General features: G+C 59.3%; 32 protein-coding genes and 2 pseudogenes. 10 read left to right on the top strand and 24 right to left on the bottom strand.

Annotation, left to right across the window (positions count from 1 at the left end):
• Nucleotides 1-453 precede the first annotated feature (453 nt).
• Nucleotides 454-1,698: a glycosyltransferase family 2 protein gene (locus PMI09_RS18290; RefSeq protein ID WP_007797542.1), complete on the top strand. Its 1,245-nt coding sequence runs from the start codon at nt 454-456 to the stop codon at nt 1,696-1,698.
• Between the two features lie 95 nt (nt 1,699-1,793).
• Here the strand turns inward: PMI09_RS18290 and recJ are convergent, their stop codons facing one another.
• The 4 genes from recJ to PMI09_RS18310 form a co-directional block, all read right to left on the bottom strand.
• A complete protein-coding gene (gene recJ, locus PMI09_RS18295; RefSeq protein ID WP_007797545.1) occupies nt 1,794-3,596 on the bottom strand; it encodes a single-stranded-DNA-specific exonuclease RecJ in 1,803 nt (600 codons plus the stop codon).
• 181 nt (nt 3,597-3,777) lie between these two features.
• Nucleotides 3,778-5,100, bottom strand: coding sequence for a homoserine dehydrogenase (locus tag PMI09_RS18300; RefSeq protein ID WP_007797549.1), 1,323 nt, complete (start codon nt 5,098-5,100; stop codon nt 3,778-3,780).
• Between the two features lie 64 nt (nt 5,101-5,164).
• Complete coding sequence (locus PMI09_RS18305; protein WP_007797553.1) at nt 5,165-6,382, bottom strand: LL-diaminopimelate aminotransferase; 1,218 nt, start codon at nt 6,380-6,382, stop codon at nt 5,165-5,167.
• Nucleotides 6,383-6,606: 224 nt separating this feature from the next.
• Nucleotides 6,607-7,023: a hypothetical protein gene (locus PMI09_RS18310; RefSeq protein ID WP_007797555.1), complete on the bottom strand. Its 417-nt coding sequence runs from the start codon at nt 7,021-7,023 to the stop codon at nt 6,607-6,609.
• A 154-nt stretch (nt 7,024-7,177) separates the two neighbouring features.
• Here PMI09_RS18310 and phaC point away from each other — a divergent pair, with 154 nt between their 5' ends.
• Nucleotides 7,178-9,016 (top strand): class I poly(R)-hydroxyalkanoic acid synthase, encoded by a 1,839-nt coding sequence (gene phaC / locus PMI09_RS18315; RefSeq protein ID WP_007797558.1) that lies wholly within the window; start codon nt 7,178-7,180, stop codon nt 9,014-9,016.
• Nucleotides 9,017-9,041: 25 nt separating this feature from the next.
• Here phaC and PMI09_RS18320 read toward each other — a convergent pair whose 3' ends face one another.
• Complete coding sequence (locus PMI09_RS18320) at nt 9,042-10,064, bottom strand: methyltransferase (RefSeq protein ID WP_007797559.1); 1,023 nt, start codon at nt 10,062-10,064, stop codon at nt 9,042-9,044.
• 312 nt (nt 10,065-10,376) lie between these two features.
• Between PMI09_RS18320 and PMI09_RS18325 the strand changes: the two genes are divergently transcribed.
• The 3 genes and pseudogenes from PMI09_RS18325 to PMI09_RS30505 all read left to right on the top strand — a co-directional run.
• Nucleotides 10,377-11,708 (top strand): DUF2778 domain-containing protein, encoded by a 1,332-nt coding sequence (locus PMI09_RS18325; RefSeq protein ID WP_007797562.1) that lies wholly within the window; start codon nt 10,377-10,379, stop codon nt 11,706-11,708.
• Between the two features lie 566 nt (nt 11,709-12,274).
• Complete coding sequence (gene map, locus PMI09_RS18330) at nt 12,275-13,111, top strand: type I methionyl aminopeptidase (RefSeq protein WP_007797565.1); 837 nt, start codon at nt 12,275-12,277, stop codon at nt 13,109-13,111.
• A 93-nt stretch (nt 13,112-13,204) separates the two neighbouring features.
• A pseudogene (locus PMI09_RS30505) lies at nt 13,205-13,432 on the top strand (Arm DNA-binding domain-containing protein); the annotation flags it as partial.
• A 235-nt stretch (nt 13,433-13,667) separates the two neighbouring features.
• Here PMI09_RS30505 and PMI09_RS18335 read toward each other — a convergent pair.
• The 7 genes from PMI09_RS18335 to PMI09_RS18365 all read right to left on the bottom strand — a co-directional run bounded on the left by PMI09_RS18335 (nt 13,668) and on the right by PMI09_RS18365 (nt 23,590).
• Nucleotides 13,668-14,471 (bottom strand): LysR family transcriptional regulator, encoded by an 804-nt coding sequence (locus tag PMI09_RS18335; RefSeq protein WP_244423784.1) that lies wholly within the window; start codon nt 14,469-14,471, stop codon nt 13,668-13,670.
• 117 nt (nt 14,472-14,588) lie between these two features.
• On the bottom strand, nt 14,589-15,959 hold the full coding sequence (locus tag PMI09_RS18340) for an alpha-glucosidase/alpha-galactosidase (RefSeq protein WP_007797575.1): 1,371 nt from the start codon (nt 15,957-15,959) through the stop codon (nt 14,589-14,591).
• Between the two features lie 21 nt (nt 15,960-15,980).
• Entirely contained in the window at nt 15,981-17,648 is a 1,668-nt protein-coding gene (locus PMI09_RS18345) for an ABC transporter ATP-binding protein (RefSeq protein WP_007797578.1), read from the bottom strand.
• Nucleotides 17,649-17,658: 10 nt separating this feature from the next.
• Nucleotides 17,659-18,792: an ABC transporter permease gene (locus tag PMI09_RS18350; RefSeq protein ID WP_007797582.1), complete on the bottom strand. Its 1,134-nt coding sequence runs from the start codon at nt 18,790-18,792 to the stop codon at nt 17,659-17,661.
• 1 nt (nt 18,793) lies between these two features.
• Nucleotides 18,794-19,801 (bottom strand): ABC transporter permease, encoded by a 1,008-nt coding sequence (locus PMI09_RS18355; RefSeq protein WP_007797585.1) that lies wholly within the window; start codon nt 19,799-19,801, stop codon nt 18,794-18,796.
• A gap of 112 nt (nt 19,802-19,913) precedes the next feature.
• Nucleotides 19,914-22,001, bottom strand: coding sequence for an ABC transporter substrate-binding protein (locus tag PMI09_RS18360; RefSeq protein WP_007797588.1), 2,088 nt, complete (start codon nt 21,999-22,001; stop codon nt 19,914-19,916).
• Between the two features lie 122 nt (nt 22,002-22,123).
• A complete protein-coding gene (locus PMI09_RS18365) occupies nt 22,124-23,590 on the bottom strand; it encodes an alpha-glucosidase/alpha-galactosidase (RefSeq protein WP_007797591.1) in 1,467 nt (488 codons plus the stop codon).
• Nucleotides 23,591-23,792: 202 nt separating this feature from the next.
• Between PMI09_RS18365 and PMI09_RS18370 the strand changes: the two genes are divergently transcribed.
• Nucleotides 23,793-24,683 carry an AraC family transcriptional regulator gene (locus PMI09_RS18370; protein WP_007797593.1) on the top strand — a complete coding sequence of 297 codons (891 nt, stop codon included), beginning with the start codon at nt 23,793-23,795 and terminating at the stop codon, nt 24,681-24,683.
• 21 nt (nt 24,684-24,704) lie between these two features.
• Here the strand turns inward: PMI09_RS18370 and PMI09_RS18375 are convergent, their stop codons facing one another.
• Nucleotides 24,705-25,418 carry a DUF899 family protein gene (locus PMI09_RS18375; protein WP_007797595.1) on the bottom strand — a complete coding sequence of 238 codons (714 nt, stop codon included), beginning with the start codon at nt 25,416-25,418 and terminating at the stop codon, nt 24,705-24,707.
• A gap of 338 nt (nt 25,419-25,756) precedes the next feature.
• On the opposite strand from PMI09_RS18375, the gene PMI09_RS18380 reads away from it, so the two are divergent.
• Entirely contained in the window at nt 25,757-26,092 is a 336-nt protein-coding gene (locus PMI09_RS18380; RefSeq protein WP_037083488.1) for a hypothetical protein, read from the top strand.
• Nucleotides 26,093-26,141: 49 nt separating this feature from the next.
• On the opposite strand, the gene PMI09_RS18385 is transcribed toward PMI09_RS18380, so the two are convergent.
• The gene (locus PMI09_RS18385; protein WP_007797600.1) at nt 26,142-26,888 is read right to left on the bottom strand and encodes a histidine phosphatase family protein; all 747 of its coding nucleotides are present in this window, start codon (nt 26,886-26,888) and stop codon (nt 26,142-26,144) included.
• A gap of 187 nt (nt 26,889-27,075) precedes the next feature.
• Between PMI09_RS18385 and PMI09_RS18390 the strand changes: the two genes are divergently transcribed.
• On the top strand, nt 27,076-28,491 hold the full coding sequence (locus PMI09_RS18390) for a hypothetical protein (RefSeq protein ID WP_007797606.1): 1,416 nt from the start codon (nt 27,076-27,078) through the stop codon (nt 28,489-28,491).
• A gap of 675 nt (nt 28,492-29,166) precedes the next feature.
• On the opposite strand, the gene PMI09_RS18395 is transcribed toward PMI09_RS18390, so the two are convergent.
• The gene (locus PMI09_RS18395) at nt 29,167-32,121 is read right to left on the bottom strand and encodes a DEAD/DEAH box helicase (protein ID WP_007797611.1); all 2,955 of its coding nucleotides are present in this window, start codon (nt 32,119-32,121) and stop codon (nt 29,167-29,169) included.
• A gap of 1,385 nt (nt 32,122-33,506) precedes the next feature.
• Nucleotides 33,507-33,725, bottom strand: a pseudogene (locus PMI09_RS32260) (LysR substrate-binding domain-containing protein); the annotation flags it as partial.
• Between the two features lie 212 nt (nt 33,726-33,937).
• Here PMI09_RS32260 and PMI09_RS18405 point away from each other — a divergent pair.
• Complete coding sequence (locus tag PMI09_RS18405; RefSeq protein WP_007797617.1) at nt 33,938-35,470, top strand: FAD-dependent oxidoreductase; 1,533 nt, start codon at nt 33,938-33,940, stop codon at nt 35,468-35,470.
• Nucleotides 35,471-36,001: 531 nt separating this feature from the next.
• On the opposite strand, the gene PMI09_RS31400 is transcribed toward PMI09_RS18405, so the two are convergent.
• Entirely contained in the window at nt 36,002-36,196 is a 195-nt protein-coding gene (locus PMI09_RS31400; protein ID WP_157213389.1) for a hypothetical protein, read from the bottom strand.
• Between the two features lie 103 nt (nt 36,197-36,299).
• Between PMI09_RS31400 and PMI09_RS18410 the strand changes: the two genes are divergently transcribed.
• Complete coding sequence (locus PMI09_RS18410) at nt 36,300-36,578, top strand: hypothetical protein (RefSeq protein WP_007797618.1); 279 nt, start codon at nt 36,300-36,302, stop codon at nt 36,576-36,578.
• A 403-nt stretch (nt 36,579-36,981) separates the two neighbouring features.
• Here PMI09_RS18410 and PMI09_RS18415 read toward each other — a convergent pair whose 3' ends face one another.
• The 7 genes from PMI09_RS18415 to PMI09_RS18445 all read right to left on the bottom strand — a co-directional run.
• Nucleotides 36,982-38,106, bottom strand: a complete 1,125-nt coding sequence (locus PMI09_RS18415) for an alpha/beta hydrolase (RefSeq protein WP_007797620.1) — start codon at nt 38,104-38,106, stop codon at nt 36,982-36,984.
• A gap of 19 nt (nt 38,107-38,125) precedes the next feature.
• On the bottom strand, nt 38,126-38,641 hold the full coding sequence (locus PMI09_RS31405; RefSeq protein ID WP_007797623.1) for a hypothetical protein: 516 nt from the start codon (nt 38,639-38,641) through the stop codon (nt 38,126-38,128).
• A 112-nt stretch (nt 38,642-38,753) separates the two neighbouring features.
• Nucleotides 38,754-39,113 (bottom strand): hypothetical protein, encoded by a 360-nt coding sequence (locus PMI09_RS18425; RefSeq protein ID WP_007797626.1) that lies wholly within the window; start codon nt 39,111-39,113, stop codon nt 38,754-38,756.
• 87 nt (nt 39,114-39,200) lie between these two features.
• The gene (locus PMI09_RS18430) at nt 39,201-40,040 is read right to left on the bottom strand and encodes a DUF3313 domain-containing protein (protein ID WP_007797630.1); all 840 of its coding nucleotides are present in this window, start codon (nt 40,038-40,040) and stop codon (nt 39,201-39,203) included.
• Nucleotides 40,041-40,282: 242 nt separating this feature from the next.
• Nucleotides 40,283-41,755: an efflux transporter outer membrane subunit gene (locus PMI09_RS18435; RefSeq protein ID WP_007797633.1), complete on the bottom strand. Its 1,473-nt coding sequence runs from the start codon at nt 41,753-41,755 to the stop codon at nt 40,283-40,285.
• A 193-nt stretch (nt 41,756-41,948) separates the two neighbouring features.
• Nucleotides 41,949-43,214 carry a HAMP domain-containing sensor histidine kinase gene (locus PMI09_RS18440; protein ID WP_007797635.1) on the bottom strand — a complete coding sequence of 422 codons (1,266 nt, stop codon included), beginning with the start codon at nt 43,212-43,214 and terminating at the stop codon, nt 41,949-41,951.
• A gap of 3 nt (nt 43,215-43,217) precedes the next feature.
• On the bottom strand, nt 43,218-43,795 hold a 578-nt coding region (locus PMI09_RS18445; RefSeq protein WP_037083491.1), incomplete at its 5' end, for a response regulator.

The following is a 43,795-nucleotide window of genomic DNA, read 5'->3' on the forward strand; positions in this document are numbered from 1 at the left end:
ACTCCCCTAGGGCGTGCCACTTTCTCAATAAAATCAGCATCATAGACAGTTCACTTTAGCGGCTAAGGCTGTCGATATAGCACGCTTAGTGGTCTCCTTCTCTATGGGAAGCCACTACCTCCTTGCGATTTCCTTTCGCACGGAGCATTGCCGGCTTGCTCCTCCCGCAGCGGACATAAGCCTCGCTCCATCTCGGCCCCATAGATAGTCACATCAAGATCTTTGCCGGCAAGCGAGCCGCGCAGATATCGCCATCGCGGAGGCGATCTTGGTGAAAGTCATGATGCTCGCTGGGGAGCCATTCCCTTATCGAAGAAGCGGGGCGACGCTTTCTGTGTTGTCTGCGGGCGCAGCGCCTGGCTCTGAAATCACGATTCGCACGATTTTTTGGGCACCCTGCCCCTCGACCGCTGCCATGAAGGCGACAGGTCCCTGCCCCCGGAGACAATTCAAGTGAGCGGCATCAAACTCAGCATCTGCATCCCGACCTACAATCGAGAGGCCTATCTTCGCAACGCGCTCGAGCATTGCGAAACCTATAGCTTCGACTTCCCGTACGAGATCGTAATCTCCGACAATGCCTCGACCGACAATACGGCGCAGGTCGTCGAAGAGTTTATCGCGAAGGGCCTTCCGATCCGCTATCACCGCCGTGCCGTCAACGGTGGGCCATACAAGAATATCGCAAGCACCTTCCGCCACGCAGTGGGCGAGTATTCGATCTATCTCGCCGACGACGACTTCCTGATACCAGATGGCGTCAACGCGGCCGTCGCGTATCTTGATGCAAATTCGGACGTGTCCGCATGCCACGCCTCCTGGTATCTCTACGACGAGATCGCAGACCGCGACCTGACGACCTTCTATAAGGTCGACGAGGATATCAAGTTTGGCCGGCATGATTTTGTGGAGGTGTTTCAGTTCATCTTCGAGCGGCACATCTTCCCGGAAATCGCAATCTACAGATCGTCGGCACTCCGATCCGTCTGGGTCCCGCGCGATTTTTGCTTCTGCTTCTTTGCCTATCTCGCTCATGTGCTGGATCAAGGCGGAGTGGCCTTCCTCAAGCAGCCTTTCTATCGCTCTGTTGTCAACTCGAAGCTGGCGACCAACCGCTCGCAGGCCGGCAACGAAGAGGTCATGGTCGCCTGGGACAAGTATCGCGGCGGGCTTGAGTACTTCCTCTACATGGCCGCCAAGCGCGGAAAGCTCAACACGGGACCGGAATCGCGCGCGATCTTTGAGCAAATGTGTAAGGTCTTCACCCTCAACCGAATGGCGGTGGCGGTGCGCTTCTGGGCCGTTCGCAAGGATTTCATCAAGGCCTACGAACTCTACACGCGCATGGCGCTTGGCGGCATGGCGGATCACCCCGAGGTCGCAGCACTCCGAGAATCCTTCCCGATGCTGGTCGCCATGCAGACGCTGGCCTACCAGGTGAGTGCGACCGCAGGCGTTGACCGGCTCGTTCTCAGCGGAATGGCCGATCCGGCATTGATCACCGAACTCCTTCGCGACGTCGGTCTAGCACCAGAAATCGAAGTCACCGCAGATCTGGACGATAGCGCGTCGACGGAGGTCGAAAGCACGATGATCTTCGCGGCGGATATGGCTCGGCGCGAGAAATTCCTTGAGCTGGGCTACAAGCCCAACATGATCTTCATCGAAAGCGACTTGACGCAGCACATTCTCATCTGAGGCTGCCGTCGCTGCGCCATAGAGTGGCGTTCACGCCTAAGCATGGCCGCTGCTCAGGGCAGCGCCTGCACCATGGCCGCCAACGCCAGTCGGCCTCATCGCGCAGGAGCGGCGTCTTGAACGCGCAGCTGGATGCGTCGGGAGCCCTGATAGTGATCTGCGCCAAGCGAACCCGCAATGTGCAGGCTGGAGCCCCTTGAGTTCAGCAGCAGGTTGCCCAGTTGTGTATCGGCCGCCCGAAAGGCGATTCCGTCGAGACGGGCGCCGTCCATGGCTTCGAGCGTCACCTTCACATGCTTCTCGCCAACCAGGCGGGAATCGCGAAGGCGATGAGCGGGAACGGCAAAGAGCGGCTGAGAATGACCCGATCCGTAAGGGCCGGCCGTCTCGAGGCGATCGATCAGATCGATCGTTGCACCGCTGGCAGCAATCGCACCGTCGATCTTCAGCGTCTCGTTGGCAACGAGTGCGGCAATCGTCTTTTCGGCGCGTTCGTCAAAAAAACTGCGCAGCAGGCCTAGCTTGTCGCGCTCGACCGTGAGGCCAGCAGCCATGGCGTGGCCGCCGCCCTTGACCAGCAAGCCTTCGTCCACCGCCGCGCGTACCATCTTGCCCATGTCAAAGCCGTTGATCGAGCGGCCCGAGCCGGTGCCCTTGCCGGATGGGTCGAAGGCAATCGCAAAGGCCGGGCGTTTGAACCGTTCCTTCAGACGGGCGGCAATCAGGCCGACGATGCCGGGGTGCCACTTTTCGTGCGCGGTGACGATGACCGAGGCACCCTCGCCGTCCCCGTATTCCGCCAGCGCCTCGGCCTCCGCCTCCTGAAGCATTGCCGCTTCCATCGCCTGTCTGTCGCGGTTGAGCTCATCCAATTGCTGGGCGATAGCCTCGGCCTCGCCCGTGTCGTCCAGTGTGAGCAGGCGGCTGCCGAGTGCGGCGTCGCCGATGCGCCCGCCCGCATTGATGCGCGGGCCGATCAGGAAGCCGAAGTGATAGGGCGTTGCCGGCCCGGCAAGGCCCGCCTTGCGGAACAGCGCGGACAGGCCGGCATTGCCCTGATGACGGGCGGCAATCAGCCCCTTGACGACATAGGCACGGTTCAGGCCCTTCAGCGGGACGACATCGCACACAGTCGCAAGCGCGACAATATCAAGCCACTGCAGCAGGTCGATCGACCGCACGCGTGGATCGCCAGCCTCCCGCAACAAACGCAGCGTCGCAACGAGCACAAGAAATACGACGCCAGCTGCGCAGAGATGTCCCTGCCCGGAGAGATCGTCCTCGCGATTCGGATTGACCAGCGCATGGCAGGTCGGCAAGTCGTGTGTCACCTGGTGGTGATCAATCACCACAACGTCGATGTTGCGCCTGGCAGCTTCGGCCAGCGCATCATGGCTGGTCGATCCGCAATCGACGGTGACGATCAGCCGTGCACCGTTGTCGATCAGGTTCCCGATCGCCGCGGCGTTCGGGCCGTATCCCTCGAAAATGCGGTCGGGAATATAGATATCGACCTTGACGCCAAAGTGCTTGAGAAAGCGAAACATGAGCGCCGATGAGGAAGCGCCGTCAACATCGTAGTCACCGAAAATCGCGACCTGCTGCTGGCTGCGGATCGCTTCGGCAAGCCGCTGGGCCGCCTTCTCGCAATCCGTCAAGGTATAGGGATCAGGCATCAGGCCACGAAGCGTCGGGTCGAGGAATTCCAATGCCTCATCGACAGTGACACCACGTCCGGCGAGAACGCGCGCAATAAGCTCCGGCAGCCCATGCATCTGAGACATGGCGAGCGCCCGGTTCTGACCGGCTTGATCGAGGCGCGATATCCAACGGTTGTCCAAGACGGACTTCTCGACGCCCAGAAACGCGCGTTGCACCGGATCGGCCGGAATCTCCATATCGCCTGCTGCCTTCATCGCTTGTCACCACCCCGGGACCGGAGTGATATCGGCAGCTTTATGCGCCTTCGCGCGGTCGCACAATGGTTTTGGACGAGGCGGGCGACGTTAGCTGTGGACGCACGCAACAAGTCTGCTGCGGCGCCTTAGTTAAGGTCAATGCGGTCGGAGGGAAGAGTTTTCAGTCTTCCTTGGGGCGCTCGATGCGGATCACCTGGGGCTCGCCGACATGATACCCCTCGCCCTTGATCGCAGCGACCGCCTTGCGAACGGAATCCTCGGTCGTCGCATGGGTGACCATGATGATCGTCTGATGATGCGACGGCGCCAGATGCTGCTTCGAGCGCTGAACGATCGACTCCAGCGAGATATGGTTTTCCGCCATGTGCGTGGCAACGCTTGCGAACACGCCGGTACGGTCGAGCACGGTCAGGCGAATGAAATATCCGCCCTCGTGGCTCTGCATTTGCGCCTTGCGGTAGGGCTCGAGCGATTTGGCGGGATGACCGAGAACGGGCACGCGCTGCGCGCCTGGGCGGCTTTTAGCGATATCGGCAATGTCGCCTAGTACCGACGAAGCCGTTGCATTGCCGCCGGCGCCGGGGCCGACCATCAACAACTCCCCGAGAACATCGGACTCGATCGCAACGGCATTCGTCACGCCGTCGACCTGCGCAATAACGGAATCGACGGGCACCATCGTCGGATGCACGCGCTGTTCGATACCGGTATCCGTCCGCTGGGCAACGCCGAGCAGCTTGATGCGATAGCCGAGGTCGGCTGCCGCGTGGATATCCTCGATCGAGATATTGGTGATGCCTTCGAGATAGATGTCGTCGGCTGCGATCTGGTTTCCGAAGGCAAGCGTCGTGAGAATGGAAAGCTTGTGGGCCGTATCGTTGCCCTCGATGTCGAAGGCCGGATCGGCTTCGGCATAACCGAGACGCTGGGCCTCCTTCAGGCAGTCGGCAAAGGACAGGCCCTCCTTTTCCATCTTCGTCAGTATGTAATTGCAGGTGCCGTTCATGATCCCGTAGATGCGGGAAATCGTGTTGCCCGTCAGCGACTCGCGCAGCGCCTTGATGACGGGAATGCCGCCGGCAACCGCTGCTTCGAAGTTCAGCAGCGCGCCCTTCTCTTCCGCGATCGTCGCCAGTTCGACTCCGTGATAGGCAAGCAGCGCCTTGTTGGCGGTCACCACATGGAGACCGCGTTCGAGCGCCGCGCGCACCGAGCTGTTAGCGGAGCCGTTCACCCCACCCATGAGTTCGACGAAGACATCGATGTCGCCCTTCTCCGCCAGATCCTCCGGCCGATCGAACCATTCGATGCCGCCGACATCGATGCCGCGGTCCTTGGTCTTGTCGCGGGCAGAAACACCCGTAATCAGGATCGGGCGACCGCATGTTGCGGCCAGCTCGTTGCTGCGCTGCTGAATGATACGGACAAGCGAAGCACCAACGGTGCCCAAGCCCGCAATGCCGATTTTGAGGGCATCTGCCATGGATCGATCCTGAAATTTGTCATGAAAGGTAGCCGCCGGAGCGGCTGCCATTGAGGGGATTATATCAGCGATGTGCGTTAAGTGAGATGACGTTGTGCATCGTCTCGTCTGCCGTCGACATGAACTTCTTGATGTTGCGGGCCGCCTGGCGGATCCGATGCTCGTTCTCGACAAGCGCCAGACGCACGTAGTCGTCGCCCATTTCGCCGAAACCGATGCCGGGCGCTACCGCCACATCGGCCTTCTCGACGAGCAGCTTGGAGAACTCCAGCGAACCAAGATGACGGAACTTTTCCGGGATCTTGGCCCAGGCAAACATCGTCGCCGCCGGTGGCGGCACCTCGAAGCCAGCCTTGCCAAAGGTATCCACCATGACGTCGCGGCGGCGCTTGTAGACGTTGCGGACTTCCGCGATGTCCGAGCCGTCGCCGTTCAGCGCGTGTGTTGCCGCCACCTGGATCGGTGTGAACGCACCGTAATCGAGGTACGATTTAACGCGTGTCAAGGCCGCGATCAGGCGCTCGTTGCCGACGGCAAAGCCCATGCGCCAGCCGGGCATCGAGAAGGTCTTCGACATCGAGGTGAATTCAACCGTCACATCCATCGCGCCCGGCACTTCCAGGACCGACGGAGGCGGCTCGCCATCGAAATAGATTTCAGAGTAGGCAAGGTCGGAAAGCACGATGATGTCATGCTTCTTGGCGAAGGCGATGACGTCTTTATAGAACTCCAGCGTCGCAACGTAGGCCGTTGGGTTGGACGGATAGTTGAGGATCAGCGCCAGCGGCTTCGGAATCGAATGACGAACGGCGCGTTCCAGCGGCGGGAAGAAGCTCTCGTCCGGTTCGACCGACATCGACCGAATGACACCGCCGGCCATCAGGAAGCCGAAGGCGTGGATCGGATAGGTCGGGTTCGGGCAGAGGATCACGTCGCCGGGCGCTGTGATCGCTTGCGCCATATTGGCGAAGCCTTCCTTGGAGCCCAGCGTGGCTACGACCTGGGTGTCCGGGTTGAGCTTCACGCCGAAGCGGCGGGCGTAATAGGCAGCCTGGGCCCGGCGCAGACCCGGAATGCCCTTGGACGACGAATAGCGATGCGTGCGCGGATCCTGGACGACTTCGCAGAGCTTGTCGACAATCGCCTTCGGGGTCGGAAGGTCAGGGTTTCCCATGCCGAGATCGATGATATCGGCCCCGCCCGCTCGCGCGCTCGCTTTCAAACGGTTGACCTGTTCGAAAACGTAAGGCGGCAAACGCCGGACTTTGTGAAACTCTTCCATTTCTTTCCCCACGGAAATGCGGCCACCACGACCGCGCTCGAAGTTCGTCCTAATTCCCGGCTGTTCGCGATACGAACTTCAGAATCGCCAACGCCGTATTCATCAGACTTGCGTCGCAAGGCATTTCTTTGACGGAAAGCCGCGCAGGCCGCGCATTATCGGGAAAAATTCATCTTCCGCCACCGCTGGAAGGCTTTGCTTCCAAATCGCAGCGAAGGCAAGGCCTAATTGGCGATTTCGGAGAGCGTTTGCGCACCGTGTTCGGCGGCAAGCTTGCGGTATTCAGCGACGCGACGCTGATACTCGGCTTCCGAGATCGTCCCCGCCTTGCGTTGGGCGCCGAGCGCCGTCAGCTTCTTCTGAAGCCCGCCGGCCTCATCGTCACCCATCTGAACGTTTGCGGCTGTCAACGGCGCACCGAATCCCGGGTAGCCGTCCTTGTAGTGCGACAGGCCGCTTTCGGTCGGCACCTCGCCCTTTGTTGCGTTCATGACAACGGGCGTCGGCGCCGCTTGCCTGGCCGCGAAGGCGGCCTTCTCCTCGGGCGTTTGCATGCATCCGGCAAGCGTCATGGCCGCGGCGGCGCCAATGAGCGCGATGCGGGTCACGTTTGCGATGGTGCGAATGCCGTTTTTCGTCATGTGCCAGAGGTCCCAAATCCTGAGGTGCTTCGACTGTTAAATTCGTCGCCGCCACAAAGCAATAGCACGAGCGAGCATCAGCGGAACTTGTTTTATCGATCTTTCCAGATGTACAACTCGATTTACAGGAACATGCTGCCGCCGGAGGAGACGCGTGACCGACAACAAGAAGGACAACGGCGACAAGGCAAAGGGCCCGGGCTTCGATGCAAAGGACCTGGATCCATACCTGTTGAAAGATCCAGAGGCCATGGCGATCAATTTCGCCCGTGCGCTCGAGAATCTCGGCAAAGCGGCGACAGCCTGGCTCGCACCACGCGAACGTGGCAAGATCGCAGAGAATGCGGCAGAGCCGGTGACCGACATGGTCAAGACGCTCTCCAAGGTCACCGAGTACTGGATCTCCGATCCGCGCCGTACCTTCGAGGCGCAGACGCAGCTGATGAGCAGTTACTTCGGCATATGGATGCGCTCGATGCAGCGCATGCAGGGCGAAACGCCGACGCCGGAACCGGATCGCAAGGACAAGCGCTTTGCCGACGAGGACTGGCAGAAGAATCCATTCTTCGAATTTCTGAAGCAGGTTTACCTGATCACCGCCGATTGGGCCGAGAAGATCGTGGCCGACACCGAGGGCCTCGACGAGCACACAAAGCACAAGGCCGGCTTTTATGTGAAACAGATTACGGCCGCACTCTCGCCGACTAATTTCGTCGCCACCAACCCGCAGCTCTACCGCGAAACGATCGCGACCAGCGGCGAAAACCTGGTGCGCGGCATGAAGATGCTTGCCGAGGACATCGTCTCAGGCCATGGCGACTTGAAGCTTCGCCAGACTGACATGACCAAATTCGCTGTCGGTCGCGACATGGCGCTGACCGCGGGCAAGGTGATCGCGCAGAATGAGATCTGCCAGATCATCCAGTACGAGCCGACCACAGAGACGGTCTTGAAGCGCCCTCTCCTCATCTGCCCGCCGTGGATCAACAAATTCTATATCCTCGACCTCAACCCGCAGAAATCATTCATCAAATGGTGCGTCGACCAGGGACAGACCGTTTTCGTGATTTCCTGGGTCAATCCGGACGCGCGCCATGCGCAAAAGGATTGGGCCGCCTATGCTCGCGAAGGCATCGACTTTGCCCTCGATACAATCGAGAAAGCGACGGGCGAGAAGGAAGCAAACGCCGTTGGTTACTGCGTGGGCGGCACACTGCTTGCCGCAACGCTGGCGCTGCACGCCAAGGAGAAGAACAAGCGGATCAAGACTGCCACCCTCTTCACGACGCAGGTGGACTTCACTTATGCCGGCGATCTCAAGGTCTTTGTCGACGAGGAGCAGCTTGGGCGGCTTGAGGCCCATATGGATGAGATCGGCTATCTCGACGGGTCGAAGATGGCGACCGCCTTCAACATGCTGCGGGCCTCTGAACTGATCTGGCCTTATTTCGTCAACAACTACCTGAAGGGCCAGGATCCGATGCCCTTCGACCTGCTCTTCTGGAACGCCGACTCCACCCGCATGGCGGCGGCGAACCACGCCTTCTACCTGCGCAATTGCTACCTCAGGAACGCATTGACTGCGAACGAGATGATCCTCGACGGTCAAAAGCTGTCCCTGAAGGACGTCAAGATTCCAATCTACAATCTCGCAACCCGCGAAGATCATATCGCGCCGGCCAAGTCGGTGTTTCTCGGCAGCCAGTTCTTCGGCGGCAAGGTCGATTTCGTGCTGGCGGGCTCCGGCCACATCGCTGGCGTCGTCAACCCACCGGACAAGAAGAAGTATCAATACTGGACCGGCGGCACCGCAAAAGGCGAATACGAGACGTGGTTGACAGAGGCAGCCGAGAATGCCGGCTCGTGGTGGCCACACTGGCAGGCCTGGATCGAGGCGAAGGACGGCAAGCGCGTGCCCGCCCGCAAGCCGGGCGGCGCTGCGCTCAACGCCATCGAAGAGGCGCCAGGAAGCTATGTCATGGAACGAGCCTGAGGTTCGCTAAAAACGCGGCGGCTCTCTACTCCAGGAAGATCAGGCTGGCCGGTGATGGCGGCAGCGGCTTCGTCGCGACGACACGAAAACCGGCCGATTTGGCCATCTCGGCAAGCTCCCGCTCTGTGTAGGCGTCTCCGTTCGGCGTTGTCGCCAGCATGACCATAGCGAAGGCAGCCGGAAACGCCGGCGACACGCGGTCCTCGTTCGGAACGAACTCGACAATCGCCACGCGGCCTCCGGGCACCAGGCTTGCTCGTGCCTTCTTCAATAGCGTGACGCAGCCATCGACGTCGAAGTGATGGAGGAAGTTCGGCAGCAGGATGAGATCATAGCCGCTGCCCCAATCGACCTCGAAAGCGCTGCCGGGCTGGAAGGTGAAGCGCGCGGCTACCCCCGCATTCGTCGCATTTTCCTCAGTCACCGCAAGAACCGGCTTCCAATCGAGAGCAACCACGCTGGCCGATGGCGCCACCTTGGCGATCTCGATCCCGAAAGCGCCGGGACCGGCGGCAATGTCCAGCACCTTGTTTAGAGGCTTTGACCATGTCGCAACATCAGACGCCACGGCCTTCGCGCTTGCGCCAGTGAACGCGCCCATGGCTCGCGCAAACTTGACCCATACAGGATTGTCTGGCGCAACGTTTGCCAAGCCGACGGAGCCGCCGTTGCGAACGTAGGCAGCCGGGTCATCCAGGAACAACGACACCATTTGCGGCGAAGCAAGGAAATCGATCGCAGCCCCCATATAGGCGGGTGAATGTCGATCGAGAAAGACCTGACTGGACGGCGTCAGCGCGTAGTTTTCGCCACTCTTCGTCAGGAATTCTGAGATCACCAGAAAATCGCAGAGAATGCGAACGCCGCGCTCGGCGCAACCCAAATCGGACGCAAGCGCCTGTGCCGTACGGCTTTTTCCGCCAAATTTCGTGAAAAGGTCGAATTCGATCGCCGCCTTCATCGCAGCCGTTTTCCGGAATGCGAACATCGTATCGACCAATAAGGCCGGCGAGATTTCCTCATGAGCCACTGGATGTGTCGAAGACATCGGCTTTCCTCCCAACCTGGAACTCCACGACGGGAGGCATTCATAGCAGAATCCGCTTTCTTCGACACCTCATGACAAAGGAGGAGGCGTGCCCACGGTCGTGAAATGCCCGAAACTGCACCCGTTCAAATTCGAACGGCTTGACCGCTCACGTAAAGACTTTGGTTACCATAATTCGTCATGCTCTCAGCTGACTGGATATATTAGCTAAGCCGCAATTTGGCCCTGATGCTCCTATACCGGCCCCGGCGAAGAAAATTATCAATCTGTCAGTACCGCCGGCCTAGTAACGAGTTGTGAAAGACGAGTGTTATGCCGTTTGCGGTCGATGTGTTTGCCAATACCAGGCCCATAGGTACGTCTATTTCTCGCTTCGGTCGCCCTTTCCGTTTTCTCTCAGGTGCAGCTCTTATCGGCGCGGGGTTTGCCGCTTCGGCGTGGGTCGTCGCTACAGTCGCGACCATGCATATGGTCACGCCGGCTCCGCATCCGAGCTCAGGTCCGCTTGCCGACGTCGCGCTTGCCCCTGCAGTTATAGCCAAAACCGAGCCCACGCAGCGCCTCGTTCACGTCAAGAAATTCTCGCGGTTGCGCATGAGCACGGAGAGCGAGCTGGCGCTGGTAAGGGGTGCTCACGTGGCCGCCCCCTCCGCTGCACTGGCAGCAGCATTCGTCGGGCAGTCCGAACCTCTTACTCTTTCTGAAGGCTCTCCGAACAAGCGGCCGGCAATGGTTGTTGCAGCGACAACGCCTGCCCAGCCAGCCCGCGCGATCAAAGACGACACCGTGGCGGCGACACCGGTCGCTGTTGCCTCGGCTGATCGCATTATCATCCCGTCGAAAGATGAGGTTGCGGCTGCCGAAGGACCCGCCCTGCTGGCACTCGCCGCAAGACCCGCAGCCGTCATTAAGGGACAGGTGCCGCCGGCCGCGGCTAAGCCAGGTCCGGTCGAGGTTGCAAGTCTTGCACCTGCCGCACCGATCGAGCCGTCGGCTCTGGCCATGACCCAGCCGTTCGATCTCGTGCTGAGCGGCAGCGACACCTCTATCCCTTTGCCGATGGCCCGGCCCGATGGCTTGAAGCGGGCGACGCCCAACGATCGCAGCGCTCCGGCAGAACCCGTGCTGGCCTATGCCCGGCCGGATGCCGGCGCTTCCGATGATGACGAAGACGCAATGCCGACCGTGAAGAAGGGGCTGTCTGCCCCCATCGCCCGCAACGGTGTCGCGGTCTACGACATTTCCGCCAACATGGTCTACCTTCCAAACGGTGAACGACTGGAGGCCCATTCCGGCCTCGGCAAGATGCGTGACAACCCGCGTTATGTGCAGGCCAAGAACCGCGGACCGACCCCGCCGCATACCTACAATCTGACAATGCGAGAAAGCCTGTTCCACGGCGTCGAGGCCATCCGCCTGCACCCTGTCGGTGGCGCAGGCGCAATCTACAACCGCGATGGCCTACTCGCGCACACCTACATGTTGGGAGCCCGCGGCGACTCCAACGGCTGCGTATCGCTCAAGGATTACAAGCGCTTCCTCGCCGCCTTCAAACGTGGCCAGATCCGTCAGCTGGTTGTGGTCACGAGCATGCCGAACAAGCCAACGTCCACCTTCGCTTCGTTGTTCTCGTCGCGTTCTTAACCAGTTGCGTTCTTAAAAAACGACGCGCTCGATTTCCCCCATAGCGAGCGGCTATGCCATCCTTCCCCCGTCCCATCTTCGGATACACCGCAAGGCGTTGCGGCGAGGCGGGACCGGCGCCGGGTGCGGAAGAAGGCGTAAGCTTTCGCAGTCGGGTCGCAGAAAATGGTCTCCCTCCGGGATGGCGGCGCGGCGCCAATGCTGTGTTGAGTTTCGCTCCGGACGTGCCTGTAGGGCACACAAGGCCATCAGCGGCGCGCAAGCGTCGGCCGGCGGATGCAGGGGGACCGGAGTTGCGGGCACAAACCGCCGAACGGGGCGCTGGGAAGTGCCATATTTTTTTCTCCAGCGAACCAATTTCCAGTGCCTCGTCCGAGTAGCACGCAGGATCAAGCCACGGGCCGCAGGGATCGCGTGAAGGCGAAGGCGTCTGGGGCCACAGAAAAGCTGCCAGCGCCGGTTCAACACGACCACTAAGCCAGAAATGACATTCCACCCATTGATCGCGATGGACGAACCCGGCATAGCTGCATTATGTACCAGAATGACAATCCTAAGGGCCTGCAATGGTGAACTATATCGAAGCCTCTTCCGCGCCATCGAAGAATACGGGCGCAATCAGGCTCTACGGTCCTGAAGCTTTCGAGGGAATGCGGAAGGCTTGCCAGCTGACCGCACGTTGCCTCGACGAGCTCGCCGCTGTCGTGAGGCCGGGCCTGCCGACCGATGCAATCGATCGCTTCGTTTTCGAGTTCGGCATGGACAACGGCGCGATTCCGGCGACCCTCAACTATCGCGGATACACGAAATCGACCTGTACCTCGATCAACCATGTCGTCTGCCATGGTATTCCGGATGCAAAGCCGTTGCGCGAGGGAGATATCGTCAACATCGACGTGACCTACGTGGTCGATGGCTGGCACGGCGATTCAAGCCGCATGTATCCGGTCGGGACGATCAAGCGCGCAGCGGAGCGGCTGCTTGAGGTGACCTACGAATCCCTTCTGCGTGGCATATCAGCTGTTCGGCCAGGTGCCCGCACAGGCGCGATCGGAGAAGCCATTCAGACCTATGCCGAAGCCGAGCGCTGTTCGGTTGTGCGCGACTTCTGCGGTCATGGCGTCGGTGCGCTGTTCCACGACTCCCCGAATATCCTGCACTATGGTCGCGCGAGCGAAGGGCCGGAACTGCGCGAAGGCATGATCTTCACCATTGAGCCGATGATCAACCTTGGTCGGCCGCATGTAAAAGTGCTGGCGGACGGCTGGACTGCCGTTACGCGCGACCGCTCGCTTTCAGCGCAATACGAACATACGGTCGGCGTCACTTCCGATGGCTGCGAGATATTCACACTTTCACCCGGTGGTCTCGACCGACCCGGCCTTCCGCCCTTGAACCGATGAGCGCTTGATGACGCTTCTGGGATGCTGGGGGCTGTTTAAGGGGTAGCGCACGGCTTCCAGTCCCCGGATACCACTCCGGCCTCTCCCCTTTCGATCCCAGTTGCGAAGCAGGAGAACCTTGCCGATGGCGAAGGGTGCGGAACCGGCGGGCTCGTCCTCGTCCTCAAGCCAATGCCGAAGCGCGTTACCGCCGACTGGATAGCGCAGCAGTGGCGAGATGGAAAGCGGACAAAGAAAAAGCTCGGCGCCTACCCTTCGATGTCTCTCGCCCAGGCGCGGGAGATCTTCAAGCACGACTTCGCCGACGTCATCCAGAAGGGCTTTTAAGAGGTCGCGACCATCGCAACCTGCTACGGCGGTCCGCAAGTCGGGCTGCAAGCGCTGGTCCGCACCCGATAGGGCCGCAACGGCAGTGGAGGACGGCAAAGCCATTGCGGGCAGCGCGGGCCCGGCAGGACCTCAAAGCCGGGGCAGGACGCGAGGCGCGGGCGGCAACGGGGATGTTCGGCAGGCAGGCCAACCAAAGATCGGCGGACGGGCGGCGGAACAGTGAGGGTTAGCCGAACACGGCCGCCCTCACCGCCCTGCCCTCGCCAAACGACCGGGCGATATCGACAATGTCGTCGCGCGAGGCGGTTGGGTCCTCCCGGTTCCAGGCAACCCCGAGCCCGATCCTAAAGTCGATCCCCTTCACCTTCTTCAGCTCACAGGCGCGGTTCGGAAGCTCCAGCGTCCATTCCGGGACAAAGCCGATGCCAAGCCCGGCCGAAACGAGCGACACCAACGAAAAGGTGTCGTCACAGGTATAGGCGATGTTCTTCGTCAGATCGTATGCCTCGAACTTCTCATTGAAGGAGCGTTCGGTAAACGACAGGTTCTGCCGGGAAAAGGCGACGATCTTCTGATCGCTGAGATCGTCGATGCTGATCTCGTCGCGCTCTGAAAGCGGATTGCAATGGCCAACCGCCAGATAGTAGCGTTCATGGGCAATCGAGAAGAAGCGCAAGGCGCCGATGTTTTCCACCGGCCGGATAAAGCCGAGATTGATCTGGCCGCTCTCCAGGTTGCGGATGATGTCGCCGGTGTTGCCCGCGGCGATGTGGATCTTCACCTCGGGGAACTTGCGGGCGATCTTCGCCAGGAACGTCGGCAGCATGCCCATGGTGGCGGGATAGACGGTGCCGATCTTAATCTGGCGGATGCGGCTGCCGCCGGCGGCCCGTGTCAGTTCGGTGGTCAGATCGACTTCACTGAGGATCCTCACGCAGCGATCATAGAACGTCTCGCCTGCCCTGGTCAGTTCGACCCGCCTGGTCGAGCGGATGAACAGCGGGCATCCGAGCTCCTTTTCCAGCGCCATGACATGATTGCTCAAGGCCGGCTGGGCAATCCGCACCTTCGCCGCCGCCCTGCGGAGAAAAAAGTCCCGCGGCAAAGCCGCGGGACCTCTTAGTGGCCGTGACCGGGAGAGAGATGGTCAGGCGGCCTGAACCTTGCGGCCGGTACGCGCCCATGCGGGCAGCCAGTCGCCGTGGGCGGCGAGCAGATCATCGACCATGGACCAGATCTGGTCGAGGTCGAGTTCCGCAGCCGTATGCGGGTCCATCATCGCGGCGTGGTAGATATGCTCGCGATTTTCCGTCATCAGCGCCTGGACCGTCAGTTCCTGGACGTTGATGTTGGTGCGCATCAGCGCCGTCAGTTGCGGCGGCAGGTCGCCGATAAAGGTCGGCTGGATGCCGGAAGCGTCAACGAGGCACGGCACTTCGGCGGCGCAGTTGGCGGGCAGCGAGGTGATGCAGCCATTGTTGCGGACGTTGCCGTAGATCACTGAGGGTTCGCCAGTCCATACCGAATTGATGATCGAGGACGCGTACTCCTTCGACTGTTTAACTTCGATCTTGTCGGCCGAACGATAGGCTTCCGCCTGTCCCTTCCAGCGCTCGATCTGCTCGATGCAACGCTTCGGATATTCGTCGAGCGGAATACCGAACTTCTCGATCAGGTCCTCGCGACCTTCCTTGATGAAGTAGGGCGTGTACTCGGCAAAATGCTCCGAGCTCTCGGTGACGAAGTAGCCGAGCCGCGTCAGCATTTCATAGCGCACCTTGTTCGGGCAGCGCGGGTTCCAGCCGGGCTTCGGCGCGCGGCCTTCGCGATAGGCGTGGACCAGATCTGGATAGAGGTTCTTGTAGGAGCCATCGGGCTGACGATGCTCGAATTTCAGGTAGAAGGCCATGTGGTTGATGCCGGCCGAGCGGTAGCGAATTTCCTCGTAGGGAATATCGAGGTCGTGGGCAAGCTCCATCGCCGTGCCCTGCACCGAGTGGCAGAGGCCGACCTGCTTGATCGTGGGATACTTTTCCGCAATCGCCCAGGTGTTGATCGCCATCGGGTTGACGTATTGCAGCATGATTGCCTCGGGGCAGACGGCAAGCATGTCCTCGCAGATCTTCCACAGATGCGGCACGGTGCGCAGGCCGCGCATGATACCGCCGACGCCCAGCGTATCGGCGATCGTCTGGCGCAGCCCGTATTTCTTCGGGATTTCGAAGTCGGTGACGGTGCAGGGCTCGTAGCCGCCGATCTGGAAGGCGACGACAACGAAGTCAGCACCCGTCAGCGCCTTGCGCTGGTCGGAGTAAGTCTCTGCCTTCGCCTTGACCCCAAGCGTTGAGATCAGCTTGTTGACGACAATGGCGCTTTCTTCAAGGCGCTGCGGATTGATATCCATCAATGCGATGGTGGCGCCAGACAGCGCCGGCCGCTGCAGCACGTCGCCGATGATGTTCTTCATGAAGACGGTGGAGCCAGCTCCGATAAACGTGATCTTGGGATTTCTTGCCATTATAACCTCCGGCATGTGCAATCAGGCTACCTCGAAAGCGGCTTTGACGAGCCGTTCGGTGTAGGCGGTCTTGGGATTGGTGAGAACTTCGTTGACGGGTCCCTCTTCCATGATCTTGCCATGCTGCATGACGATCACACGGTGGCAAAGGGCGCGCACGACTTTGAGGTCGTGCGAGATGAAGAGGTAGCTGAGGCCGCGTTCGTCCTGCAGCTTGCGCAGCAATTCGATGATCTGGGCCTGGACGGACAAATCAAGCGCCGAGGTCGGTTCGTCGAGCAGGATGAACTCCGGCTCGAGCGCGACGGCGCGAGCGATCGCGATGCGTTGGCGCTGACCGCCGGAAAACTCGTGGGGAAAGCGCGACAGGATATTGCCGGGCATGCCCGCCGCTGTCAGTGCCTCGCGAACGCGCTCGAGCCGTTCAGCCCTGGTCGCGCCGAGTTGGTTGACAATCAACCCCTCCTCGATGATCTGGCCGATCGTCATGCGCGGATTGAGCGACGAGAACGGATCTTGAAAGACGACCTGCATGCGCGAACGCAGCGGCCGCATCTCGGCCCGTGATTTGCCGTGGATAGGCAGCTTGTCGAAAAAGATCTCGCCGCCGTCAGGATCATTCAGTCGAAGCAGAGCCTGTCCGAACGTCGTCTTGCCGGAACCGGATTCGCCGACCAAGCCCAGCGTCTCATGGCGGCGAAGCGTCAGGTTCAGGCTATCGACGGCAACCAGTTCCTTCAACTGTGGTTTGAAGAAGCTGCCGTGGCGCATCATGAAGGAGACGCGTACGTCCCTGGCCTCCAGGATAACATCCGATCCTTCCGGTAGCGGATTGGCCTGACCGCGCGGCTCGGAGCCGAGAAGATGCTTGGTGTAGGCATGCTGCGGGTTGGCAAATAGCCGCTCCGTCGTGTTGTGCTCGCGCATTTCACCATGCTGCATCACGTAGACGTAGTCGGAGAACTTGCGCACGACCGTCAGGTCGTGGGTAATGAGGATAACTGCCATGCGCAGTTCCGTCTGGAGATTGCGAATGAGATTGAGGATCTGAGCCTGCACGGTGACGTCTAGCGCCGTAGTGGGCTCGTCTGCAATCAGCACATCGGGATCGTTGGCAAGGGCCATGGCGATCATCACGCGCTGGCGCTGTCCGCCCGAAAGCTGATGTGGATACTGCTTCAGGCGTGCTTCCGGATCGGGAATCTGAACATGCTTCAAGAGTTCCAAGGCCCGCGCCTCGGCTTGCCTGCGGCTGACCTTGCGGTGGACGCGGATCGCTTCGACGATCTGGCTGCCGACCGTGTAGATCGGGTTCAGCGAACTCATCGGTTCCTGGAAGATCATCGAGATCCGATCGCCCCGCAGTCTGCGGCGCTGACGCTCCGAAAATGTCAGGATATTGGTGCCGTCATATTCCACGCTTGAGTTGCCGGAAACGGTGGCACGCTTCGACAGAAGCCCCATGACTGTGCGGGCCGTCACGGATTTGCCGGAACCGGACTCGCCGACAATGGCAATGGTTTCTCCACGGTAGAGCTGAAAGGAAATATCCTTCACCGCATCGACGATGCCGTGCTCGACCTTGAATTTGACGCCGATATTGCGGGCGTCGATGATCGGGTTTTCAGTGCGCCCCTCGTGATCGAGGCGAACGGGCGGGGCGAAGGAATTGACGAGTGCAAGGGCCATGTTCTTCACCTCAATAAGGATCGACTGCATCGCGCAGACCATCGCCGAGCGCATTGAACGCAAAGACGGTAATCAGGACGAAACCGACGGGCGCCAGGATCCAGGGATAGGTGCCGATCACCGAGTAATTCGCGGTGTCCTGCAGCATCAGGCCCCAGGAAATCAGCGGCGGCTTCACGGCAAAGCCGAGGAAGCCGAGGAAGGATTCCAAGAGCACGACACTCGGGATATGCAGGGTGACCGCAACGATGACGTGGCTCATCACGTTCGGGAAGATGTGCTGGAAGATGATGCGCCGGTCGGTGGCGCCGACAGCCATGGCGGCACGCACATAGTCGATGCGGGCGAGCGCCAGCGTCTTGCCGCGCACTTCGCGCGACATCTGTGCCCAGCCGAGCGCCGACATGACGATGATGACGAAACCGAGGAAGACATTAGTCGGCGCCGTCACCGGGATCAGCGACGTCAGGGCGAGATAAAGAGGCAGCTGCGGGAAGGCGAGCACCACTTCGACGAAGCGCTGAACCCAGGTGTCGAAGGTGCCGCCGAAATAGCCTGATACCATGCCGACCGTCGTACCGATCATCGTCACGATGAGGACGACGGTGAGCGCGATCGTCAGCGAAATCCGCGAACCGATGATGGCTCGTGAAAGGACGTCACGGCCGAACTTGTCGGTTCCGAGAAAGTGCACCGGCTGGCCGTCCACCGAACCGAAGAAGTGCCGGCTCGCCGGGATGAGACCAAAGAGCTTGTATTCGGCACCGCTCACGAAAAAGCCGAGGAGGCGCGGATTGTCGTAGTCAGGGCCGACAATCGGCTGGAAGGTCACGGGATCGAGCTCTTCGGATTCACCGAGCGCATAGACACGCGGCGGATAGGCGAAGTTGCCGTCTTTGTCGCGAAAGCTGATAACCTGTGGCGGGGCAAAGCCGACATCGGTCGCCTTGGGATCCATCGGCGCGAAGAAATCCGCAAAGACTGCCATGAGAAGCAGCATGCCGACGAGGATGAGACCCATCATGCCGGTCCAGGAACGCCTCAGTCGGCGCCAGACGAGCGAAAGGTAGCTTTCATTGCCATGCGGTGCATTCTTGACAGATTCTTCGTGCGGTGGCGGGGGAGCGGAATCGAAGGCGAGCATATCAGGCTCCTCCGTACTGGCGGACGCGCGGGTCCAGCATGGCAAGCAGCATATCAGCGATGATGTTGCCGACGATCAGCGTGGCAGAGAGCACCATCATGAAGGTGGCCGTGACGTAGACGTCGCCGATCGCCATGGAACCGACGATGGCAGGACCGACGGTGGGAAGCGAGAAGATGATCGCAGTCTCGATTTCGCCGGTCAGCATGTAGGGAAGCACGACGCCCTGATACATCACGAGCGGGTGCAGCGCGTTAGGTACGGCATGGCGCATGACGACCGCCCGGCCTGACAGTCCCTTGGCGCGAGCGGTTTCGACATACTGCGCGTTCAGCGTATCGAGGAGGTTGCCGCGCATGACGCGCATGTTGTAGGCGAGACCGCCGAAGGTGGCGATGGCGACAACCGGCCAGACATGGCTGACGAGATCGACGAACTTCGCCCAGGACCACGGCGCTCCGCCAAATTGCGGTGAGAAGAAGCTGCCGATCTCCGAGACGTTGAATTGGAAGACAAGCAGGTAGACGATGATCAGCGCCATCAGGAAGCGCGGTACCGTCATGCCGAGGAAGGAGACGCCCGAAAGCAGGCTGTCGATCCAGGTATACTGACGGGTGGCCGCCCAGATGCCGAAGCCGATGCCGAGCACGGATGCGAAGATGTGGCAGACCAAGGCAAGCGCCAGAGTGCGCGGCAGGCGCTCGGCCACGACATCGGCGACAGGCTTGTTGTAAAACATGCTGTAGCCGAAATCGCCTTGGGAAATGATGCCCTTGATCCAGTTGAAGTACTGGATGACCATCGGCTGATCGAGGCCATGGGCAATGCGGTAGGCCTGGGCCTGTTCATCCGCCTGAGCAAAGGAAGCCCCACTTTGATTGATCAGCTGCGAACGGATGTAGTCGGCATAGTCACCAGGCGGTGCCTGGATGATCGCGAACGTCACGATGCTCAAAATGATGAGGACGGGTATCGCAGAGGCTATGCGCACGAGCAGGAATCGTAACATCGGACGGTTCGCTTCTCCTTGCCGCCAGTCGTGCCTGTCGGTACGGCCGGCTTGTTGATCTTTCCCGGCCGCGCTTCACGCGCGACCGGAGTCCTCGGTTGGGAGGGAACTCTTAGTTGACTGGGCCCTTGTCACCGGGCTTGCCGGGCAGCTGCTCGGGGAACAGCTCGTATTTGCCCTGCTTGTCGGCAGCCACCCACAGACGTTCGCGGATGACGGAGTCTTCAGCCCAGTTGAACATGAAGATCGGGGTACCTTCGGGCACGTTCGAGAAGCGCTTGTTGATGATCAGCGCACCCGGATATTCCGTGAGCCCGACGGTATCGACATTCTCCGTCGCGACCTTCTGGTACTGCTTCATGAGTTCGACGCGCTCGTTGTTGTCCTGGCTGGCCTGAAACTTCGTGATAATACCCACCAGCTTCTCTTCGTAGGGCATCAGGTCAACTTTGCCGTCCTTGCCAGCGCGATGCTGCCAGCTCGTGCGTGGGCCAACGGGCGCAAGCTGCTCGGTGTTCTGGACCACCGACGCAAGCTCCGGCGAACTACGCTGGATCAACCAGTCGAAACGGCCGCCATAATGGGCATCGTCACGCTTTGTACCGTCCAAAGCATTGAGGACGACCTTTATGCCAAGCTTTTCCATCTGTCCGATGACGCCTTCGGCAAGGCTCTTGTCGGTCGCATACTGGTTGTTGACGAGAAGGACGATCTCAACGTTCTTGCCGTCTGCCGTTCCGGCGGGGAAATTGACGAAGCCGTCACCATCCGTGTCCTTCAAGCCAACCTTGGCAAGCAATTCCTTGGCGCCCTTCAGATCTAAGGGGTAATAGACGACGGAATTGCGATCGTAGAAGCTTGTGCCCGACGAGAGGCCACCGGGATAGATCGCCGTGAACGGACCCTTGACCAGCGAGTCACCGATCGCCTTGCGGTCGAGACCCATGGTGATCGCCTTGCGGAAGTCTTCATTGCGGTTGAGTTCGCGGATCGCCTGGCCACGGGCATCGGGATCGCCCCAGCCGTTGGCGGACAGGTTCATGCGCATGTTGTAGCCGATCAGGCGCGGTCCGAAGGCAAGCCGCGCCGGCGCGGTCTTCTCGGCAGCGCGCTTCAGCGACGCCACGAAGTTTTCCGGTTGTTCCAGGTTGGAAAAATCGCCGGAACCTGCCACGGCCTGCACATCGCGGTCGGCCCAGGTCGACAGCTTGTAGTGCAGCTCATTGAGATAAGGCAGCTGATTGCCCTTCTCGTCGACCTTCCAGTAGTAGGGGTTGCGGCGCAACACGATGATGTCGTCGGGACGATATTCCACCGGCACCCAGGCCCCCATGACCGGGATGTTCATGTATTCCGGCGGGAAGGCATTCTTGAACTGGTCGTAGGTGTTCTTCGAGTATTTCGGATGCTGCGGCTTCAGGATATGCGACGGGCCTGGGCAAAAGCTCGGGTAGGCCATCGTATAAAGATACTGCTTCGGGAAAGCCTCCTTGAAGGTCCATTCGACGGTGTAGTCGTCGATCTTCGTCAGCGTCGTTCCCTCGCCGAAAGCCTCCGGCGATGCGCCGCCGCCGAGCGGCGAGACGTTGGGATCGATGACCTCGTCGTCCCAATAGAACATGACGTCGTCGGCGGTGAAGGGCACGCCGTCGGACCACTTTGCGCCTTCGACCAGGTGCATGGTCAGCTTATGACCGTCCTGCGACCACTCCCAGCTCTTCGCAAGGTTCGGAAGCGGTTCGGTGTCCTTGGCCTGAATCTGGAAGAGAGGTGCGGTGCGCGTCAGGCATTCCGACATGCCGATATCGATGCCGCCCCAGCCCTGCGTCTGGCCGGCGCCGTAATTCCATCCTTCTGGACGGCCGCCGATGACATGGCGCATGGTGTCGCCGTAGACACCGACACCATCGACCATGTTCTCGGTCTTGAAGACGAGCGGCTCCTTGGGGAGGCGATCCTTGATCGGTGGCAGCTTGCCAGTCGCGACGAAGTTCTTCGTCACCCAATCCGGCTCGTGATATTCAGGCAGCGCCTTGAACTCTTCGATCGTATCTCTGGAGACGTATTTGATCTTGCCCTCCGCCGGGAATTGCGGCGGAGCAGGCGGTGCCGTCGGCTCGGAAGCGTAGGCGTTCAAGGCCGAAACCGAGACGCTGAGCGCCAGTCCGGCAAGAATGCCAAGGTTACGGAAATTTTTCATCGTTTCTCCCTCTTGTTTCAGGGGGCACTTGGCCGCCCTGTTTCTCCTCAGACGATCCGGGGGACAGGCTTGCGCCGATGGGTTCCCTCCCGGAGCCCATCGCCACCCGTCCTCCGGGAAACTTAGACGGCCTGCTTCATTGCCGCCTTTTCGGCACGTAACTCCTCGATCGAGCGGACGTTGCGGCGGGCTGCGCCTTCCCAGTCGCGGGTCTTGACCGTCGACTTTGCCAGCCGCTCCTTGGCGGCTGGAACAACATTAGCATATTGCGGCAGCCAGCGTGCCTGGGCGACGACCATCTCGTCGACCATCTGCCAGACCTCTTCCGGGGTCGCGACAGCCCCGACCAGCGGGTCGTGCAGTACGGCAAGCTTCAGAAGGTCGATATCGCCGCTGATCGCTGCATGTACCGACATGCGCTGGACGTTGATCGACGCCATACAGGTGGCAGCGCAGGCTTCCGGAATGGTGATTCCCGAAACCATGTTGATGCCGAAGCGGTCAACGAAGCCGGGCGACTCGATGATCGCATCGGACGGCAGGTTGGTGATGACCCCATTGTTCTTGAGGTTGAAGTGACCGCGGTAGACGCGCCCCGTTTCCAGGGCCTCGAGGATATGGCTCGCATGCTCGTTCGAACGCTTGGCCGGATCAATCGGCTTGGATGCCGATTCCAGAAATTGCGGGAACTCGGTCTCGAACCAGTTGCGGGTCTCGGTGGAGTGCCGGAGGTAGCCACCGGTTTCGCCATGGATCCAGTCGGACATGTCGATCCACTTGGTGATCTCGTCCGGGCGCTTGCGATACCAGGGGAGGTATTCCGAGAGATGCCCGTTGCTTTCCGTGGAGTAGACGCCGAAGCGCTTCAGGACGTCGATACGTAGCTTTTCCTGCTGCGAGAAGACCGGATGCGCCTCGAAGGCTGCGACGAGCTCGTCCTTGCCGATCTTGCGCCCGTTGAGACGCAGGTCTACAAACCAGGTCTGGTGGTTGATGCCCGAGCAGATATAGTCGAGTTCGGAAGGCTGCTTTGCGCCAAGCACTTCGGCGATCTGTTCAGCGCCATGCTGGACACCATGGCAAAGCCCGACAGTGTCGACCTTGCCGTATTCGATCGCGGCCCAGGTGTTCATCGCCATCGGATTGGCATAGTTCAGGAACTTGGCACCCGGCTCAGCAACTTCCCGGATATCCTTGCAGAAGTCGAGAATGACCGGAATATTGCGCTGGCCATAGAGAATGCCGCCAGCGCAAATCGTATCGCCGACGCACTGGTCGATGCCGTATTTCAACGGAATGCGGATGTCGTCCGCATAAGCCTCCAGACCGCCGACACGCACGCAGCTGATGATGTAGCGCGCACCCGTCAGCGCCTCGCGACGGTTGGTCGTCGCCGTCACCTTGGTCGGCAGCTTGTTGGAAGAAACGATCGTGTCGAGGATCTGCTTGATCATCTGCAGATTGTGTTCGCTCAAGTCGGTGAGCGCGAACTCAACGTCCTGGAATTCCGGCACGCAGAGGATGTCGGTGAACAGTTTTTTCGTGAAGCCGACGCTGCCCGCGCCGATGATAGCGATTTTGAAACTCATGATCCTTGCCTCAATGCGATCAATTTGCCGGCGCTGAAGGATGAGAAGAAGAATTGGACGCGGGCTTGCGCTCGACGCCAAAAAAGGCCAGAAATCCGGCTTATTCTCCTCCCCGCCGCTCCTCGGTGCTGGCGGTGTTCTCTCTCTTGAGAGCCGATTATGCGCATATTCGGCGAGGCCGCCAGAGAAGGATTATGCTTTCATGGGTAATTCTGTGCTGCAAAAACTGATTGATAATGGTCCTGTCATGCGGACAGTATCGCTGCCGCGCGGCCGCCAGAGCCTGCACACGATGCCCACCAGCACCGGCTACGAGATCCGCGAGAACGCGACCTATGACTGGGATGGCCGAAAGCGCGGGCAAACACCTTTTACCGTCCTGCAGCATACGATCAGAGGCGCAGGAAACCTGCGCTACGAGAATCGCCAGCTGTGTGTGAAGGAGGGAGAGACGCTGCTGGTCCTCGTTCCGCACAATCATCGTTATTGGCTCGAGGATGGAGACCGCTGGGAGTTCTTCTGGATTTCAATGAATGGAGAAGAGGCGCTTCGTATCCATCGCTCGATCCTTGCCGTGACCGGCCCGATCTTGAAGCTGCAACCGCGGACAATCGAGCATCTGGCCGACTGCAGCCTGCGGCTGATCAATGATGCGGAGACGCCGGGACTGGCCTCCGCAATCGCTTATGAGGCAGCCATGGCGCTATATGACGACGTCTTCGGCTCGCATCCTGTCTTCAGTGAAGAGTACCGGACGATGCAGCACGTCATCGACTACATCATGGCCAATCTGGAGCGACCGCTGCCCGTCGAGGATCTTGCGCGGGTCGCGGGTCTCAGCCGGGCACATTTCTCGCGAATGTTCGCGGCCAACGAGGGCCTGCCGCCAGCAGAATTCGTTCTTCAGAAGCGCTTGAAGCGGGCGGTGAAGCTGTTGACCAAGACCGCCAACATGCCTGTGAAGGAAGTGGCGATCCGCTCGGGCTTCGAGGATGCCAATTATTTCTCCAAAGTATTCCGGCGCGTCTATGGCACCAATCCGACCGAGTTCCGCACGACCGGCATGTATGCGAGCGTCGGCAAAATCCGCTGACGCCCGCGTTGAGCGGCAGCGCTATTGTGCTGTGTCGTAATCGAGTTTCGGATACCACGTCGGCGGGCGGCCTTCAGGCGTGGTGTCAAGCACGGTCCAGAGCGGCATGAAGTCAGGTGCACCGCGTGGATCCTGGCCGGGATCTGCGGTTGCCGGCCCCATCTCCGGGTTCCAGAAATGGCGGATCACACCATCCTTGATCGTGAAGACGTTATAGGCCGCGTCATCGCTGCCATCAGGCCCAATGGCGTGGTAGTCGCGGCTAAACTCGTCGGTCGTGTCGGAGTAGAGTGGCAGGTGATGCCAGCCGCGCTCTTTCTTGAACGCCAGCAACCGCTCGATGGGCGAGCGCGCAACAACGGCGAAAGCGACCCGCTGGCTGATATCAGGAACCTCGCCATCGAGTGCCGACAGCATGGATGTGCACATCGGGCATGGCAGCTCTCGCTGCGGCCCGTACATGTAATTGTAAATGACGAGTGTGGATTTATTTCCGAACAGGTCCTTTAGCGTTACTTCGCCGTCCGGCCCTTGAAAGCGGTAGTCCTTCGTTACCTGGCCGCCGGGAGGCAACGCACGGCGCTGCTCAGCCACGCGCTCGATATGCCGGCGCAACTCGATTTCTTCGGCGAGCAGGTCATCGCGAGCCTGCCGATATTCGAGACTTTCGTTCGGAAAACTGAGGCCGTTTCTTCTTGCCAGCTCCCTCGCAGAAACAAGGTTATTTGCATCCATCACGTGAACCTCCTCCGGTTTTTGACAGGACGATGCGGCGGATCTCGCGGACGCGTTCCGCCGTCCAAACAAGGAACGTTTGACGACTGCGAAATTCGACAGAAGGGTTCAAATTTTTTTGATGCAGCCGATCGGATGCACTTTGTAGGAGCTTGAATTTGCTGCGATACTATCCGCCGTTGCAGCTAGCTGCACATTCGTTTGTCTTAGACTTTTATCCCCTTTCCCACGCCGATTTGAGGCCTATGTCCCCTTCATCCTTCATCTCCTGGAAAGGACCAGGGAGGCTTCAAAGCATCGTGGCAACCGGTGTCGAAGCCGCCTCTATGGAGAGAACAATGCGATCCTTCATATCCCTGATCGAGGCAGCCGTTGTCGCGGCCGGTTCCCCAGTCGCATCTGATGACGGCAAGGGCATCGAGCGTGCTCAGGCCGTGTGCTCGTTTCTCGAAAATACCGGCTTGAATGGCAATTGTGCCGTCGACGCCAAGGAAACGCTCATCGAAGTTTCGCTAGCAGGGCAATACGACAGCCCGGCTGACTGCCCCAAGGTCGCTGACATGTTGCGGGCACATGGTTTTCAACTAGGCCCGAACTGGGAGCTTCGGATCAAGGCGAGCATCAAGGACGAGCCCGAGGTCACCGAGTGCGGTTTGGCGCCTGCTCGACAATAGAAGCCAACCCAGCAGAGCGACGTGCGTTAGCACGCCGACGGTCAAACAGCTATGGCGTCGACTTAGGCGTGATCGTCAGCGCTGATCCATGAGCTTCCCGCAACTCGCTATCGCCAACCTGGCGGTCGGTTGCCTTGTGCAGCAGGATTGAACTGTAGCCCTGAAGACGCGTTCCTTCGATCAATGTCACGTCGGAATTTCCTGGATTGTCGGAGCGCTCGAACCAGTCGACCGCGTGGCGGAGAAAGTTCATTTCAAACGCTCGATTTGTGACACCGTGGCCAACGATGACGATGTCGTTGCCTCCATCGGACACGTCATCGATCACGGTTTGCACAAAAAGACGAAGCCGCTGCGCCACATCCGCCCTGCTCTCGCCATCCGGTGGCCTTGCATAGAACTTCCCGCTGTTGTTTCGCAGCCTGGCCCATTTCTCGAACTCATCTGGAAACTTCTGTCGCCGCTCCGCATGGTCGTAGATTTCGGTGAAGAGGCCAAAATCCTGCTCGCGCAAGAGGTAGTCCTCCCGAACATCCCTTACCCATTCCGGCGGCAGGGCCTCCAGCAGCGCATCCTTGCTTTGTCGCGTCCGCAGATACGGCGAGAACCATATATCCAGTCTTTGGTTTTCGCCCTGGGGCAATTCGGCAAGATAGGCCGCAACCGCTCGGCCGGCCACGAGCGCTTGTCGATAGCCCCATTGTGTCAGCGGGACGTTGTGATCGCCAAACTGCCCATAGGCTTTCTCATTGATGTTGCCCAGAGATTCGCCGTGCCGGACGAGAAAGATGCGCATTGGTCGCCGTGTGTTTCAATATCAGTTGGCGCCATCATGAAGGCATAGGAGGCGCGGTGCAACTTGGGCGGCATCGGCCGGGCGGTACCTGCAATGCGGGCAGCATCCGGCAAAAAGCAAAAGCAGCAATTGAGTTAAATATTAGCGCGTGCTTTATTGCGTCTCGCGTTCACTACCGGAGGTATCTATGACCCAAGATATCTGGAAGGCATGCGTGGCTCGTCGCTCGACGGTGATCATGCTGGGTTTCGCCGGGTTCTTCGGCGTTATCGGCCCTGCACAGAGCGCGACAATCAACGTCGCGCCAAAAAGCGAGGGTCGTGACGAAGGGCTCACGATCCAGGCAGCGGTTGCGCTCGCGCAGCCGGGCGATACGATCATGCTGGCGCCTGGATCCTATTTGCAGGATTTTCGATCGGTGCGGGATGGTGAGCTTGGAAAGCCGATTACGATCGAGGGCTCGCTTGGATCGGTCGTTAAAGGCGGCGGCCAGCCCCGGGTGATTGAAATCAATCACAGCTATATTGAGCTCAGGAATTTCACCGTCGATGGCCGATTTGAGAAGCCGAACACGAAGAAGAGCTATCGCGACAAGCTGCTCTACGTGATCGGAAACACACCTGGAAAGGAATTGACGGGGCTTCGCGTGCTCGGGATGGATATTCGCAACTCGGGCGGCGAGTGCGTGCGCCTGCGCTATCAGGCAAGGCAGAATGAAATTGCTTATTCCAGAATAAGTTCGTGCGGCCGCTTCGACTTCTTGTTTAACGATGGCGGAAAGAATGGCGAGGGCATCTATATCGGAACCGCGCCGGAACAATTAGGCGGGCGTGGCGCGCCGGATAAGGCGATCGATCATTCTGATCGGAACCGTATCCACGACAACGTCATCGCTACCGGAGGCAATGAATGCGTCGACATCAAAGAGGGCTCGAGTGGCAATATTGTCGAGAAGAATAGTTGCACTGGGCAGAAGGACCCCAACTCCGGTGGCTTTGACTCGCGCGGCAACGGCAATGTCTTCCGCTACAATCTCGTCTACGACGTCGTGGGGGCCGGCGTGCGCCTTGGTGGCGACGAAGAGGCCGATGGCATCAGTAACGACGTCTACGGGAATACCTTTCGCAATGTGGGTGTCGGGCTGATCCGGGCGCAACGGGCGCCTCAGGGAAAGATCTGCGAGAATATTTCTCAGAACAATAAGGTCGTCAGCATCAATTCGATCGGCAAGACACTTGATCCGACCGGGCCATGCGATGGACCGAAGGCAACGGCAGATCTGCGAACCCAATCGGCGGCTGCGTCAAACCGATCCGAGGTGGCGAAGAAAATCGAGAAGGGTGGCAAGCCGCTAAGCTGCGGACCCTCCGTTGCCGGCTGTGTGATCGGGCGCCTGGAAGGCGACGATCGTAACAGAATCAAGATCGTCGATGCTAGCGACGTCGTCTTGCGCGGCCACCACCTGATTCTGACCGATGCCGTCGGACCTGACGGGAAAGCGATGCCACTAAAGCCGCTCGCGGGAAAGTTGATCAGGATCGAATACACCAGTATTCAGAAGAAGCGGTTTGCCGGCGCCAGGATTATCGAGGTGGTCAACTAACCCGGTGTGGGCACAACTTGCCGTCACAGACAGTGAACGATGGATCTGCGCGCCGGGGCCCACGCGTCATTGGCTACCGCCAGCGAAACCGATGGCGGGATACGTGCAGCGTCAGCGCATGCAAAGGCGCCGGGTACCGTCGTTTCCTTGGCGGTGTCGGTGCGCATCTGGGTGCCGAACGGCGTCTCTTCCAACTCACAGCCGAGAGGTACTGCTATCGGCGTGGCGGGAGGCAGTGAAAAGGCCGGCGACGGACAGCTTGCGTCCACCGGCAAGTGCGATATCTGCACGCCCTTGCATGCGTGCAATTGGCATCGCCTCTATCTTGCTGCGTTGTTGGCATCAAGCGTTACTGCATTATTGGTGAGAAGGGTCCGGCTGCACTCACCCCGATCTTGTCTTGGTTCAATTCATCGCCATGGCCGTAAGAGCAATGAAAGATACTCTTGCCCCATCGCTCACTCATTCGTTCAATTTCAAGCAGGGTGTCTGTCACGGCGGCGAACAAAAGCCGCCGTCCTTCGCTGAAGCGCTGGGAAGGATTCACATCCTTTCTTAGCGACGGCCGGATTGCCGGACCCACAATGCGGCCGAAGGGGCCTGCGGGGTTTTGCTCTCGGCAGAAAGTCATGGCAGGGGGATCGGGTCTACAAGGTTGTCCCGACCACGCGGTTATCAAACGACACGAAGGCGAGGTTTCCTTTGCGGCTGGGAGTCGAACAGGGATCTGGCTTCGCACTCTTCGATGAGCCAATCACTGTCGGTTCCCAACATCCAACGATCCCGAGACTCTTTCTGAAACCAGTTAGCGCGATTGCCGACGACATAGAGCCGCCTACGAGCTCTCGTCACTGCAACGTTCATGATGTTGGGTTGGGAAAGTGCCCATTCGATGCTATCAACGCGCTTCGCTCCAAGCACTAGTAGTACTGTTTCAGCCTCTCTCCCTTGGAAGCTGTGGACCGTGCCGATGGAGTGATCGATCCATTCTTCTACGATGACCGGCGGCAAATCTCCGAATAATTCCGTAGCGTTCTGCAAGAGATGCAGCTTGAGGCCGACAGCGACCTTCCTGAAGGGCGTGATAACGAAGAGATCAGGTAGTTCACGATCTGAGTGACGATTAGCGATGTGGCGGGAAATGACGTGCGTGGCAACTGCGCCTTCTTCCGGAATGTAGAAGTCGTTTGCAGTCTCGGCGGTTCCGACCACGTTGATCCAAGCGCTGGGCCCAAAGGTTGGTCGTCTCTCGTTCTGCCGCGCCTCGTGGTCCAACGTCTCGTCCGCCAGCACCATGGAGTGCTCATAAGCCATGCCGTTGGAGATCGAGAACATTGGCTCGACACATCGCCGATGAACGCGCAGGGGAGCGCCGATCCATCTGCCGTTTCGGACTGCGCCGAACGGATTAATCCGGTCAGCTAACGTTTGCAGCGAGCTGGATTTGCAACGAAACTCGGTGCCAACGTCGAATTTCGCCGCGAGCGCCCGATCCACGGAATTGCTGATGGTGGAGATCGGCTCAAGCTGAAATGGATCGCCGACGATGATTGCGCGCTTCGCGCGTGATACCGCATCGATTGCGTGGTGGCTGCATGCCTGTCCCGCCTCATCGACGATCAGCCAAGGTATCGTTCCTCGCTCGAAGCTTCCAAACACGTTCGCAAATGAACAGAATGTCGATGAGACGACCGGAACCAGAAGACTGAATGTGCTCCACAGATGGCCTGCAAGCGCTTCCAGCTCGGTGCTGGCCCTGCCCGAGTTAAGCTTAATCCAACCTATGAGGTTCGCTTGGATGCTGTTCCTTGCATGAAACACAAAGGATTCGTGAAGCTTCATGGCGGCAACGAAGAGTTCGGCACGAGCCCGCTCAAGAGCGGATGATGTGCCAACGAGCATCTGGGCTCTGCACCGTGGCTCCGCGTTCAAATATTCAGCGGGAGTGACGACGTTGCCAAGTTCTTCTAATGCACACTCAATCTGCTCACTTGCTCTAGCCAGGATGGGGTGCGGCAGAATGGTGGCGGTGGCGGATTCTTGAATCGCAAGCGTACCTGAACTCAGCGGCGACGCAACTGATGTGCGCGCCGGCCCTGACCAAGGGCCAACGTCGGTATATTTCGAACCGAAGGTTTCGGTTGCATGCATGAGTTGGTTCAGCCGGCGGTGAGTTGCTTTCAACGCCCCGACGGCCTCCTTCGCTGCGGCGTATCTATCTCGTGCAACGTTCCAAGCAGTCGCATTGCGGCTATCGAACAGCGAACCATCGTCGAGCGCGTCGATCACAGATGCTGCGCATCGATCGCGATTGCGCCTGTTTCCAAGTGGGACTGAGATCGCGCCCCAGGGTTCGGCCGCAACGCGATGCTGCGCCATCAGGCTCTCGGCCAGTTTCGGCAGGTAGCTCAGTGAATTCCTGTAGCTCTCGCCAAGCTTCTCTTGCCTGGGTAGTTCGAGTGTCAGGTTGGCTACTGCGTTATTGTTGGTACTTGCGATCACAACCAGGAAGTCGTGCAGCGGTTTGTCGATTCTGTATTGAGGGCTGTTGCCATTGGCCGCCACGGGGGCGAAAGCAGACTTTGGATCCTCGTAAGAATGCAAGACATCGGCGCGACGACTGATAACCTCCGCAATGACATCCATCAACAGAGTCGTTTTGCCCGTGCCCGGCGGGCCGTTGATCGAGAACGTCCCGCCTTCAGCGACACGCGAGAAGGTCTCGTTGACTGCGACTTGCTGCTGTGGCGAGAGAGAAAAGTCAGAGGGCCATCGAGCGGACGGATACTTGTCCGTTTGCAAGCACTCCAGGATCGTTTCATCGCTGCTTGCGTCGAAATCCGACATGGCGACCGGCTTAGTGAGCAGATCCCAAGCTGCGCCCATGACTACGCCATTTTCAAGGTCACTTGCCATCTGACGCAGTAGATTGGGATAGACACTTGAAAACACGCGCGCGTCCTGGATCTTCCTCGGACGGTTCCCATCGATGAACACTTTTGAGCGGGTTACGACAATGCATTTAACCGTTGCTTGAATGTCGGTGGGCAGTTGCAAGGCCGAGTATGCGCAGTGAGTAAGGGCCTCGGCAATTGCCAAGGGCTTGGATCGAGGCTTCACCCTGGTTTTGAATTCAGTTGCCAAAATCTCGGCATAGTCAGAGAACGTGATTGTCGTACATTCGAGAGTGACGGCTAGATCGTAGAGAAACCGATTGACGACCAGAGAGCCTTTCTCCACCGCTCGCTTGCCAGAGACGGCGAAAGTACCGGCAAAGGTATATTGGCCGTCTTCGACAGGATCGCGACCGTGCGCGCCCTGCTCGGGTGACCAACGACGGATCAATAGTTTGTCGCATTCCCTGAGTGCTGCGATGCCAAACCGGACAAAGTGTCGGTACACTCTGCTCGTATCCGCCGTCGACGGCCAGGGATCTTTGTCATCGACAATGTGGGACACCGCTACGTCGCCACTTCGTTCACCATCGTCCTCGGCAATTGGGGCACTGTAGCGCTCGACATGCTCCCAATACTTTAGGGTTCGAAGGACCTCCTCGCGGGAATGCTGAGCACGGCCGGGGACACGCAAATTGGGATGGGTACCCGCCAAGCTCGTTGTCGTGTCTTCCATGTACCGCCTCTGTCAGCCTCCGACAGGCCAAGCCCGACAATAGCGGCGGGCACTTGCCCAGGCGGAATCGTCGAATAGCCCTTCTAAAACCAGATGCGGCCATAATGGTTAACAAAGTATTAACGCCAAAGGGGCGGTGGTCTGGCACGTCCCCGGTTTGCCGGACGTCTCGTCCTGGCGACAGAACGCCCGCGTCATCTCAATAGCTGCCACTGTCGCCAAACTGGGAACCGGCCGAGCGCGAAATCCAGCTCAAGTTTGCCGTTTCAGTGTGCCGATCGCTTTGAACGCCGGTCTTGCATGCCCTCGCGTTGCCGCCAATTCCGGATCCCACTTCTGTAGCGAGCTACCGAAATTCGATGCGTTAGACTCGGTTGACCGACGCCATGATGGTTTCCTCAATCGAGGAAGCCATTGGAGGCACGCTGGTGCAAGGCTACGTCTATTCGCCACCGCTTAGCGAAGAAGATGTCAGTGAATTTCTATCAGAGCGATCGATCAAGTCTTTCTCGTCTTCATCTCCGGGATTTGATCGACAGCCATAGGCATCTGTCGTTGTTCGCCGATCGATGTTTTGCGGCTCTGGCCGAACTTAACGGCTGATTGCTTTATCCCCATCGTGAAAGATGCTGGTGCGAAACGATTGCGCCAACGAGGGTCGGGGGTTTCTGGCCGGTCAGCAGGCGCATCTTGCGCGCGTCTTCATTTTCAGAGTTTGAGCATTCATGGCGCTAGCGGGGTTGCGCTCCCCGATCCGGGAGATGCTATCGGTCTCCTGTATACCGAAGGGCGGAACTTGCGTTCGGCGAACCGCACCACCCTTGAGACCCTGGATTCGCTCCCCAACGATGAGGGGGTTGCGCTAGAATGCGCCATTTGTGGCCTTGTCCAATCACACGGCGTCTATTGCCATTTTGCAACGCCTCGCCCTTTAGTGCTGCTATATGAGAATGTTCTTATGTGTAAGGCATTGCCTGCCTGCCGTGGATCCACATAGGCTCTCGCTTCGAAGGGAGAAGGGCCGATGCAATGGATTTCGTGGCAACGACCGGTGCTAGTATTTAAGATCACGGACCTGATCGATCGCATTCTGAGGAATTGGTGCGATGAGAATGGGCATCAAAAGGGAAGCGTTGAGGCAAAGCGAAAGGCAAAGAGTCTGCTTCAATGGATTGAACTTGGCGTCACGGATGAACACGAGCTTACGGACTTGATCCGTGACGACATCGTGATCACCACGAAATAGGCTCACGGCACGACGGCTAAGGCAGCGTTTCTTCCGCTTTGAGATGCTCGTAAACACGGTTTGGCGCGCTTGCTGGGCGGTGCCGTCGTAGTCGCAAGGAGACGTAGATCTTCTTGTGGGTGGCCTTCCCCGCTGTGAGGCGGTTGGATCTTGTTCCAGGCAATAGCGAGCCCGATCCTAAAGTCGATCCTTCGCACTTTCTTCAGCTCAACGGCGCGGTTTGGAAGCTCCAGCGTCCATTCCGGCGCAAAGCCAATGCCAAGCCCAGCCGAGACGAGCGACACCAACGAATAGGTCTCGTCGCAACTCTGTAGGCAATGTTCTTGGTCGGATCGTATGCCTCGAGCCTCTCACTAAAATCGATTTAGTGAGGGCTCCCCTAAGACCAGAAATCGATCCCGTTCATCTGAGCTACGACTGCATCTGACGTCATCACAAGAATTCGACCCAACTTCGGGCCAAATTCATTTGCCTACAAAGCGCAATAGCGGAGAATTCAAGGGAAGCTGCCTGCTGCGCAAGAGCGTCGCAAGGGATGATACCGGCAGCGGCCCTTTGAGGGAGGAGAAAATGGCCAGTAACCATTCAGACCCGAGCGGACCCGATCTGGCCCTCGGCATTGCGCTCGCCGATCTTCCCGATGGCGGCAAGCTGGTCGGCCATCGCGACGGCGAGGCGGTGCTTCTGGTGCGCCGCGGAGCAGAGATATTCGCCGTTGCCGCCGCCTGCTCGCACTATGGCGGACCGCTGGTCGACGGCCTCGTCGCCGACAACAGCGTCCGCTGCCCCTGGCATCACGCCTGCTTCGACCTGCGCACCGGAGAGGCCCTGCGCGCGCCGGCCCTGTCGCCGCTCGCTTGCTGGTCGGTCGAAAAACGCGGCGAACGGATTTTCGTTGGCGAGAAGCGCAAGAGGCCGCAGCCGGCTTCGCGCGAGAGCAATGCCGGGGTATCTCCGGAAAGGATCGTCATCGTCGGCGGCGGCGCGGCCGGTTTTGCCGCGGCCGAGAGACTGCGGCGAGAACAATATCAGGGCGCCATCGTCATGATCAGCGACGACGAGGCGCTGCCCGTCGACCGGCCCAACCTTTCCAAGGACTATCTGGCGGGCAAGGCTCCCGAAGACTGGGTCCCGCTGCGCAAGGAAGGCTTTTATGCCAGGAACGGCATCGATCTGCGCCTCGGAACTAAGGTTGCTGGCATTGACGTCCGTGCCAGCGAGCTCGTGCTCGCCGATGGGGCACGGGTCGCCTTCGACAAATTGCTGCTCGCGACCGGCGCCGAACCAGTGCGCCCGACCACACCCGGCGCCAGCCAGCCTCATGTCCACACGTTGCGCACGCTTGCAGACAGCCGCACGATCATCGCGCAGAGCGGCGCGGCGCGGCACGCTGTCGTGCTTGGCGCCAGCTTCATTGGCCTCGAGGTCGCCGCCGCGCTTCGGACCCGCGGTGTCGAAGTGCATGTCGTGGCGCCCGAGGAACGGCCGATGGAACGGGTACTAGGCCCCCAGATGGGCGACTTCATCCGCGCCCTGCATGAGGAAAATGGCGTCGTTTTCCATCTTGGCGATACCGCGGCGAGCATCGGCGCCAGCGAGATCCTACTGAGCAGCGGCACTACCCTCGCCGCCGACATGATCGTTGCCGGCATCGGCGTGCGACCGCGAGTCGATCTCGCCGAAAGAGCCGGTCTCGCCACCGATCGGGGCGTCCTGGTCGATGCCTATCTCGAGACCAGCGCGCCGGGGATATATGCCGCCGGCGATATTGCGCGGTGGCCCGACCCTCACTGCGGCGAGAATATCAGAGTGGAGCACTGGGTGGTGGCGCAGCGGCAGGGCGCTGCCGCAGCCCTCAGCATGCTCGGACGCCGGACGAAATTCACGGATGTGCCGTTCTTCTGGAGCCAGCATTACGATATCCCGATCAACTATGTCGGTCATGCCGAGAGATGGGACGCCATCGAGGTTGAGGGCGACGTTGCCGCGAAGGACTGCCTCCTGCGCTTCAAGCGCGGCGGACGCGTTCTGGCGGTTGCCACAATCTTCCGCGATGTCGAAAGCCTTAAGGCAGAACTGGCGATGGAGCAGAGCAAGGCCTAGAGCGTGATGGGATCATGCCGCATGACTTGCGTCTGCCCAGCCGGGTGACGATACCAGCCTGAAGAGAGGCGACGGCAGACGATCACGCCAGCGGCCCGCCGCGTCTGGCGGCGGGCTTTCTTCCAATCCGTAGACTACTTGCGCCCCCCACTGGGACGGGATTTGCCGCCCGTTCCACCTGCGGTCTTAGCGTCGGGGGCTTGCCCGAAATTGGTCCCTCCCAAGTGGCCTCCGCCGCTCGTGTTTGCAACTTGACGCTCTGTTTTGCGCTGGATCTCAGTCGCATTTGTTTTGCTCATTCTAGATTCCTTTTCGTTGCAAGAGTGATCGCTGCCCGACATAGCCCGGCATATGAGATCGATTTTGAGAGAAAAGGTCTGCTTGACGCCAAGGGGCGCGAAACGAAGCTCGACTAGCAAACTCGATGCGGCAGGCCGAGCCGCCATTGTGTTTAAACCAAGTTCTAGACTGGTGGAGCAGCCAACAAAAAAGGCCGGGGCGAAACCGCACCGACCTTCCTCACATCGCTACTCACGCCAGTGCCAGTACATCCGTGGTCAAAAGCAGAAAGCGACTGCGGCGATTGCGAGCGACAGATGCTTTCCAGCGCTCATCAGCAATGCCGATAGCGGTGATATAGGCTCTCCCCGCATGAAACGCAACCTCAATTCTTGGTTTTGTTGCGGATGTCTTATAAAAATAAAAATTGCAGGAATTACGTTGCATGCGGAGCCGCGCTCAGGCATGGTCTCTCCGTCAGCAGCCAATGTTAAGGGCGCTGCTGCATCAGGGCCTAGCGGCCCTTGCCCCAGATAGAAGGAGGACCGAAATGTCTTCCGAATTTAATTTCGTCTTGAAGTCAACAGACCTCACGATGCTGCAGGGCGTCTTGGATGAGGCGGGATACTGTTCAGCCAGTAGCCTTGCCAATCCGGAAGGCTATAACGTCGCGGCGAAACTGCTTATCGAACGTTTCCAGAACGGGATGACCTCTGCCGACGACCTATCCAGAGAACTGGAAAGGCATTTTGGCAAGGTGCTTTCGGCAGTATCTCCGCCAAGTTTCGAGCGGACGCGCGCCTCTATTCAGGGCCGCCCCCTCCGGTAGAACTGCTACTCCCTTTCGCCTTCCCGATGCAGCAGGATAAGAGCGTGGAGCAACGTGTCACGGCAGGGGTTTACACAGTGGATGGCATGCCAAGCGTTGGCTAACTGCGCGATCCACCATCTAGCCCATCCCTCCTATGTGGAATTGGAGAGCCTGTGTCGGCACCCGGGTGGATCGCCGCAATCGTTGAGCGAAACCAAACGTTCCACACCGTCCGATCCGCTGAAGACGCCCTTAAAGCAAAAGCCAGGCACGTCCTCGGGCGGAAGCCCGTACAGTGCGTTTTTAATGGCGCGAGCGAAAGCCGATATGGCTCAGCCCGGATGAATGCCTCGCGACGCTCCGCGAGATGCTCGCGCGGAGACACGCTGATGAAAGCGTGTCGCGCCCGTGGCTCCCACCCTCACTGCGGACCAAAAACGCGTCCAGCCAAACGGAATGGACTCGCAACAGCAGCACCGGCTGCGTCGAAAACGAATGCCCCCACGTCGCTGGCATTCGACCGCTTTCCGCTTTCGAAGGTGGAAAGCTGCGCCCCGAACTTGGCCAACGACGCATACCGGTCGTGACCTAATCCATCAGATCCGCGGACGGATGTTATGTCGATAACTCGAAGTCCCGCTGTCAAGGCAGCTTCCTTAATGACTGGATCATCGATATCTACGCGTCCGACGCGAGGTCGCTCCCCTGCCACGAAGCTAGAGACTGATAGCGCCCGGTCGTCTTTTGACACGAGAAGAGATATGGGCGTCGGCATTCGATTAATATCCCTGAGCTGTGTCCGGAAGACGTCGACGTCGATGTCAGGCGCGGCGAGTACCACCGCTAGCTTGGCGATAACATCATAACGACGCTCCAGCTTGAGTTGACGGACCGTTTCCATGACGAGGAAACCGCCCATGCTGTGTCCGAATAGGATGATGCGGTGCACGTTCTTCGACGCCGCGATCGATTCTACCAAGGCGTTTAGCTCGCTGCGTGAGGACAATACCGCGTCGCGATCCCCGACATATCCGGCAACGGCTGCTGCAGAAGGCCAAGAGAACAAGATTGGAGCGCCGGGAATCTTTGCATCTGCGGCTATTTGTGCGGTCCTGTACAGCGCCTCCTGGTAACTGTAATTGTAGCCATGGACAAAGATCCCGACGGTGCCATCGGATTGAACCGATCGTATCGCCTCGGTTGCAAATGCGTCCTTTGGAAGTTCCTTTCGCCCGATGACCATAAACTGTCTCTGCGGATTGGGCGCTGCTTTTGGATAAGTGATCGTGGTGTCGGTTCGATTGGGAGGCACCGACAAATCGTAGCGCTCGTAGGTCAGGTTCTCTGCCCAACTGCCGCCAAAGCCACCGCGTATCGTGTCCCGATTCCTGTTTGTCGCGGTCAAGACGGTCACTCGTTGGGCGGCACTCTCATTTAGGCGAACTGGTTTCAACACGTCCGGCGCTGGTCTCGTGACGCAGCCTGTCAAGATCGTAACGCCGGCAGCGACCAGTATTGGCAGGCCTATTTTCAGAAGTCTTTTCAAGAGTTTTTCCGTGGAGTTGTCAGACTGTGAACACCGAAAGCTCTGTTGATGTGAGAGCGCTGAGCGCAAACTGGACCAAATCCTCAGGATGGGAACAACTGACCGAGGAGCTAGAAAGTAGCTTCGGATGCCAGAGCGCGGCGGTTGCGATTATAAATACTGCGGATGCGCGGCGAGGGTCTTGGTTCGGGAATTCTCCTCGGTCGATGCCTTCGGCAATCACGCCTGCAAGCACGTCGCCGATGCGTATTATGTGGCTTTCAACACGATCATGGTCGAGGTCGAGGCGCACGATGATGAAATCGTAGATCGTGCGATGATTGGAGCGAATATCCGCCATTATGAGCCATTGTTTTTTCAAGTAGTTACTGATCCGAGATGATGGATCCAATGGCAACTTGAACATAATTGGTGGCGGCTCAGGAGGGCCGGGCTGGGCCAGGATCAATGGAACGGGCAGCGGAACCTGCGCCACGGCAGCCGATTGACCTATCAAAAGTACCGAGGCAGTTGCAAAGGTCAGTAGGTGTTTCATCGATGATCCTCGTACCTCAGGCCACGCTCGGTCAAAGCGGCTCGTCGTGGCGCGGTCTTCATTTTGTGAGATGGCCTGCCGATGGGGCACATTGCGCGGCAAGGCCGTGCTTCTAACGGCTAAACCTCAAATCCGGTTTGTCGCCGTCCCAACCCTGAAGCCCTCCGGGAGCCTCACGGAAACGAAGGCACCGCGTGCCCATCTTGCCAGAAATGCACATCGCATCGTCCTTGACGGTCCAAGTGATAGACAGCGTAAATGGCAGTGGGCCGCGAATGCTTCCAGTGCCATCCTTTTTGAGTATGAACTCGAGGGTCTTTCCATCCGGCGCAAGGGCCGACCACGGCGCGCCATCCGCGAGAATTTCGGCCGCCTTCGGCGACGACAGAAATGCCTGCCCCTGCGCAGAAAGCGACGGGCTTGCTGCAAGCATTGCGATTGCGGCCACAACAATCCAACGTTGTTTTTTCATACTGTTATCCTTTTCCGTTTTTCTGACCTGCCGCAGTTCCCTCGCCGGGTGAGTGAACACTGCGACCTTGCTGCGAGTGGCTGACGTCTATTGAGAGGCGGCCGCGCCTTTGTCGCTCCAGCCCGGCGGCAGGCCGAGTTGGCCGGCGACCGCACCTTTGATGCCGGGAGCCGACCCGAATGCCTTGCAGGCGTCGTACTTCGGGTCACCGCCAAGCGACGCCTTTAACTTTTGCATCGACGGCATCACCGGCGTCCCCTTGAAGGGATACTGCCCCTTGACCAGCATACGGCTGAAATCGGCGCCGAAGGCTGATGCGAGGGAATAGGCATCCCCGACCTTGGAGATACGGGCCTTTGTCGTCAGCACGTTGGCTCCGCGCGACCAGATCATGGCCGCACTTTGCGATCCATCCGGTCGAACCGCTTCGGCTTCGACGGACAGGCCGCCGAGACCGATCGGAATCCTCGGGATCGGAACGAGCGCCACCGAAGCGCCGAGGGTTGCGACGGTGGCGGTCGCCGCGATCGCCTGGTTCGTCGCGACAATATCGGTGACCGTCGCGTGGACGATCAGGTCTGCCGGCTGGTTTGCGGCCACAACCTTGAAGCGGTCGCTGAGGCCGGTGCACAGTGCCCGGTCGACGGCGTTGGTGAGCAGTGCCAGGTCTTTTGCATCAAATGAACCGCGCACCGCATCCACCGTCGTAGGAGCGATGCGCACTGTCTGTGCGGAAACCACGGCTGCGGAATCCACGCGCAACTTTGCCTTCGTCAACAAGCCGCCAGATGCCACCATTCCGTCATAGGAACCGAGAGAAGTTCCCTGCCGAAGGGCCACACTGGCGCAGGAGGAAAGCGATACGAGCAAGGCGGCGCAGCGAACGGCCTGTGCGGCTATTTCGGAATGCTGGAAGCGAAAGGTCATTTAGACAAATCTTTTGAACCGGGATCGTGGGTTCAGGTCTTAAAGGCACCAGGGTTAATGGCGGTAAAGGCAGTGTAAAGTTGGGTAAAACTTGAGATCTGGGTCGCTTAAGTACCCTGATGCTGCCTTGCTCGCGCGATCTGCCCGGGGCGCGTCTGAGAGCGCAACGGAGGGGCGTTGGAAGCGACGACGATGCTCGTCAGCCTAGCTTGCGGCAGCACGAGCGATCGCCGAGGATGGCGCTAGCTTGACTTTGCGGTTCGTTCGGAGGTGCTTTGTCCCTGTCCCTGTCCCTGTCCCTGTCCCGTCAGGTAACCGGCACCGACCGCAACATAAAGATCTACATAATCTTTGGCGACCTGCTGTACCGCGGCAGCAAGACTTGCTTGAGCATCTGAGACCGAACGTTGCGCATCCAGAACATCCAGCAGCGATGAAGCGCCCTCTTTGTAGCTTGAGGTCGAAAGCGCAAGCGATTCCTGCGCCGCCTTCAACTGTCCTCGCAGCGGCTCCAGTGTCTGCGCATCGCGGTGCACTGCCGACAGGGCGTTTTCAACCTCTTCAACACCGTTCAGTACCGCGGCTTTCCAGGCGAGATATTGGGTCTTGGCATCCGATTTTTCGATATCGACATTCGCCCGCAACTGGCCGCCATCGAAGATTGGCAGGTTGAGTGTCGGCCCAAAGGACCAGGTCGTGAGGGAGCCGCCGTTGGAACCCGCCGATTTGCTCCAGGTCGGCGCGATAGAGCCGGACAGGGAAATCGAGGGGTAGAGCTGGGCTTCGGCAACGCCAATATTGGCGACGGCTTCCGCCAGTTCGCGTTCGGCCTTGCGGATGTCCGCACGGTTGCGGATGAGATCAGCGGGAATGCCTGCTCGAATGTCACCGCGATAGACCGGCTGCCCTTTGCTCTTCCGAAGTTCGTCCATCAGTGCCGATGCAGGCAGCCCCAGCAGGGTTGCAATATGATGAGCAGAGACAGTAAAGCTTTGTTCGAGATCGGGGATTTCGGACTTTGTCGACTGCACCAGGCCTTCGGCCTGAGCTATGTCGAGGCGAGAGGCGCCCCCTGCCCCGAACTGTAACTGCGTGAGGTCATAGGTCTCCTGGCGGGATTTCAAATTCGCCCGCGAAAGCGCGATACGCTCCTGATAGTACCGGGCGTCGATGTAGGTCGAAGCAAGGTCCTTCAATAGGGAGAGCTTCGCATCGTCGGCGGTGGCATGGGCAGCACCAAGCGAGGCAATCGCGCTCTCCCTCGAGCGGCGGTATTGGCCGAAGAGGTCGAGAAGCCAGGATGCATCGGCCTCGCCTCCGGTAGTGTTCGTGGCGCCAATGGTCGTCCGTCTCGACCCCATTTCGCCTGATACGGTATGTGATGCACCGAGACTGAGGCCTGGCAGACCGCCGGCACCGGCGACCGTCACATTCGCGTAGGCCGAATTGATGCGCTCGAAGGCCTGCAACACGTCAAGGTTCTGGTTGAGGCCACGGTTCACCAGGCTGTCGAGTTGGGGATCGCGATAACCGACCCACCACTGCGCCGTCATGATATCGCCATTGGATTTGATAGTTCCCTCGCCGAATTTGGCGGGAAGCGGCATCTGTGGGGCAACGTGATCCGGGCCGGACACGCAACCCGCTAACAGAAGCGACAATGCCGAGCTTGCATAACGCAGATGGATTGCTCTTGTCCAAAACGTCGTCTTCACTGGCGAGCCTTCTGAATGGGATCGGAGGCTCATGGATAGCGACGCCAGCGTTAATGGCGGTTAAGAGACTGTAAAGTTGGGTAAATTCCAGATAGTCGACTCTACTGGCATTGCGCTCACTTGAACGCCGTCGTGCACCTGACCTCAGAGAGCCTTCTTTGAAGCCGGATCAGGCTTGACCGTTGGCCGAAGCCTATGTCGTCGGCTTCCTGGGAAGCTCCAGGGTTATGGCCAGGCCGCCGGTATCTGGCAGTGACGCATGCACGCGCCCTCCGTGGCGCTCGATCGCCTGTCTGGTAATCGCGAGACCGAGACCGTATCCGCCCCTTGGAACCGCCTCGTTACCGCGAGAGAACGGTTGGAAGATCCGCTCGAGTTCGTCTCGCCTGACGCCTGGCCCCTGATCCACAACGCAGACCCTGAGAAGATCTGCCGTCCTCTCGCAAAGCACGGAGATTTGCGAATGCTCCGCCGTATACTTGACTGCGTTTCGCACGATATTTTCCAGCGCCCTGTAGATCAGTTCTCCTTCGACCTCGGCCAGGAAAGTGCCGTCGGCGCTCTTTGTGATGGAAACATGCCTTGCCTGGGCTTCGAACGCTGCATCGCCAAGAATTTCGTTCAGGAGGTCGATGACGTCGAGGGTTTGCGTTTTCAGCCGCAGGCCGGATCCGGCGGTAAGCCTGGCCAACGTCAGAAGTTCGCCCACGAGCACATCGAGCCGTTCGACTTCACGATCCATGCGGTCCAACATGGCACCGAGCTTGGCCGGGCTCTGCCGAAGGACACCAACGACTGCCTGTAGACGCGACAGGGGTGAGCGCAGTTCATGAGACACGTCGTGGAAAAGTCTTTGTTGTGCATCCTGCAGTTCCTGCAGCCGCGCGGCGGTGGAATCGAAATCGTCTGAGAGCGCGGTAACCTCATCCCTTCGACCGGCCATCTTGTCCCCTATGCGAACATCGAATCGGCCATGCGCAAGTGCGCTTAGGCCATCACGAAGGTGCACGACAGGACGAATGAGGTATCGGGCGAGTGCTGCCGCTGATATCGTGCTAGAGATAAAGATAGCGACCCATGGCATGAATGGCCCAAGGTCCTGGAAAATGAAGACGGGCTGGACCGGCAGGGAAATCTGATAGCAAACCCCATCCCTTACGACGGTTCTCGCATCGCCACCGTGCGCATCCGCACACGCTCCCGGTTCTGCGACCTTCGAAATCGTCAGACCAAGCGGAAACGTCTCTTCGCTTGTGAGCACGAAACGCCCGGCAGCATGTTCACCATCCTTTGCCAGCACGTTTGCAGCCAGGTTCAGAACAAGCGCCCGCCGCTCCAGCTCCAGTTCCCGTGCGAAAGGAACCGCCTGAAGAAGATTGACGATCAGGATGATGACCGCAACCGTCGCGGCGAGAATGATCCAAATTGTCGTGAAAAACTTCCAAAAGAGCCGGGGCATGGGTCAATCCACGAGGAGTTGATAGCCCTGGCCACGGACGGACTGGATCCAGGACTGTCCATCCTCTCTAAGCCCGAGCTTCTGGCGAACACTGCTGATATGGACGTCGATGCGGCGATCGAAGGGCGTTAGAGGCTTACCAAAGGCTCGTTTCGAAATGTCCTGCTTCGACACAAGCTGGCCGGCATTGCGGACGAGAACTTCAAGCAGGCCGAACTCGGTGCCGGTCAGATCCAAAGACTCTCCGCACCATTCGGCGGTTCGGCTGCCAGGATGGATCACCAACTGCCCCGCTCTCAGAGTATCAGTTGACGCGCCGGTCGCAGACTGGTTCGCACGACGAAGGATCGCGCGCAGTCTCGCCGCAAGCTCTCCCGGCGAGCATGGCTTCGGCACATAGTCGTCGGCGCCAAGATTAAGACCTGATATTCTGTCAACGTCATCGCCTCTCGCAGTCAACATCAGGACGGGCACCTGACTTAGTTTCCGGATCCTCTGCAAAACCTCGATCCCGTTCATCCGAGGCATCATGATATCAAGCACGATGATGTCGACGGTACTGCCGGCGGCAGCCGCTATGG

The sequence above is a fragment of the Rhizobium sp. CF122 genome (genome assembly GCF_000282035.1).
Taxonomy (GTDB): Bacteria; Pseudomonadota; Alphaproteobacteria; order Rhizobiales; family Rhizobiaceae; genus Rhizobium.

Bases quoted from the DNA above. Each gene is read 5' to 3' on its own strand.
- recJ (WP_007797545.1), bottom strand. From the start codon at position 3,596: ATGGAGATTCCGGCCGATCCGGTGCAACGCGCGTTTCTGGGCGTCGAG.
- PMI09_RS18300 (WP_007797549.1), bottom strand. From the start codon at position 5,100: ATGGCAGATGCCCTCAAAATCGGCATTGCGGGCTTGGGCACCGTTGGT.
- PMI09_RS18305 (WP_007797553.1), bottom strand. From the start codon at position 6,382: ATGGAAGAGTTTCACAAAGTCCGGCGTTTGCCGCCTTACGTTTTCGAA.
- PMI09_RS18310 (WP_007797555.1), bottom strand. From the start codon at position 7,023: ATGACGAAAAACGGCATTCGCACCATCGCAAACGTGACCCGCATCGCG.
- PMI09_RS18320 (WP_007797559.1), bottom strand. From the start codon at position 10,064: ATGTCTTCGACACATCCAGTGGCTCATGAGGAAATCTCGCCGGCCTTA.
- PMI09_RS18325 (WP_007797562.1), top strand. From the start codon at position 10,377: ATGCCGTTTGCGGTCGATGTGTTTGCCAATACCAGGCCCATAGGTACG.
- map (WP_007797565.1), top strand. From the start codon at position 12,275: ATGGTGAACTATATCGAAGCCTCTTCCGCGCCATCGAAGAATACGGGC.
- PMI09_RS18335 (WP_244423784.1), bottom strand. From the start codon at position 14,471: ATGGCGCTGGAAAAGGAGCTCGGATGCCCGCTGTTCATCCGCTCGACC.
- PMI09_RS18340 (WP_007797575.1), bottom strand. From the start codon at position 15,959: ATGGCAAGAAATCCCAAGATCACGTTTATCGGAGCTGGCTCCACCGTC.
- PMI09_RS18345 (WP_007797578.1), bottom strand. From the start codon at position 17,648: ATGGCCCTTGCACTCGTCAATTCCTTCGCCCCGCCCGTTCGCCTCGAT.
- PMI09_RS18350 (WP_007797582.1), bottom strand. From the start codon at position 18,792: ATGCTCGCCTTCGATTCCGCTCCCCCGCCACCGCACGAAGAATCTGTC.
- PMI09_RS18355 (WP_007797585.1), bottom strand. From the start codon at position 19,801: ATGTTACGATTCCTGCTCGTGCGCATAGCCTCTGCGATACCCGTCCTC.
- PMI09_RS18360 (WP_007797588.1), bottom strand. From the start codon at position 22,001: ATGAAAAATTTCCGTAACCTTGGCATTCTTGCCGGACTGGCGCTCAGC.
- PMI09_RS18365 (WP_007797591.1), bottom strand. From the start codon at position 23,590: ATGAGTTTCAAAATCGCTATCATCGGCGCGGGCAGCGTCGGCTTCACG.
- PMI09_RS18370 (WP_007797593.1), top strand. From the start codon at position 23,793: ATGGGTAATTCTGTGCTGCAAAAACTGATTGATAATGGTCCTGTCATG.
- PMI09_RS18375 (WP_007797595.1), bottom strand. From the start codon at position 25,418: ATGGATGCAAATAACCTTGTTTCTGCGAGGGAGCTGGCAAGAAGAAAC.
- PMI09_RS18380 (WP_037083488.1), top strand. From the start codon at position 25,757: ATGCGATCCTTCATATCCCTGATCGAGGCAGCCGTTGTCGCGGCCGGT.
- PMI09_RS18385 (WP_007797600.1), bottom strand. From the start codon at position 26,888: ATGCGCATCTTTCTCGTCCGGCACGGCGAATCTCTGGGCAACATCAAT.
- PMI09_RS18390 (WP_007797606.1), top strand. From the start codon at position 27,076: ATGACCCAAGATATCTGGAAGGCATGCGTGGCTCGTCGCTCGACGGTG.
- PMI09_RS18395 (WP_007797611.1), bottom strand. From the start codon at position 32,121: ATGGAAGACACGACAACGAGCTTGGCGGGTACCCATCCCAATTTGCGT.
- PMI09_RS18405 (WP_007797617.1), top strand. From the start codon at position 33,938: ATGGCCAGTAACCATTCAGACCCGAGCGGACCCGATCTGGCCCTCGGC.
- PMI09_RS31400 (WP_157213389.1), bottom strand. From the start codon at position 36,196: ATGCAACGTAATTCCTGCAATTTTTATTTTTATAAGACATCCGCAACA.
- PMI09_RS18410 (WP_007797618.1), top strand. From the start codon at position 36,300: ATGTCTTCCGAATTTAATTTCGTCTTGAAGTCAACAGACCTCACGATG.
- PMI09_RS31405 (WP_007797623.1), bottom strand. From the start codon at position 38,641: ATGAAACACCTACTGACCTTTGCAACTGCCTCGGTACTTTTGATAGGT.
- PMI09_RS18425 (WP_007797626.1), bottom strand. From the start codon at position 39,113: ATGAAAAAACAACGTTGGATTGTTGTGGCCGCAATCGCAATGCTTGCA.
- PMI09_RS18430 (WP_007797630.1), bottom strand. From the start codon at position 40,040: ATGACCTTTCGCTTCCAGCATTCCGAAATAGCCGCACAGGCCGTTCGC.
- PMI09_RS18440 (WP_007797635.1), bottom strand. From the start codon at position 43,214: ATGCCCCGGCTCTTTTGGAAGTTTTTCACGACAATTTGGATCATTCTC.